General features: G+C 61.7%; 49 protein-coding genes and 1 pseudogene (1 of these 50 running past the window's edge). 13 read left to right on the top strand and 37 right to left on the bottom strand.

Features of this window, described 5'->3' with window-relative positions:
• Positions 1-583, bottom strand: partial view of an AarF/UbiB family protein gene (locus tag HK353_RS13655; protein ID WP_173156964.1) — the 5' end (the start) only. The gene continues 1,433 nt to the left of window position 1, outside the view; 583 of the gene's 2,016 nt are visible here — the first part of the coding sequence; it begins with the start codon at positions 581-583; its stop codon lies off the left edge, out of view.
• 337 nt (positions 584-920) lie between these two features.
• Between HK353_RS13655 and HK353_RS13650 the strand changes: the two genes are divergently transcribed.
• Positions 921-1,337: a GIY-YIG nuclease family protein gene (locus HK353_RS13650; RefSeq protein ID WP_173156962.1), complete on the top strand. Its 417-nt coding sequence runs from the start codon at positions 921-923 to the stop codon at positions 1,335-1,337.
• A 59-nt stretch (positions 1,338-1,396) separates the two neighbouring features.
• Here the strand turns inward: HK353_RS13650 and dctP are convergent, their stop codons facing one another.
• The 4 genes from dctP to HK353_RS13630 all read right to left on the bottom strand — a co-directional run bounded on the left by dctP (position 1,397) and on the right by HK353_RS13630 (position 5,936).
• Positions 1,397-2,674 carry a TRAP transporter substrate-binding protein DctP gene (gene dctP, locus HK353_RS13645; protein WP_173156960.1) on the bottom strand — a complete coding sequence of 426 codons (1,278 nt, stop codon included), beginning with the start codon at positions 2,672-2,674 and terminating at the stop codon, positions 1,397-1,399.
• Between the two features lie 141 nt (positions 2,675-2,815).
• The gene (locus tag HK353_RS13640; protein WP_173156958.1) at positions 2,816-4,417 is read right to left on the bottom strand and encodes a TRAP transporter large permease subunit; all 1,602 of its coding nucleotides are present in this window, start codon (positions 4,415-4,417) and stop codon (positions 2,816-2,818) included.
• On the bottom strand, positions 4,414-4,908 hold the full coding sequence (locus HK353_RS13635; RefSeq protein ID WP_173156956.1) for a TRAP transporter small permease: 495 nt from the start codon (positions 4,906-4,908) through the stop codon (positions 4,414-4,416). Before HK353_RS13635 ends, HK353_RS13640 begins: the two co-directional genes overlap by 4 nt.
• On the bottom strand, positions 4,905-5,936 hold the full coding sequence (locus HK353_RS13630; protein WP_245396020.1) for a LysR family transcriptional regulator: 1,032 nt from the start codon (positions 5,934-5,936) through the stop codon (positions 4,905-4,907). The genes HK353_RS13635 and HK353_RS13630 overlap by 4 nt, the downstream gene beginning before the upstream one ends.
• An 11-nt stretch (positions 5,937-5,947) precedes the next feature.
• Here HK353_RS13630 and HK353_RS13625 point away from each other — a divergent pair, with 11 nt between their 5' ends.
• Positions 5,948-6,760 (top strand): aspartate/glutamate racemase family protein, encoded by an 813-nt coding sequence (locus tag HK353_RS13625; RefSeq protein ID WP_245396019.1) that lies wholly within the window; start codon positions 5,948-5,950, stop codon positions 6,758-6,760.
• A gap of 364 nt (positions 6,761-7,124) precedes the next feature.
• Here HK353_RS13625 and HK353_RS13620 read toward each other — a convergent pair whose 3' ends face one another.
• Positions 7,125-8,066 (bottom strand): GlxA family transcriptional regulator, encoded by a 942-nt coding sequence (locus HK353_RS13620; RefSeq protein ID WP_173156954.1) that lies wholly within the window; start codon positions 8,064-8,066, stop codon positions 7,125-7,127.
• Between the two features lie 107 nt (positions 8,067-8,173).
• Between HK353_RS13620 and HK353_RS13615 the strand changes: the two genes are divergently transcribed.
• Positions 8,174-8,485 (top strand): putative quinol monooxygenase, encoded by a 312-nt coding sequence (locus HK353_RS13615; RefSeq protein WP_062861908.1) that lies wholly within the window; start codon positions 8,174-8,176, stop codon positions 8,483-8,485.
• A gap of 605 nt (positions 8,486-9,090) precedes the next feature.
• A pseudogene (locus HK353_RS13610) lies at positions 9,091-9,420 on the top strand (transposase); the annotation flags it as partial.
• Here HK353_RS13610 and HK353_RS13605 read toward each other — a convergent pair.
• The 3 genes from HK353_RS13605 to HK353_RS13595 all read right to left on the bottom strand — a co-directional run bounded on the left by HK353_RS13605 (position 9,318) and on the right by HK353_RS13595 (position 13,404).
• A complete protein-coding gene (locus tag HK353_RS13605) occupies positions 9,318-10,172 on the bottom strand; it encodes an aminotransferase class IV (protein WP_173156952.1) in 855 nt (284 codons plus the stop codon). The pseudogene HK353_RS13610 and the gene HK353_RS13605 sit on opposite strands and share 103 nt — an antisense overlap.
• Positions 10,169-12,595 carry an aminodeoxychorismate synthase component I gene (pabB, locus tag HK353_RS13600; RefSeq protein ID WP_173156950.1) on the bottom strand — a complete coding sequence of 809 codons (2,427 nt, stop codon included), beginning with the start codon at positions 12,593-12,595 and terminating at the stop codon, positions 10,169-10,171. Before pabB ends, HK353_RS13605 begins: the two co-directional genes overlap by 4 nt.
• Positions 12,596-13,020: 425 nt before the next feature.
• A complete protein-coding gene (locus HK353_RS13595; RefSeq protein WP_173156949.1) occupies positions 13,021-13,404 on the bottom strand; it encodes a hypothetical protein in 384 nt (127 codons plus the stop codon).
• A 435-nt stretch (positions 13,405-13,839) separates the two neighbouring features.
• Here HK353_RS13595 and HK353_RS13590 point away from each other — a divergent pair, with 435 nt between their 5' ends.
• Positions 13,840-15,021 carry a Cmx/CmrA family chloramphenicol efflux MFS transporter gene (locus tag HK353_RS13590; RefSeq protein WP_173156948.1) on the top strand — a complete coding sequence of 394 codons (1,182 nt, stop codon included), beginning with the start codon at positions 13,840-13,842 and terminating at the stop codon, positions 15,019-15,021.
• On the top strand, positions 15,018-16,019 hold the full coding sequence (locus HK353_RS13585; RefSeq protein ID WP_173156947.1) for an IS481 family transposase: 1,002 nt from the start codon (positions 15,018-15,020) through the stop codon (positions 16,017-16,019). The genes HK353_RS13590 and HK353_RS13585 overlap by 4 nt, the downstream gene beginning before the upstream one ends.
• A 265-nt stretch (positions 16,020-16,284) precedes the next feature.
• On the opposite strand, the gene HK353_RS13580 is transcribed toward HK353_RS13585, so the two are convergent.
• From HK353_RS13580 to pheS, 5 genes are all read right to left on the bottom strand, one after another.
• Positions 16,285-16,764 (bottom strand): hypothetical protein, encoded by a 480-nt coding sequence (locus tag HK353_RS13580; protein WP_173156946.1) that lies wholly within the window; start codon positions 16,762-16,764, stop codon positions 16,285-16,287.
• A 507-nt stretch (positions 16,765-17,271) separates the two neighbouring features.
• Positions 17,272-18,150, bottom strand: coding sequence for a hypothetical protein (locus HK353_RS13575; protein ID WP_173156945.1), 879 nt, complete (start codon positions 18,148-18,150; stop codon positions 17,272-17,274).
• Positions 18,151-19,118: 968 nt separating this feature from the next.
• Positions 19,119-19,997, bottom strand: coding sequence for an SDR family NAD(P)-dependent oxidoreductase (locus tag HK353_RS13570; RefSeq protein ID WP_173156944.1), 879 nt, complete (start codon positions 19,995-19,997; stop codon positions 19,119-19,121).
• Positions 19,998-20,144: 147 nt separating this feature from the next.
• On the bottom strand, positions 20,145-22,730 hold the full coding sequence (pheT, locus tag HK353_RS13565) for a phenylalanine--tRNA ligase subunit beta (RefSeq protein ID WP_173156942.1): 2,586 nt from the start codon (positions 22,728-22,730) through the stop codon (positions 20,145-20,147).
• A 1-nt stretch (position 22,731) separates the two neighbouring features.
• On the bottom strand, positions 22,732-23,775 hold the full coding sequence (pheS, locus tag HK353_RS13560) for a phenylalanine--tRNA ligase subunit alpha (RefSeq protein WP_173156940.1): 1,044 nt from the start codon (positions 23,773-23,775) through the stop codon (positions 22,732-22,734).
• Between the two features lie 180 nt (positions 23,776-23,955).
• Between pheS and HK353_RS13555 the strand changes: the two genes are divergently transcribed.
• Positions 23,956-25,587, top strand: coding sequence for an acetolactate synthase large subunit (locus tag HK353_RS13555; RefSeq protein WP_173156938.1), 1,632 nt, complete (start codon positions 23,956-23,958; stop codon positions 25,585-25,587).
• 205 nt (positions 25,588-25,792) lie between these two features.
• Here HK353_RS13555 and HK353_RS13550 read toward each other — a convergent pair whose 3' ends face one another.
• From HK353_RS13550 to HK353_RS13540, 3 genes are all read right to left on the bottom strand, one after another.
• Positions 25,793-26,605: a DUF429 domain-containing protein gene (locus tag HK353_RS13550; protein ID WP_245396018.1), complete on the bottom strand. Its 813-nt coding sequence runs from the start codon at positions 26,603-26,605 to the stop codon at positions 25,793-25,795.
• A gap of 16 nt (positions 26,606-26,621) precedes the next feature.
• The gene (locus HK353_RS13545) at positions 26,622-27,524 is read right to left on the bottom strand and encodes a polysaccharide deacetylase family protein (protein ID WP_173156936.1); all 903 of its coding nucleotides are present in this window, start codon (positions 27,522-27,524) and stop codon (positions 26,622-26,624) included.
• A gap of 151 nt (positions 27,525-27,675) precedes the next feature.
• Entirely contained in the window at positions 27,676-28,335 is a 660-nt protein-coding gene (locus HK353_RS13540) for a pentapeptide repeat-containing protein (RefSeq protein WP_173156934.1), read from the bottom strand.
• A gap of 253 nt (positions 28,336-28,588) precedes the next feature.
• Between HK353_RS13540 and HK353_RS13535 the strand changes: the two genes are divergently transcribed.
• Positions 28,589-34,999 (top strand): P-loop domain-containing protein, encoded by a 6,411-nt coding sequence (locus tag HK353_RS13535; RefSeq protein ID WP_173156932.1) that lies wholly within the window; start codon positions 28,589-28,591, stop codon positions 34,997-34,999.
• Positions 34,989-35,792, top strand: a complete 804-nt coding sequence (locus HK353_RS13530; RefSeq protein WP_173156930.1) for a hypothetical protein — start codon at positions 34,989-34,991, stop codon at positions 35,790-35,792. Before HK353_RS13535 ends, HK353_RS13530 begins: the two co-directional genes overlap by 11 nt.
• A gap of 208 nt (positions 35,793-36,000) precedes the next feature.
• Here HK353_RS13530 and HK353_RS13525 read toward each other — a convergent pair whose 3' ends face one another.
• The 4 genes from HK353_RS13525 to infC all read right to left on the bottom strand — a co-directional run bounded on the left by HK353_RS13525 (position 36,001) and on the right by infC (position 38,489).
• Positions 36,001-36,822, bottom strand: coding sequence for a TrmH family RNA methyltransferase (locus HK353_RS13525; protein ID WP_173156928.1), 822 nt, complete (start codon positions 36,820-36,822; stop codon positions 36,001-36,003).
• A 191-nt stretch (positions 36,823-37,013) separates the two neighbouring features.
• Entirely contained in the window at positions 37,014-37,403 is a 390-nt protein-coding gene (gene rplT / locus HK353_RS13520; RefSeq protein WP_025779787.1) for a 50S ribosomal protein L20, read from the bottom strand.
• A gap of 128 nt (positions 37,404-37,531) precedes the next feature.
• Positions 37,532-37,738 carry a 50S ribosomal protein L35 gene (gene rpmI, locus HK353_RS13515; protein WP_166823808.1) on the bottom strand — a complete coding sequence of 69 codons (207 nt, stop codon included), beginning with the start codon at positions 37,736-37,738 and terminating at the stop codon, positions 37,532-37,534.
• Between the two features lie 100 nt (positions 37,739-37,838).
• A complete protein-coding gene (gene infC / locus HK353_RS13510) occupies positions 37,839-38,489 on the bottom strand; it encodes a translation initiation factor IF-3 (RefSeq protein ID WP_229664191.1) in 651 nt (216 codons plus the stop codon).
• Between the two features lie 278 nt (positions 38,490-38,767).
• Between infC and HK353_RS13505 the strand changes: the two genes are divergently transcribed.
• Positions 38,768-39,139, top strand: a complete 372-nt coding sequence (locus tag HK353_RS13505; RefSeq protein WP_173156926.1) for a DUF1844 domain-containing protein — start codon at positions 38,768-38,770, stop codon at positions 39,137-39,139.
• Between the two features lie 221 nt (positions 39,140-39,360).
• Here the strand turns inward: HK353_RS13505 and HK353_RS13500 are convergent, their stop codons facing one another.
• From HK353_RS13500 to HK353_RS13490, 3 genes are all read right to left on the bottom strand, one after another.
• Positions 39,361-39,723 (bottom strand): ArsR/SmtB family transcription factor, encoded by a 363-nt coding sequence (locus tag HK353_RS13500; RefSeq protein ID WP_173156924.1) that lies wholly within the window; start codon positions 39,721-39,723, stop codon positions 39,361-39,363.
• Complete coding sequence (locus HK353_RS13495) at positions 39,723-40,193, bottom strand: SRPBCC domain-containing protein (RefSeq protein ID WP_342589931.1); 471 nt, start codon at positions 40,191-40,193, stop codon at positions 39,723-39,725. The genes HK353_RS13500 and HK353_RS13495 overlap by 1 nt, the downstream gene beginning before the upstream one ends.
• Positions 40,194-40,328: 135 nt before the next feature.
• The gene (locus HK353_RS13490; RefSeq protein WP_173156922.1) at positions 40,329-41,021 is read right to left on the bottom strand and encodes a TetR/AcrR family transcriptional regulator; all 693 of its coding nucleotides are present in this window, start codon (positions 41,019-41,021) and stop codon (positions 40,329-40,331) included.
• Between the two features lie 136 nt (positions 41,022-41,157).
• Here HK353_RS13490 and HK353_RS13485 point away from each other — a divergent pair, with 136 nt between their 5' ends.
• Positions 41,158-42,093 carry an NAD(P)H-binding protein gene (locus HK353_RS13485; protein WP_173156920.1) on the top strand — a complete coding sequence of 312 codons (936 nt, stop codon included), beginning with the start codon at positions 41,158-41,160 and terminating at the stop codon, positions 42,091-42,093.
• Positions 42,094-42,165: 72 nt separating this feature from the next.
• Here HK353_RS13485 and HK353_RS13480 read toward each other — a convergent pair whose 3' ends face one another.
• From HK353_RS13480 to HK353_RS13435, 10 genes are all read right to left on the bottom strand, one after another.
• Entirely contained in the window at positions 42,166-42,540 is a 375-nt protein-coding gene (locus HK353_RS13480) for a VOC family protein (protein ID WP_173156918.1), read from the bottom strand.
• Between the two features lie 13 nt (positions 42,541-42,553).
• Complete coding sequence (locus HK353_RS13475) at positions 42,554-44,203, bottom strand: AbgT family transporter (protein WP_173156916.1); 1,650 nt, start codon at positions 44,201-44,203, stop codon at positions 42,554-42,556.
• 49 nt (positions 44,204-44,252) lie between these two features.
• On the bottom strand, positions 44,253-45,599 hold the full coding sequence (locus tag HK353_RS13470) for a M20 family metallopeptidase (RefSeq protein WP_173156914.1): 1,347 nt from the start codon (positions 45,597-45,599) through the stop codon (positions 44,253-44,255).
• A gap of 46 nt (positions 45,600-45,645) precedes the next feature.
• A complete protein-coding gene (locus tag HK353_RS13465; protein WP_173156912.1) occupies positions 45,646-46,482 on the bottom strand; it encodes an SseB family protein in 837 nt (278 codons plus the stop codon).
• Positions 46,483-46,486: 4 nt separating this feature from the next.
• Complete coding sequence (gene priA / locus HK353_RS13460; RefSeq protein ID WP_139470134.1) at positions 46,487-47,224, bottom strand: bifunctional 1-(5-phosphoribosyl)-5-((5-phosphoribosylamino)methylideneamino)imidazole-4-carboxamide isomerase/phosphoribosylanthranilate isomerase PriA; 738 nt, start codon at positions 47,222-47,224, stop codon at positions 46,487-46,489.
• Between the two features lie 58 nt (positions 47,225-47,282).
• Positions 47,283-47,957, bottom strand: a complete 675-nt coding sequence (gene hisH / locus HK353_RS13455; protein ID WP_173156910.1) for an imidazole glycerol phosphate synthase subunit HisH — start codon at positions 47,955-47,957, stop codon at positions 47,283-47,285.
• Positions 47,954-48,556 carry a hypothetical protein gene (locus HK353_RS13450; protein WP_139470129.1) on the bottom strand — a complete coding sequence of 201 codons (603 nt, stop codon included), beginning with the start codon at positions 48,554-48,556 and terminating at the stop codon, positions 47,954-47,956. The genes hisH and HK353_RS13450 overlap by 4 nt, the downstream gene beginning before the upstream one ends.
• Positions 48,553-49,149 (bottom strand): imidazoleglycerol-phosphate dehydratase HisB, encoded by a 597-nt coding sequence (gene hisB / locus HK353_RS13445; protein ID WP_062244078.1) that lies wholly within the window; start codon positions 49,147-49,149, stop codon positions 48,553-48,555. The genes HK353_RS13450 and hisB overlap by 4 nt, the downstream gene beginning before the upstream one ends.
• Positions 49,146-50,324 (bottom strand): histidinol-phosphate transaminase, encoded by a 1,179-nt coding sequence (locus HK353_RS13440; RefSeq protein ID WP_342589930.1) that lies wholly within the window; start codon positions 50,322-50,324, stop codon positions 49,146-49,148. The genes hisB and HK353_RS13440 overlap by 4 nt, the downstream gene beginning before the upstream one ends.
• A gap of 137 nt (positions 50,325-50,461) precedes the next feature.
• Positions 50,462-50,800: a LysM peptidoglycan-binding domain-containing protein gene (locus HK353_RS13435; protein ID WP_101546893.1), complete on the bottom strand. Its 339-nt coding sequence runs from the start codon at positions 50,798-50,800 to the stop codon at positions 50,462-50,464.
• Between the two features lie 234 nt (positions 50,801-51,034).
• Between HK353_RS13435 and lexA the strand changes: the two genes are divergently transcribed.
• On the top strand, positions 51,035-51,790 hold the full coding sequence (lexA, locus tag HK353_RS13430) for a transcriptional repressor LexA (RefSeq protein ID WP_092012603.1): 756 nt from the start codon (positions 51,035-51,037) through the stop codon (positions 51,788-51,790).
• Positions 51,791-51,904: 114 nt separating this feature from the next.
• Here the strand turns inward: lexA and HK353_RS13425 are convergent, their stop codons facing one another.
• The 3 genes from HK353_RS13425 to hflX all read right to left on the bottom strand — a co-directional run bounded on the left by HK353_RS13425 (position 51,905) and on the right by hflX (position 56,153).
• Positions 51,905-52,096 (bottom strand): hypothetical protein, encoded by a 192-nt coding sequence (locus HK353_RS13425; RefSeq protein WP_173156906.1) that lies wholly within the window; start codon positions 52,094-52,096, stop codon positions 51,905-51,907.
• A 617-nt stretch (positions 52,097-52,713) separates the two neighbouring features.
• Complete coding sequence (locus HK353_RS13420) at positions 52,714-54,684, bottom strand: helicase C-terminal domain-containing protein (protein WP_173156904.1); 1,971 nt, start codon at positions 54,682-54,684, stop codon at positions 52,714-52,716.
• Complete coding sequence (gene hflX / locus HK353_RS13415; RefSeq protein WP_173156902.1) at positions 54,681-56,153, bottom strand: GTPase HflX; 1,473 nt, start codon at positions 56,151-56,153, stop codon at positions 54,681-54,683. Before hflX ends, HK353_RS13420 begins: the two co-directional genes overlap by 4 nt.
• A 129-nt stretch (positions 56,154-56,282) precedes the next feature.
• Here hflX and HK353_RS13410 point away from each other — a divergent pair, with 129 nt between their 5' ends.
• Positions 56,283-56,897, top strand: coding sequence for a methyltransferase (locus HK353_RS13410; RefSeq protein ID WP_173156900.1), 615 nt, complete (start codon positions 56,283-56,285; stop codon positions 56,895-56,897).
• Positions 56,898-57,671: the final 774 nt, after the last annotated feature.

Raw genomic sequence — 57,671 nt, 5'->3', positions numbered from 1 at the left:
GGAGGGTGGAGAACTCCTCGACGAATTCGTGCGGGATCATGTCACCGCGGGTGGCGATGAACTGGCCGAGTTTGATGAACGTGACCCCGGATGCGGCGAGGGCGTCGCGGGTGGTGGCGGCGATTTCTCGGAGTGAGACGCGCAGGGTCGGAATTCGGGGACGGAGGTAGCGAGAGAGGCCGAATTTGATGAGGATCGACTGGATCTGGGCCAGGCGGTTGACGCGGCGGTACCAGGTGGGGATCTTCGGTGCGTTGCGGATGAGTGAGCTCAGGGTGCCCGAGGGCATGATGAGTTCGATCGCGAGGAGGACGAACATCTGGATGACGATGAACCAGGCGAAGAGCAGCAGGAAGACCATGATCGCAGGGAAGCTCATCGACAGGTTCGGGTATTGGTCGGATTCGGAGATGCCGAGGAGTTTGTAGGCCTGGAGGGTGATGGGCCAGATGGAGAGGCCCATGATGAGGGAGACGATGGTGTTGCGGGCGGCTCCGGTGCCGGTGAGCATCATCCGCCGGACGAGGAATCCGACGATGAGCGCGCTGAGGACGCCCAGTCCGATGGTGTAGAGGATCGTCACCCGTCAGCCCTTCCGTCGTCTGTGGTCTGTGCCTTGTTCGGCACGGTTGACCATGTTCGGTGCGTTTTGGTTCGGCACCCTTACCAGCCTAGTAGATGCCCACTGGGTCAAGAGTTGCTGAGAATGGGAGTTTGCGGTGCATCGGGGCTTCTGTCCGCCATCAACGACTTCGGTGGATAGTCTCAAGAGTGCATCAGCGCAGATTCCACGACTGAAGGGCGGCAGACTCTTGACCATCGGATCTTTCGGCACGTTTTGGCAGCGCGATCTTGTCGACTGGCAAGCACACTCTTGGAGGCTTCTGGGACGCCGAGGTCTCAACAAAGGAAACCTGCGAGTGGCCGACTTTCGTCGAGCTCGTGGCGTATATGTCCTCTACAACGACATCAACGTGTACTACGTCGGGCTGGCAACCTCTCAGAGAGGCATCGGCGGGCGACTACACGATCACCTAAACGATGAACACTGGGCAGGGTGGAATCGGTTCTCATGGTTCGCGTTCGACGGCCCTGACGACGATACCGTCTTGGACAGCGACGGAGTAGTCCGAGTTGTACAGACGTACACGTCAGTTGAGCTCGACGCGCCAGTTCTGATTAGGGACCTCGAGGCACTTCTCCTAGCAGTAACCAAACCTATGGGAAACATCAGTTCCACAAATTTCAGCGAAGCAAAAGAATGGCTGCAGGTCGCCACCGAAACTCCAAAGTTGAAGACCTTCGACGACCTCAGAGAGAAGCTCGACGTTGATTAGTGCCTGCGGCTGATGTTGGATATTACACTGCTACAACGAGTAACAACGCTATCGTCATCTCACTCCGGCCGATGCTCGGCCATGACTTTCTCAAACAGCTCGTCGCCGAGCTTGTCGTAGTTAGCGTCCTCTGGGTACCACTCGTCGAGTGAAGCGAAGTCGCCCTTGTCGTCATAGCCGAGGTCGGAAACGGACTTCGCCCACTCCGAACCAGCGTCACCCAGCCTCTTCGGTGCATCCGGCACCTCGGCCTTTTCAGCAGTCTTGTCCGACAGGTTCTTCGCGTACTTCGCCATCTGCTTCTGCACGTCATCATCGAAGGGCTGAACCGAACCGTCGTTGTCCTTCGCCTGCTCGACGGCCTGCGCCTTCGCTCCGATGACGACCTCCATCATCGTGGAGAACGTCGTCGACATCGAGTCGAAGATGACCTGCTGGTAAGCCACCGGCAGCTCCGAATACTTCTTGCCTGCCGTGATCGCACCCGCCGAACGCGCAATGCCAGCGTCCGATGCAACACCGATGATCGGGGCCACCTCGAAGGTGCCGGCCTCCACGTTCGGTGCCAGCTGACCGAGGTCGCAGTCGACGGTTCCGCGCTGCAGCGCCTCATAGGTCTCCGGGAACGACAGCGACACCGGAGTCGCACCCAGATCCGTCACCTGCTTGCCTGCAGCGGCCGAACCGACACGAATCTGCTTGCCCTTCCAGTCATCGAGCGAGGTCATCGGCTTCGAGCACATCGTCGAATACCCACCCGCGGCGAGCATCGGAATGAGCGGGACCAGGTTCTTCTTCTCGAACTCCGCGAGCACCTCGGGCGTCTCCCACGCGGCCTGCACACCGGCCGCGTTCGCCGCCAGATCACTGGCCACCGGTGAGGACGGCAGCGTCGACATGGCCGTACCGATCGCGTCGAAGGCCGGGTACTCGGCCGGGGTGTACGACGGCAGAGTGAACGCGAGGTCGACGCGGCCATCGGCCAGGGCATCGTCGACGTCTTCGTAGCTGGCGATCGCCTGGCCCCACACGATGTCGACGGTGATCTTGCCGCCCGAGCGCTCCTCGATGGCCTTCTTCACGTCGAGGCCGTTGGGTGCGAGGATCGACTTCTCCGACATCGCCGAGGGCTGGAACTTGATCGTCACCGGGACGAGATCGGCCAGTGCCTCATCGATCTCGTCCTGCGAGGAGTCATAGGCGAAGCCCTCCCCCGCTGAGTCGCCCGAACCTGATCCGTCGCCGCCGACAGATCCGGCGCATCCGGCCAACAGTGCCAGCGATGCGACCGCCGCTATGGCCTGGGCGGGGCGTGTTGCCGAGCGGAAGCGCTTCATGGGACTCCTTTGAGCGAAGGCTGAGAATTACCTTAAATTCTATGCCTGAGTAAGGTCACCCTCATCATGAGTCCGCTCACATCCTGCGGCAGCCACCGCAACGACACAGAGCACGGGTTGGCAGGGCCGCCTCGGCGAGGATTATCCGGACATTTCCCCGCTGGTGCGGCTGATGAGGTCGGGCAGCCATTCGGTCATTCCGGGCACGGCGACGAGGAGGACCAGGAAGACCACGACGACGGGCAGGAACCACAGCAGGGAGATGAAGATGTCGCGCAGCGTGACCGTGGCACCGAGGTTGACCTCGGGGTTCTTCGCGATCGAGTGGACGATGTAGGGGATGATGCCGACCGGCGGGGTGACCATGGCGAACTCGCCGAGGAGGACGACGAAGACTCCGAACCACAGCGGGCTCACCCCCATCGTTTCGAGGGTGGGCAGGAGGATCGGGATGGTCAGCAGCATCATCGACAGGGTGTCGAAGAACATGCCCATGACGATGTAGAGGACGATGAGGACGAGCAGGAATCCGATCCGCGAGAGCCCGAGGTCCGTGATGAGGCCGGTGAGGATGGGGGCGAGTCCGGTGATGGCGAGCAGGCTGGTGAGCATGGTCGCGCCGATCATGATGAAGAAGATCACCGAGGTGGCCGCCACCGTATCCATGGCCGATTCCGCAACCTTGCGCCACGGTTGTTCGCCCCGTTTTTCCCACAGGCAGAGGAGCAGTGAGCAGAGCGCGGCGGCAGCTCCGGCCTCGGTGGGGGTGAAGATGCCGGAGAACATGCCGCCGAAGAGAACGACGAGAACGACCGCGAAGCCCCAGACGCCGGTCAGCGAGGTGAAGCGGTCGCGCCAGGTGGTCGTGGGGCGGGTGGAGCTTGGTGTATCTGCTGTGTCTGTTGTGTTCTGGGCGTTCTGGCCGCGGCCGACGAGTTTCGGTGCGGCGACGCCGATGGCGAAGATGAAAGCGGCGAAGCACACGGCGAGCAGGATTCCGGGGACGGCTCCTGCCATGAGCGCGGGGCCGACGGGGTCGGAGGCGATGCCGGCGTAGACGACCATGAGGATCGAAGGTGGGATGAGATTGCCGGTCATGCCGGAGACCATGATTGTGCCGACGGCCATGCGGCGGTCGTAGCCGGCTTTGAGCATTTCGGGGATGCCGGCTCGGCCCAGGGCGTAGGTCATGCCGATGGTCGATCCGGTGACGGCCGACAGTCCAGCCCCGGCGAAGGTGGTGCCGATACCGATGCCGCCGGGCAGCCAGGAGAACCAGTGGTCGGCGACGCGGTAGACCTTGCCGGAGAGCCCGGATTGCGTGAGCAGCATGCCCATGAAGATGAACATGGGCAGCACGCTCATCGACCAGTCCGAGACGGCGCTGAACGGGGCGGTGGCCACAATGTTCATCGTCGCCGGTATCCCGGCCACGGCGTAGACGCCGATGATCGACGGCACGGACAGTGCGATGGCCACCGGGACGGAGAGGAAGAGGAGGACGAGCATCATCCCGATGCACCACGCTCCCCCGATGGCAGCCGACGGGCTGGTGAAGAGACCGATGAGGCAGACGGCGACGAGCCCGAACCCGATGGTGAGGGCAAGTGTGCCGGGACGTTCGCGGCGGGAACCATTTGGGAAGAGTGCGGTGGTGGGTTTCTGGGTGGAGGTGCCGGTGAAGTTCGCTGTGTTTGAGTCTTCTGGCGGTAGGGATGCAGCGAGGTCGGTGTTTGCGTTCACTGCTCCTCCCCCGTTTCGGTGCGCCAGCGGAGTATTGCGACTGCGTCGAGAATGTAGAGCACCGCGAGGAGCACGAACACAATCGGGACGAGGTAATACACGGGCCAGGTGATGACGGCGGAGACGTCAGCGGTCGAACCGATCGCCGTGTTCTCCAGCGCCTTCGTCAGCCCGAACCATGCGAAAGCGATCGAGACGAGCGCGCCGAGGAGGCAGGCGAAGACCGTGAACACTGCGGCAGTGGCAGGTTTCGCCCTCTCGATGGCCATGGTGACGGTGATGTGTTCCTTCTGCAGTTGAGCAGCGGGGATGCCTAGGAGGGCCACAATGGGCAGGTACCAGTATTCGACGATCTCGTTGGTGCCGTAGAGCGGGGCGTGGAAGATCGACCTGGCCAAGGCGTGGGTGACGATGTGGAGCATCATCACGATGATCGCCGTAGCCGTGGTGACCGTCAGCCATTTGTCGAGGACTTTGGTGAACGTGCTCATCGGGAGTCACTGTAGCCGTCGGTCAAGGTGCCGGTGGCGCCTGCACTGTTTACGGCTGGGACGATGCCATCCGCGCCTGCCCCACCGCCGGTGACGTCGGAAGCTCGCAACGCATCGATCAGGTCGACGACTTCGGAGGCGTCTGCCAGCCCGTCGGGGATCATCGCGGTGACTCGACGCGCGCCGGCCTCGGCGAGGGCGATGGGGTCGATACCGGGGATTTGGGAGTAGCGGCGGGCGCTGCGCGGCAGCAGCGCAACACCGAGCCCATTGGAGACCAAGGATTGGATGGCGCCGGGGTTGTCGGTGATGTGCCGGGTTCGGGGTTCGAAGCCGGCGGTGCGGCAGAGGCGTTCGGCGGTGGATCGGCATCGCACGCATCCCATGATCCACGGCAGTTCGGCAACATCGTTGAGGTGTTGGATCTGTCCGGCTCGGTTCCAGCGTTCGGGTACGAGCAGGTCGAGGTGGTCGGCGCTGAGGTCGACAGTCATATGTCCGGCCAGCTCAGGCGGGGCTTCGTCTTCGTGATGGAAGAGGAAGGCGATATCGATGGCACCGTCGTCGAGCATCCGCAGTGCTTCGGGCGGTTCGGCCTCGGAGACTTCGTAGGAGTGGTGAAGCGGTGAGTCAGCCTGTGTGCCCGCGTTTGCTTCCAGCCTGCCGAGTGCTGCGGCCAATGGGCCGATGACGAAGCTGGGGAATCCGGCGAGCCGGACATTGCGTCCGCCGAGGCCGAAGGCTTTCGCAAGGTCACTGCGCAATCCCGTCACCGAGGCGGCCACCTCGCCTGAGCGGATGCGAGCGAGTTGGCCGGCGGTGGTGAGGCGGATGCCTCGCGGGGTGCGGTCGAAGAGGGTGACCCCGAGGTCCTTCTCCAGCGCAGTCATGTGCTGGGACAGCGCTGGTTGGGACCAGCCGAGTTCGCGGGCTGCGGCACCGATGCTGCCTGCCTCGGCGATGGCGCCGAAGATCAGGAGGCGTTTGGGCTCGCCGAGGTCGAGAGCCTGTTCGAAGACAGTAGACATAAGGCCAGCTTATGTCAGAGCAGAGGGAACTGGGTCTACCGGAGGTGGATGATGCGCACCACACTGGAAGTAATCGTCGTGACTTAGGTGCTGATTTGAGGAGTGGGAGTATGCGCAGGATCGGTCTGCTGGGTGGAATGAGCTGGCATTCGAGCATCGAGTACTACACGAAGATCAACGATGCCGTGGCCAAAAAGCTCGGCGGTCATCATTCCGCGCAGATCCTCCTCGACTCGTGCGACTTCGCGGACATCCGGGAGCTGCAGGAGGCCAACGATTGGGCGGGTAATGATGCATCCCTGACGGCGACGGCGCAGCGTTTAGTCGATGGCGGCGCCGAAGCTGTCGCGATTGCCACCAATCTCATGCATAAGTGCGCCCCAGCGATCGAGGCCTCAGTCGATGCGCCTCTCATTCACATGGTCGATTCGATCGCGACTATGGCGAAGCGCCAGGGCTTTTCGACGCTGGCGGTTCTGGGTACCCGATGGACGATGCTCGAAGACTTCTACACCGGCCGGCTCGAAGCACAGGGCATCACGACTTTGGTACCGGATGAGGCAACGTGCCTCGAGGTCGATCAGATCATCTGGGATGAACTCACCCAAGGGAAGTTCACCGATGCCTCCCGAGCCCGCTACGTCGAGATCATGAACGACCTCAAGACTCGTGGCGCTGACGCTGTGGCCCTGTCGTGCACGGAGATCGGCCTGCTAGTCCCAGCGGAGACCGCTCCCCTACCGGCCCTCGACTCGGTCGATGCTCATGTTTCCGCAATCGTCGAGTGGATAATGGCGGACGAGCCTGTAACCATTCGGCATTGAACATCGGAGACTGCGACGATCGGAACGGTGATCGCCACGAGCCAAAACGCATCGGTCAACAACGGTGCGCCTTCAAATGGAGTGTCCGACGCTACCCCGCTGGCCGGCTTCGGCCGCCCTGACCTGACCGCCTTCGCGTCTTATCCCAATCGACTCTGATCGGGTCTGTGATCCTCTCGACGAGAACGCAGCGACATCACAGCCACCCAACCCCAACCGTTCGGGAAGCCGGGACACGTCACATGGCCTGTGCTGCGGGCGTGTCGAGTGGGCCGTCCAGGGGTGACGCAGGAGCGTCGACGCGACGTGCTGAGAGGTGGTTCCAGTCGAGCACTGGCACACCGGCTACAGGCATGGCGATAGGTCAGGAACGGCGTCGCTCCCTACGCAGGAGGGAGCGCAGAGTCTCGGCGTTCGCGTAGCCGACCCGTAGCGCGATCTCGGCGGAGGTGAGGTCCGTGGTTGCTGAGAGGTGCCGAGCTCGTTCGATGCGAAGCCGTTGGACGAAGCCGAGCGGAGTGAGGTTGAGCGCCGCACGGACTCGTCGTTCGAGGGTGCGCCGGCTGGTGCCGAGCGACTGCGCGACGAAGGCGACGTTGAACGGTTCGTCCAGGCGGGCGCGCACGAAGCGTTCGAACTCGACGACGATCGGGTCCTCGTGCCGGAGATGTTCGTAGGCGACGAAGGCCGCCTGCGACGGGCGCTCGTCGATGATGAGGAGCTTGGCGACGTGTTGGGCCAGGTCGGGGCTGATCGATCGCACGAGTGAGAGCGCGAGGTCGATGTGGGCGAACGCGGCGCCGGCGGTGACGAGGTTCCCGTCGGCCACGACCATGGTGTCGAGATCGAGGGCGACGGTCGGATAGCGCTTGAGGAACTCCGGCCCCAGGAACCAGCTGGTCGTCGCCCGCCGATGATGCATCCGTCCGGTCTCGGCGACAGCGAACACGCCGGTGCACGCCGCGGCGATCCGGGTGGTCGCCTCGTCGAGGCGCCCGAGCGAGGCGATGACCGAACGAGCATCTCGGCTCTGGAGGGCGTCGTTGGTAGCGGCGGCCGTAAGGGTTCCAAGCGCAGGGACGACGACCACGTCGAACTCTGCGGACTCCGACAGTGGGTGGTCCACCGACACGGTCATCGATGCCGTCGTGGCCACTCGCCGTTTCGGTCCGAGGATGGCGAGTTCGATCGGGTCGATCCGCGGGTCGACATCGCCGCGGGCTCCGTCGGCCACCCGCACGATGTCGATGATCGACGCGATAGCCGAACCGAAGCAGCCGTCAATCGCGATCAGTCCAATACGCATGACGTAAACAATAGCAATACTGCCGTATACGCCACTACCCACCGGCCCTCGCTCGTCATAAGCTGAACTCGTCACACGAAGAACCACGACTTCAAGGAGAGTCCCTCATGTCAACACCCGCATCACTTCCGTATGCCTTCGTCGCCAAGATCGTCGCGGCCGATGGACAGCACGACGCGGTCGCCGATCTGCTCGCCGGCGCTGTCGCACTCGCCAACGAAGAAGTAGGAACGATTGTCTGGTTCGCGGTCAGGACCGACGCCGACACCTTCTGGATCTTCGATGCATTCCCCGACGAGGCCGCTCGCGACGCCCACGCCAACGGCGCCATCGTCGCAGCCCTGATGGCCAACCAGCACCTCCTCAGCGCAGCACCCGAGATCCTGGCTGCCGACGTCCTCGCGTCCAAGCTCCCGTAGTCCGCCAACGCACGAGACGATCGCGCCCCGCCGAGCCCGTCGCCAGGTCGCGACGCAACGCCATGCTGCGTTGCCGAGCGGTGTGAGGCCTATCGGCACACGGACAGGATGGCGGCCGCGAGCGCTCAGCCGGCGAGGGGTCCGTCGCAGAGGAGAGCGACGTCGGTGTCGGGCAGAGCCGTGAGGCCAGCGCATCGCTCGACCACCAGAACAGAAAAGCCCCTGCCCTGCGTTTCCGCAGGTCAGGGGCTTTTCGCCGGAGCCGCCTGTCGGAATCGAACCGACGACCTAATCACGTCGGCTTTGCGTCTATCGCTTGATGCGTCCACTGGGCGAACGAGCCGCTGACCTGCGCAAACGCCGAGGATGGGGGACGCTGCCATCCGGTGGTGACCGACGAGGACCGACCAGTACCGATCGTTTCACCGGAGCTTGCGGCGGCGTCGAAGCCGAGCAAGCTCCATTCCTTTAGCTCACCGCGCCCTCCTCCTCGCCGGTCCCGTCGTCGAAGACGTTTCAGGGGTCTTCTCAGATGACGGTGTAGGTCGGCCGGGCACGTCGGTCCGCAGATAGACGTCGAGGTCTCCCGACAACGGAGGTTCCTACTCATGGAGAAGCTGATCACCGACCTCAGCGCCGGCGTCCGCAAGGTGCTCACCGAGCTCACCACCCTGGGCCGGACCCTGAAGAAGCGAGCCGCTGACGTGCTCGCCTACTTCGAACGACCCGGCACCAGCAACGGGCCGACCGAGGCGCTCAACAAACGGCACGAACACCTGCGCGGCTCCGCACTCGGGTTCCGAAACCTGACCAACTACATCGCCCGGAGCCTTCACATGCCCGGAGCGACCCTAATCGTTTCCAACCATTCACGCCAACGGCCGAGCCGGACCGCATCCGCATGGGGCCCGCCTCTATGCCCAGCCCAAATCTGATTCGGCTCATCGCCGCGCTGCACGCTGTCGTGAAGGTCACGCCCGTCAACGAGTTCGCTCACTCGCCGAATCCCGTGGAGCGCGTTGACGAGCCATGCTTCGTGCTCGATAAGCTCCTCGGGGCGCACTCGCCGCAACTCGATCGGAACCGACCGAGCGCGAGCCTCCTCAAGGATCACCGCCGAGGTGACTCCCGGCAGTGCGCCCAACTCCGGGTCCTGTGCACAGAGCGTCTCTTCATCCCACCACAGCAGGCTCGTCGTCGCTCCCTCGATGACGTACCCGTCCCCATTGATAAGCAATACCTCGTCACAGCTGTACTGCTCACCGGCGTCCTCCCGCACACGCTCAAGCAATGCGATGTCCGGGCCTTTCCGATTCGGAGTGATTCGTGGGTCGGAATATGGCGGGATGAGAACCTTCAACTCCTGCGTCCGAGTCGGTGCTGGTCGCAACCGGAATGCCAACTCACGTTCGGCGTCAGGAGAAACGTCGAGGACATCTACGCGCGGGAACCACTCCCTCTTCGCCGGGATCTTCTCGACCACTGCCGCCCAAAAATCGTCGGTGATCGCATCACCCATCCCCACCTGCGCAGCAGCATCACCGAACCGTGTCCGATGGAGGTCGAACGCTCGTACCCGCCCGTCTTCAACAAGCCACGAATCGGCGGCCATCAGCTTCGATGAGCTGATGTCCGTCGTAGGCTCCTCGAAACGGTGATCCTGTTGATTCCACAGCCACACGTTCATCGCTCAACTCCACCCGAGTATTCGGCCACAGCGGTATCGGTCGGTCCGGCCTCCTCGGCGGGGATCATGGTGTGGACGTCAACATCGCCTATCTGCTCAGTCGAATGGATATGTGTCCTCAGATCGGACGGGTCGTTCGCATGAACGACAACCTCGCCGGGGAACCCCACTCCACCGAGCAACCTCAGCACCGGAGCCGCCTTCGCCACTGTCTCCTCGTACTCCTCTTGGGAATCCGAGAGCGCAACGATCGCTCCGCCGACCCCGTAACTCAGAGTCTCACCCTGAACGACGAGCGTGCGGATGACGACGCTGAGATCGACGGCACCGCCGAGCGAGAAATACCCGACTGCTCCGCTGTACACCCCACGCGGGCCGGCTTCGAGCTCTTCGATGGTCGTCATCGTCCGCAGCTTCGGCGCCCCGGTCATCGACCCTGGTGGGAACGCCGCCCGCACACACGCCACCGGGCTAGCATCCTCGGCCAAGCGTGAACTGACCGTCGAGACCATCTGATGCACCGTCGCATACGACTCGATCCCGAACAACGTGTCCACCTGCACCGATCCCAGCTCGGCCGTGCGCCCGAGGTCGTGCCGGACGAGATCGACGATCATGAGATTTTCCGACCGATCCTTCACCGAGGCGGCCAGCTCAGCCTTGATCGCCTCGTCCTCTGCCTGGTTCGCTCCCCTGGGCCGGGTACCCTTGATCGGCTTCGACTCCACCCGGCCGTCTGCGCCAATACGCAGAAACCGCTCAGGTGAGGTGCTGAGAATCACCGCCTCTCGCGTGCGGATGAACGCCCCAAACGGCGTCGGATTGTCCTCACGCAGCCGCAGATACATCTCCAGTGGTGACGCATGCGGATCGACGGCGCATTCGAGCATGTTCGTCAGGCAGACTTCGTAGGTCTCGCCATCGGTGATCTTCTCTTGCACTTGATCGATGAGGTCGAGGTACTCGCGCCGACTGTGCCGTGCCACGAGGATTGGATTGCGACGTTCCGCTGGGGTTGAGGTGTCTGCCTTCGACGAGGTGGCCCGCCGTTGGTCAGTACCACTGACTTCCTCGGCGGGGACCGATGCGATCCGTGCGCGTGCGTGGTCAAACCAGTCCTGGTTTGTTGCGTGGCCAGTTGGGTCGTCGTCATGACGCAGTGCCAGAAGGTGAATGCTCTTGGTGACGTGGTCGATGACCAGTGCGCGATCGAGGAACATCATGCCGGCGTCAGGCAGGTCAGATTCGCGCTGGTTCGGCGAGCCGACCTCGGCCTTGAGCTCGTAGCCGAGATAACCGACCCACCCGAGCCGGAACTCAAACGGCAGGTCTTGGCTTAAGGCGCTCAAGCCGGGAAAAGTGGATTTGATGCCTTGCGCTTCTGTTCTTTCGCCGGTCACCGCAACGGTCGCGCTTGCGAGTTCGGCTTCGAGCCAGTCAAAGAATCCGGACGACTCAGTCACATTCTCTGACTCGTCACCGGCCGAACGCACTTCGACTACCCCTTCCGGTACCGAGGCGGTCGCTATTTTGCTCAGCGGACCGGACGGCGCACCCATGATTGAGAACCGTGACGAGTCATCGCCAGGTAGGTTTCCGTCGAGCCAAACGGCCTCAAGTTCGTCACCGAAGAGTTCGATGAACAGCCGCTCGTCGGTGAATGTCTGAGGGAGAACATCGGTGTCGAGAATGTAGTGGTGCCGATCGTCAGTAGGGTGGGGAGTCGCTTCGGACCGATTGAGCGCTGCGCACGTCCCTGCAGGGAGGTCAGATTTCGAGACAATCTCCTCGCCATCCCACGCCTCATTGACCGAACCGTCATCCTGATGCTCAGTCCCCCGGTTCCATGCCGCAGTAAGCTCGGCGAACTTCCGCAGCAGGGTCCGAGCCTCATCGGAGGCGATCGATTCCGGATGGAACTGGACTCCCCATTGTGGCCTGGACCGATGCCGGAGCGCTTGGATGACTCCGTCTTCGGACCACGCTGTTGCCTCCAAACAATCGGGCAAGTCGGTCACCGCGAGCGAGTGATATCGCACCGCCGAGAACGGCGAGGGGATACCGGCGAACAACTCGGTCTCGGTATGCCGGATCGCCGAGACCCGACCGTGTCTAGGCTCCGGAGAGTGCACCACGGCTCCCCCGTGCACATGAGCGATCCCCTGATGACCGAGACACACGCCGAGCACCGGGATCGGGGAATGTTCGATCACCTCGGCGCAAATGGCGAAGTCTGCCGATCTTTCTGGTGTTCCTGGCCCAGGCGAGATGACAACATTGTCGAATTCGTCGAGCACGCTCATCTCGAACTCAGCCCAGTCATTGGGCACAAGCGTCGGACCGCACTCGTTCACCTCGGCGAGCAGATGGAAGAGGTTGAGAGTGAACGAATCGGCATTGTCGATGAGCAATGTACGGATCATGTCCACCTCCTCATTCACAGCGATCAGGCACCCCAACGAACCCAAACGTCCGTGCGTTGTTGCTGTGAGGCAGGAACAATCGTATTCGACAGACAAGAGTGGCTGGTAGCGCCGCTCACGATCACACCCAATGACTCAGGAGGACGTCGGTGATCGCAGCCTTGAAATTGACTGCGTGGATTCTTGTCGGCCTCGGGCTGATCGTTAGCGTGGCATTCCTCGCGGGCTCGAACAGCGGTCCGTACCCGCTGTGGGCACTGCTACCCAACATCGGCGCGCTCGTTCTGATGGTTCCGATTCTCAACTACAGTCGCCGACGCGAGCGACATTAGTTCAGCTGGCCAAGAGTCACCGCTGCGATGGTCGGAACTTAAGCCTCCACTTCGAGGGATCTTCCCGTCTCGTCGCCGAGTCCGTGTCGACTATTATGATTCGGTTGCCGAGTGGGCTAGGTCTAATTGCCGGAGCGGTCCCAACTCAAACCTAACGGTGTCAGGCCGGTCTGATTCGTGCAGATTCGGCGAGCAGGCCTCGGTCTTGAGTTCGTAGCCGAGGTAGCCGACCCACCTGAGTCGGAACACGACCGGTAGATCCTCGCTATGCGTGCTCTCGGGGAGGAGTGAGGTTTCGGCAACAGGCGCTGCAATCCCATTGCCCGACACCGCGACGGTCGTGCCTGCAAGTCCGGAATCGAGCAAGTCGAAGAATTCCGACGACGGAATCGACTTCGCTGATTCGCCACTGCCCAAGCGGACTTCAACAGTTTCGTCCAGCGCCGAGGCGATCACCACCTTGCTCAGCGGTCCCATCGGTGCGCCCGTGATCGAGAACCACGCGGTCGCACTTCCGGGGAGGTTTCCGTCGAGCCCACACTGCAATGCGCTCGTTACCGAAGAGATCGGTGAACAGTTGATTGTCGGAGTACGCCTGAGGGAGTACCTCGATGTCGAGGATGTATCAATGCAGAGCGTCAATAGGACCGCTGTTCGCCTAGTTGTTGCTGGCCAGGAGGTTGTTGACACTTCTTGGGGGTGGCGGCGCAGCCAGGTAAGGTGAGCGGTATGTCGAGCCCTGAATCGGACACTCAGGGGCTTTCGGTCACGCCGTCAGCCCCTCACCTCCGCTGAGCCCTTAGCTCTCTGTTGCCCAGTGCTGCGCGCAGCACGGCATCCGGGTGCCCTCTGGGCGCTGACCGTGGTGACGAGACGTTCTCTTGTTCGTACTCTCGCTTCGGAGCTATCTCGATGCCTTTCGCTCTCTATCTTCTTGCCCTGGTGGTCTTCGCCATGGGTACTTCCGAATTCATGCTCGCCGGCCTCGTGCCCGACATCTCCACATACTTCAGCGTTTCCGTGGGGACCGCTGGTCTCCTGACATCGGCGTTCGCCGCAGGGATGGTGATCGGTGCACCGGCGATGGCCGCGCTCACTCGTCACCTCCCCGTGAAGGCGACACTCCTGGGTTGCGTGATCGTATTCGCGCTATCCCACGTCGTCGGGGCACTTACGCCGGATTTCACGGTTCTGTTCATCACGCGCGTGATCGCGGCGATCGTGAATGCAGGCTTCCTGGCGGTCGCTTTGGGTGCGGCGACGAGACTCGTAGCACCCGATGCCAAAGGGCGGGCCGTGGCGGTTCTGCTGGCGGGTACCACCGTCGCCACCGTCGCCGGCGTCCCCGCCGGTGCACTGCTTGGAACGGCACTCGGCTGGCAGTCGACGTTCTGGGCGATCGCTCTTCTCTGCGTCCCCGCTGCGATCGGCATTGCCGCGGGCTTCAACACTCAAGTTCACGACTCGTCAAGGGAGGAGTCGTCCTCGACCTCGCTGCGTGTGGAACTGGCGCAGCTGTCCTCCCCGCGCCTCGTTCTAACGATGTTGCTCGCTGCCCTGGTGAATGCCGGCACCTTCGCCACGCTCACCTATCTCGCGCCGATCGTTACGGACACCGCCGGCCTGAGCCAGTGGTGGGTACCGCTGGCCCTTGTGCTCTTCGGCGTCGGCTCCTTCATCGGCGTCACCGTTGCGGGACGACTCTCGGATGCCCGACCCAGGATCGTCATCGTCGGTGGTGGCAGCGTTCTGGTGCTCGGGTGGGTCGCGCTGGCCCTCTTTGCAACGAACCCCGTTGCCCTGCTCGGGCTCGTATTCACTCAGGGTGTGGTGGGGTTCGCCGTCGGGAGCACGCTGATCACACGAGTGCTCTATGCCGCGGCGAGTGCACCCACCATGGCAGGGTCATACGCGACAGCGGCACTCAACGTTGGCGCGGCCGCCGGTCCCGTGCTCGCCTCCGCCGCACTCAGCGTCATGCCGGGCGCGCTCGGACCCGTTTGGGTAGCCGCGCTCGCGACCACCACGGCACTGCTGCTCGCAGTTCCGCTCATTCGGCTGATTGCACCCGTCGAGAGCGAGGTGGTCAAGTGACGCACGCAAATTCGCCACTGACAGTCGAAGGTCGTCGTCGACTCGTCGCGCGCTGTCGGATTCGACCTATTTCTCATGTTGCCGCAGAGATGGGGATCTCCCGCGCGACCGCCTCGAAATGGGTCAACAGATACAAACGATTCGGGAAGCTCGGTCTACAGGACCGCTCGTCGTCGCCGATCCGTCAACCATCTGCAACGCCTGGCCGCCTCGTGGAGCAGATCGAGTCAATGCGACGAGAACAGAAATGGCCAGCGTCCCGTATCGCATTCGAGCTCGAGCAAGCAGGAACACCGGTCAGTCGTCGCACCATCACCCGGCTCCTCGCGCAGCTGGGCCTGAACCAGCGCAAGTATATTGACCCCAACGGCGAGTTGAATCGGGAACCGCAACGCATCACCACCAAACGTCCCGGCCACATGGTGCACCTGGACGTGAAGAAGGTCGGTCGTATCCCTGATGGCGGCGGGTGGCGTGTGCACGGCAAAGGCAGCGAGAAAGCCAAAGCTGTCGCACGTCAGAAGACCCGGGGTACGAAGACTGGCTACGTCTACCTGCATTCGGCCATCGACGGGCACACCCGACTCGCGTACACCGAAGCGTTGCCGGACGAGACAGCCGCCACTGCCGTCGAGTTCCTCGGACGTGCAAGAGCTTGGTTCGCCAAGCACGGCATCGCCGGGATCGAGCGGGTCGTGACCGACAACGGTTCCTGCTACCGATCCGCAGCTTTCCACGACGCAGTCGGGAACAGTCGACACCAGCGCATCACGCCATACACGCCTCGACACAACGGCAAAGTCGAGCGCTACAACCGGATCCTCGCCGAAGAGTTTCTTTACGCGCGCATCTGGCGCTCAGAAGCCGAACGCGCTGCCGCGCTCGAAGTGTGGAACCGGCACTACAACTATCACCGTCCCCACGGCGCTCACGACGGGCAACCGCCCGCCTCTGCGACACCGACGCGAGTCAGCAACGTCATGGCCTCATACACCTAGTACAGATCGAGCACTGTGCATGTCCCCGCGCGGACATCGGCATAGGCATCGCGGGGAATTTCCTCGCCACCCCAACCTTTATGGGCGAATCCGCCGCTCGCATGCTCAGCCCGCCAGTTCCACGCCACAGTCAGTTCAGCAAAGCTCCTCGTAAGCGACCGCACCTCGTTATTGGCAATCGACTGCGGGTGAAAACGGACTCCCCACTGCGGACTGGACCGGTGCCGCAGCGCCGGGATGACTCAGTCTTCGGTCCACCTCTTCTTCAGGACGACTTGTCCTCACTGCCTTGCCGGGCCTCGATAATGGCTGCAGCCATGGGCCCGACACCTTCTCGGTGTGCGCCGTAGAGCTTCACGAACTGGCCGACCGCAATGGCCGCCAGACCCAAGGCAGCGACATACGTCATCAACTGAAACTGTGTAGTGAAGAGTGTCCAGGCGCCTCCACCCGCCGCACCGATGCCGCCAACCCCTGTAAGCACACCACCCATTCGGCTGTTCCTGCTAGCTTCGTCCTTCAGGTAGACGAGTGTTGCAACTTGCACCTCAGCGCCAGTGAGCTCGTCAGACTGGTCCAGGTTTCTGAGCGTCGTCTTGACCATCTTCCACGTGCCGTCAGGTACCGGGTCTTTCACCGGGGCAAAGTCTTGATATTCCGCAGGCACGTTCCCTTCTTCCGACTCCTGCTCGGAGTCATCGTCCGGATTCGGGGTTGCCGGAGTTTCAGAAGGGTTCTTGGTCATGCATTAAGCCTATGACAAAGCCCAAACACCAGCACAAAGGCGCCCAGTACATGAAATCAGCACAGTGCCAGTAGGGCCAATCCCTGACCAACAGAAACCAAAAGGGACAATCCAGTAGCCGGTACAAGACCTACTCGAGCGCCCGATCTCTCTTGTCGACGATCTCCGCGAAGAAGCAGTTACTGCGTCTCCGGTGATACTGAAGTGCGGTCGCTTCCAAACAAGAGGACAGATCGGTCACCGCGAACTAAAAATATCGCACCGCGGGGAACGGCAACGAGATCTCAGCGAACAATTTGTAGGGAAGGTGCATTCGGTAGCACCTTCTCTACAATCTCGTCGCATGAAGCACCAAGGCCGTCATTCATTGGTTCGCTGAGACCAGCTAGCTGGTTCCACCAAAAGCCGCTCGCCTACGAGCCGCCGACTCGTCCTAAGCCTACTTGGCGACGATTACGGATTGCATTGTGACCAAGGAGCCCTGCAATAACTTTCCGCAAAGCAGACCTAAACCGGGTCTGCAGCGATCCTGAGACTGTCCGAAGTACGCTCGATGAACCTACGAGTCGATTCTATACGCGATTTAACCTGGACAGCCTGGCGATTAAGAATGACCTGCTCATACCTCGATGATATTTTCGGGAATACCAATGGCAGCAAGACCACAGAAGTCCAAACAAAAACCACAGCCAACAAATCCCCGAGATATTCAATTTCAAAGAAATGGGTACTTAGAGTTATTTGGGAGAAAATAATCAATATCACTGTCAAGGAACTAGCGAAGCGCATCAGATTGAGACTGACTTTGCCCGAGGCTCTGTTGTCCCATTTATACAAATAGAGCTGGTAAAGAATATAGGCCAACACAAACCCGTAAATGAGATCAAATAGCATCACCGCAAATAGACCATCAAGCTCCATGCCGTTCATCAGCAGGGAGAGCGCTCCAATCAACGTGAATCCAAGAGACAGCAACCCGTGAAAGAACACCATGAACACGTCAGGTTTGAAACGGGCTCCAAGTTGCGGGACTCGTTCCTTGGCCCGCAACCATTCCAATATCTCGTATGATTCGCGGATACTTTTACCCTTCAAGTAGTCTCCTCTAACATGGAAACCCGCGAGGAATCCACATATGAAGAATCCCATGAGATTCGATGTAAAGACGTATGCTGGACCGAGCCTAAATCCCGCATAAACTATAGTGGACAGCTCAGCGCACAGCAGCATGCCGAAAATGACCGATAGCACGAAGTTGATCCAGCTAACATGCACACCGAGCACCTCGAACTCCACCGCATCTGCACCGCGAGATCCGATCCGATTCGAGCCAGCGACTGCATACAGAGCAATTGCTGCCGCAATTATTCCGAACGTTAATGTCACAAACAACGACTGGTCATAATAGAATGCTTTCTCTATTACGCAATGAATTTCAGACAGTAGATGTTTATAGTTCCCGCCCGACGGTCCCGAAAAAGCAAAAGGAATGAAGAAGACTACTGAACCGGACAGGAATATAGATAATACCAGACTTGTGACGACTCGACGCTTGGCCGATGACTCTATTTCTATCTGAGTCGACCTTTTAGAGTTCTTCATATACTACCCCACCCTTAGTATTATCCTAAATAGTCGACACCCGAAATCTAACGTGTTGCCCCATAGCACCTTGTGACTAACTTGCAAAGTATCACATCTCAAAGATGGCTCCGTGTCAAGTTACTGCGCTAGCGACAACGTCGTAGATCCGCGCTGTCTACCTGCCAGAATTGGCCTGAGCCGTAGAACCTTCTCAGAGCAAAGCTAGAATGGGCTTTGGTTTCAATGACGTCTGGGGTTCGCAATGTCCACTTCACGGGCTTTCGTTTACTGAGAGAGCTGTTTCTATTCCAGCCGGGAGAGTTGCGGTTCCACGATTCTCAGGATCGTTATAGCCGCGTAGGCCGATTGATACGGCGGAGAACCAGACCAAGTTGCTACAGATATGGAAATTCAGTTTGCTCGGGATGCAGGCTTCTACTGCCTCACGTCGTCGAGGTTCTATGGCCGTCGTTCGAGCTTGCTAAATCTAATTTCGATCGTGCGTGGGTGGGTTCTCGCCCGCCCTCGCACACTTGCGACTATGCGTTCAATCGTCGGCAGCAGCTGTGTACGATTCGCCAGCACCATGTATTCCTTAGAGAACGCGGCGCCCGAGTAATTAAAGACTGCTGTTGAACGAGAAGAATCAAACACGCGGTCCCGTACAGTTCGGCTTAGCGCAATCGCTTCGGGAGATATCTCCTTCTCAATTACGTCTGAACTGCTCAGTATCTAATTGAATCTCGAAGTCGCCCGACAATGTAGGCGTCTTAACCGAGGAGGAGCCTCCGAGTCTCATTCGACAGTCCAGCTGCCTCGGCGAGCAGCGACTCCTCCGTATCCGCACCGGCGCGAACATACCGTCCGGTGAACGCATCCAATGTCCCCGAGGCCAAAGCCACAGCCAGATCGGTGACCTGCTCGGGTGAGGTCCAATCATCACCCTGACGGAAATCGTGGACGGGCATCGACTTCGTCATGGCTGTCTCGACGACGCCCGGCGCCATCTCGAAGATACGCAGTCCCTTGTCATGCCCGAAATGAACGACGGAATCAGCGATGCGGAATAGTGCTGCCTTCGACGCCGAGTACACGGCGTACGCGGGAGTCCCCTGCGCTCCCGACCCCGAGTTGAGGTCGATGATGCGGCTGGGACGGCCGGTCGCCTGGGCGCCCGCCATCAATACGGGTGCAAAGACGTTGATCATGAGCGCGACGCCGAGCACGTTCGCGTCGACGACGCCCTTGAGGCTCTCCGGATCGGCGTCCCACAGTGGCCCTTCGGTCGACTCGATGCGCCCGGCATTGTTGATGAGCACCTGCAGGCGCTTCCCCGTCGATTTCTCGAGCTCAGTGACAGAGTCACGCAGCTGTTTCACCGCGGTGACGTCATCGGTGCGCAGACCGACACCGGTCACCGTTCCCCCGGTCGCCTCAGCGATCTCTTCAGCCGCAGCTTCCGCCTTCTCTGCCGACGTCGCCGTGACGATCACGTCGTAGCCGGCCTTTGCGAACGCCTCCGACAGGTGGCGTCCGATTCCGCGGGCACCGCCGGTGATTAGGGCGATCGTCTCTGATGGGACCGCAGTCGCTTCTGATTCAGTATCGCCAGTAGGCAGGTTCGTTCCGTAAGGCAGCTTCTCGGACATGTCAGATCTCCTCGCGAGCGATGGGGTGCAAATGGTCGGTGGTATTGCTTGCTGTCTGAGTGCGCTCTGCCGCGATGCGCTGAGCAGATACAACAGAACCCGGTCGAACCACTGTATCGGTCGACCGGGCGCTGTGACGCACTGTTCTCAGCTGCGGACTTCCGCGCCGTGACGCTCGGCGGCCAGCTTCGTCGCCGCTTCACGCATCGCCGAGGCCTCATCGGCCTTGAGCGTACGATCCGGGGCGCGGAACGTCAGGCGGAACGCCAGCGACTTCTTGCCTGCGGGCAGCTGGTCGCCGGTGTAGAGGTCGAAGGTCTCTAGCAGTTCGAGCTCCTCCCCCGCACCTTCGCGCAGCGTCGCGGCCAGAGTCTGCGTCGGCAGCTCGGCATCGACGATGAGGGCGACATCCTGACGCGACACCGGGTAGGTCGACAGCGCTCCGTCCCAGGCACGCAGATCCTCTTGAGCCAGTAATGCGTCAAGATCGATCTCGAATCCGACGGTCCGTGCCGGCAGGCCAAGGTTCTCGCACACCTTCGGGTGCAGCTCACCGGCATGGCCAAGAGTCTGCCCATCGGCGAGGACGAACTTCGCAGCCCTTCCCGGATGCCACGGGGCGATCTGGTCGGCCTCGACGGTGACCTCGAGCCCATTGACCGCAGCGATCCGGCGGACGGTGTCGATGACGTCGGTAGCCTCGGCCTTGCGGCCCTTGCCCCAGACGCCGGGCATCTCGGCGTTTCCGGAGATGATGCCCGCATAGTGGTAGGGCTGGGCCGGCACCGATGCGTAGATCGCCTCGAGCTCGTCTTCGCTCGGGTGGTATCCCGGCAGGTGACGCGGTCCGGGACCCTCAGGCAGACCCGCCGAGGTGGACACCAGTCCCGCCTCGAAGAGTGCGACGTCCTTCGCCCCGCGGCCCTGGTTGCGAACGACGAGGTCGACGAGAGTCGAGAGCAGGGTGGTGCGCATGAGCGGCAGGTCTTCGGACATCGGGTTGGCCAGGCGCACGTGCTTGCGGCGCACATCATCGGCCTCGAGCCGCAGCTGATCGTCCCGTTTGTCGTTCGTGAACGGGTAGGACAGCACCTCGGTGAACCCGTCGGCAGCCAGCAGATTCGAGATCCGACGCCGCGCTTTCTGCGCGGTGGTCAGTCCGTTGCCGGCCCGAGCGGCGGGCTGAACGGACGGAATCCGGTCATAGCCGCCGGTGCGGGCGACTTCCTCGATGAGGTCGACGTCGTCGGTGATGTCCGTGCGCCAGCTGGGCACGGTCACCGACACGGTCTCCTCATCCTTAGTCGACACTGTTGCGCCGATGCCCTCAAGAAGTGAGGTCACCTCGGCGATCGAGTAATCGATGCCGACCAGCGAAGCGACGCGGGCGACCTTGAGGTCGAGCACGGTCGGCTCGGGAGCCTGACCGACCTGCGTGGTCGCCGGGCTGAGCGTTCCGCCGCCGAGTTCGACGAGCAGGTCCGCGCAGCGACGAGCCGCCACGGGAGCAAGCTTCGGGTCGACTCCGCGCTCGAAACGACGCGAGGCCTCCGAGGACAGCTTGTGGCGACGCGAGGTGCGAGCGATCGAGATCGGGTCGAAGTGAGCGGCCTCGATGACGACGTCGGTCGTCTGGTCGTTGACCTCGACGTCGGCGCCGCCCATGACTCCGGCCAGGCCGATGATCTTCCCGCCCTTGCCAGAAGCACCAGCACCGCGGTCGGTGATGAGCAGATCCTCGGCATCGAGCGTGCGCTCGACATCGTCGAGAGTCGTGAACTTCTCTCCCGCACTCGCACGACGGACGACGATCTCGTCGCCGAGCAGCGAGGTGTCGTAGGCGTGCAGCGGCTGTCCGAGTTCGAGCATGACGTAGTTCGTCACGTCCACGGTCAGGCTGATCGGGCGCATTCCCGCCTGCTGCAGGCGACGCTGCATCCAGAACGGGGTCTTCGCCTGAGGATCAAGACCGGTGACCTGCAGGGCAGTGAACTGGTCACAGCCGACCACCTCGTTGATGGGGTTGTTGTCCTCAATCGACACCGGGAAGCCATCGTCGGTGGCCGCATTGGTGGGAGCCACCTCGGCGGATCCGATGTCCGTGAAGGTCTGGCCCTTCATCTGCGCATATTCGCGTCCGATGCCGCGCATCGACAGCTGGTACCCGCGGTCGGGGGTGACGTTGACGTCGAGGGTGACCTGGTCGAGGCCGAGCAGCGCGATCGCGTCATCGCCGGGCTCACCGGTCAGCCCAAGATCCGACAAAACGATGATGCCGGAGTGATCCTCGCCGAGCCCGAGCTCCTTGGCCGAGCAGATCATGCCATCGGACTTGTGACCGTAGGTCTTGCGAGCAGCGATCTTGAAGTCACCGGGCAGGACGGCTCCGGGCAGGCAGGCGACGATGAGGTCGCCGGGCACGAAGTTGTGCGCACCGCAGATGATGCCGCGGCTCGGGCGCTCCTCGCCGGGTTGCGGGTCCTTCGGATCGTCGAGATCCTCGTTGTGTTCGGGTCCGACGTCGACGCGGCACCAGTTGACGGTCTTACCGTTCGAGTGCTCTTCCTTCACCAGTTCGAGCACGCGACCGACGACGAGGGGGCCGGTGATCTCGGGTCCGAAGAAGTCCTCTTCCTCGAGACCAATAGCTGCGAATTCGGCGGCGAGGGCATGGGGATCGGTCTCGGCTGGGAGATCGACGTAGTCCGCCAGCCAGTTCAGTGGGACGCGCATATCAAGCCTTCATTCCGAAACGGGCCGAGAAGCGCACATCGCCTTCGACCATGTCGTGCATATCGTTGATTCCCTCGCGCAGCATCAGGGTGCGTTCGATGCCCATGCCGAAGGCGAAGCCCTGGTAGACGTCGGGGTCGATGCCGGCGGCGCGCAGCACGTTGGGGTGGACCATTCCGCAGCCGCCCCATTCAATCCAACCGGGGCCGCCGACCTTGTTGGGGAACCAGAAGTCCATCTCCGCGCTCGGTTCGGTGAACGGGAAGAAGCTCGGGCGCAGGCGGGTCTTCGACTCCGGGCCGAACATCTCGCGGGCGAAGCCGTCGAGGGTGCCCTGCAGGTTAGCCATGGTCAGGCCCTTGTCGATGGCGATGCCTTCGATCTGGTGGAAGACCGGGGTGTGGGTGGCGTCGAGCTCATCGGTGCGGAAGGTCTTGCCCGGGCACACGACGTAGAGCGGCACGCCGCGTTCGAGCAGGGACCGCGACTGCACAGGTGAGGTATGGGTGCGCAGGACGAGGCCGGCCTCAGGTGGGTCGACGAAGAACGTGTCCTGCATCTGGCGGGCCGGATGGTCGGGTCCGAAGTTGAGCGCGTCGAAGTTCAGCCATTCGGATTCGATCTCGGGTCCTTCGGCGACTTCCCAGCCGAGGCCGACGAAGTAGTCCGCGGCCTGTTCCTGGATGAGGCTCAGCGGGTGGCGAGCGCCGAGGCGACGCCGATCGGTGGGCAGGGTGACGTCGATGGCCTCTTCGATGAGCACGGCCGCATCGCGTTCGGCTTCGAGTTCGGCCAGGCGTGCGTCGTGGGCCTGCTTGACCGCTCCCCTGGACTTGCCGACGATCTTGCCGGCGGCGGCCTTATCGGCCTTGTCGAGTGAGCCGATGGATCGGTTGGCGAGCGCCAGCGGGGCTTTGTCGCCGGTGTGGTCGATCTTCGCCTGTTTGAGCTCGTCGAGAGTCGTCGCATCCGTGAATGCTTTGAGCGCCGCGTCGACGGCCTGCTTCACGGCCGACTCGTCCAAGGGGTCGAGTTGGTCTGTCATCAATGTCCTTTTGTCCGTACTTGCCCGCAGCTGAGGGGACGTCGTTTCTCTTCGCCTGCCAGTCTATCGTCTCCCCCGGCAGGGCCCTGGTCGGGTCCGCTGGGTGGGTGGGCCGCCTCGGTGACGGTTGTGTGGGGTCGATCATAGGGATCGAACCGCGTGAGGCGTAGGGTCGGGCACATGACGACACAACGTGCATCAGATGTCATGGTCAGGGCCCTGGAGAACGAGGGCGTCGAGCGGATCTTCGGCATTCCCGGTGAGGAGAACCTCGACTTCGTCGACTCCCTGCGGAACTCATCGATCGAACTCATCCTCACCCGGCATGAGCAGGCTGCCGCGTTCATGGCCGCGACCTACGGTCGGCTGACGGGCAAGCCCGGTGTGGTGCTCACGACCTTGGGGCCGGGCGCGCTCAACCTGGCGACCGGGGCCGCGTACGCCCACCTCGGCGGGATGCCGGTCATCATGATCACCGGTCAGAAGGGCATCCGCACGGCCGAGCAGGCGGCGTTCCAGATGGTCAACACGGTGGCGACGATGGATCCGCTGACGAAGGTGAGCAAGCAGATCACCTCGGCGGCGATGATTCCGACGATGGTCAGGGAGGCGTTCCGTGCCGCTCAGGCCGAGCGTCCGGGACCGGTGCACCTCGAGCTGCCCGAGGACATCGCCGGAATGCCGGTCGAAGGGTTCGAGCTCATCGAACCGCATACGAACGGTCGTCCCGTCGCCGGGGATACGGCGATTGCGAACGCCGCGAATGTCATCAAGGAGGCGAAGAACCCGCTGCTCATGCTCGGTGCGGATGCTTCCCGGGCCTCCTGCAGTGAGGAGCTGTCGCGTTTCGTCGCCGAGATGCGCATCCCCTACGTCACCACGCAGATGGGCAAGGGGTCGGTGTCGGGGTCGTCGGATCTGTACATGGGCACGGCGGCCCTGACGTCCGGTGACTACGTGCACGACGCGATCGATGCCGCCGACGTCATCGTCACCATCGGTCACGATACGACCGAGAAGCCGCCGTTCACGATGGATGAGACCGGGCCGACCGTCGTCCACATCGGGTACCGTCCCGCCATCGTCGAGCAGGTGTATTTCCCGCAGTTCGAGGTCATCGGTGACCTGGGTCCGTCCCTGGATAAGCTCGCCGAGGCGCTCGGCGGTCCCGTACCCACCGCCGAGGCGCTCCTGCCGATGCGCGATGAGATCCTCATCAAGATCCACGAGGGAGCCGATGAGGATCGGTTCATCCCGCAGCGGATCGTCCAGGAGGTCCGTGACGTCGTGCCGACCGATGGGATCGTGGCCCTGGACAACGGAATGTACAAGATCTGGTTCGCCCGCAACTACCGCACGACCAGGGCGAACACACTGCTGCTCGACAATGCTCTGGCGACGATGGGCGCCGGGCTGCCCTCGGCGATCGGGGCGAAGCTGACCTATCCGGAGCGTCGGGTCATGGCCGTGGTCGGCGACGGCGGGTTCATGATGAACAGCCAGGAGCTGGAGACCGCTGTGCGGTTGGGCCTCGATCTTGTTGTGGTCATCCTCGAGGACAATGCCTACGGCATGATCCGGTGGAAGCAGGCCGCGGACGGATTCCCCGACTTCGGGCTGACCTACGGCAACCCGGATTTCGTGAAGTACGCGGAGTCCTATGGGGCCACCGGCACCCGCGTCGAGGATGTCGACAGCATCAGCGACGCCTTGGAGAATGCGTTCGATGCCGGCGGTGTGCACGTCGTGGTCGTGCCGATCGACTACTCGGAGAACAAGCGCGTGCTCATCGACGAGCTGGGACAGCGGTGAAGCACTGTTTGCGGCGACGCATCCGGCCTGGGTCGAGCAACTGATTGAATGCCGCGGTCACGTATCTTCACGATTCTGCTGGGGATCTCCACGCTGTGCGCGCGGGGATCCCTCGGAGAGATCGTGAAGGCTGTACTCCGGGACCGGCCGATCGATTCACTGCTCTGGACAGTCCCGAGGGGTTAGCGAACGAAGACTAGCCAGGTCAATCATTTCGAGGAACCCAGATCCAACCTTCTCTTCGCGCACTCGACTTCAATTCAGCGGGAGCCGGCTCGCATCTGCCCAGATAGGCTTCCAGTGCGATGATGGCGGCCAGCACTGCGTCCAGCGCATTGTCATCGGCGACGCAGAGGTCTCTGTGCCCATTCCACTCCAAGTTGGGAAATTTCGCGGACAGGTCGTCAACCAATTGGTGCCGGACTTCAGAGTTCTTCTGCCCTTTGTAACCACGATGTTGCAGGCCCCACGCTTTCAGCGCTGCCGCAGGATAGACCTCATAGACGACACCTGACCCGTCTCGGGCGACTGAGACGCCCTCTGCCCTCAGGTGTGCCTCAATACCGGCCCAGCGCATTGCCGCATAAGCAATCCGCTCAGTGGCCACGCTCAATGGCCAGACACCGGTGCAGCGTTGGATGGACCGATCAGTCTCCCTCAGCGCCAGCTCCCGTCTCCATTCGCGGTCGGTGGTCACCGGCGCGGACAGATTTCCACTGGCGTGGTCGGACACGAACTCGACGAACTTCTGTGGCCAGCCAAGAGGCACATCGATACCTGTCCGACCTGCCTGAGTGATTGCATTCCGAATCGCATGATCATCAGCGCCGAGGAGAAGTTCGTCAATTGTCATTTGCGTGTTGAGCGATTCCCGCTCGCCAACGTTGAGTATGGCGAGGCCAGTGCGGTCCGCCTCGGCTGCGAGGTCGATTCCGGCAACTCTCATCCCGACCTTCTTTCCATGCGTCTTCACGGGGCTATCGGCCCGCTCCACCGAGGTACCGACGACGGTTGCCAATTGCTGACCAGTGTTATCAGTACGCTGGTGGACGCTCAGGTGACTCGAACGGATAGCGTGCCCGGAAGTCATCAGCGATCTCGCCCATGGTCACGATCTTCACCCCGTCGTGCCCGCCGATGTAGTCCAGCAGACGTTCGAGCATGAGCAGCACCTGCGGGCGGCCGGACACGTCCGGGTGGATCGTAATCGGAAAGATCGCATAGTCGAGTTCGCGGTAGACCCAATCGAACTGGTCGCGCCACAAGGTCTCGATATCGCGGGGTTTGACGAAGCCGTGGCTGTTCGGGCTGCTCTTCACGAACAGCATCGGCGGCAAGTCATCGACGTACCAGTTCGCGGCGATCTCGACGAGGTCGATCTCCTTGCCGTGTTTGAGCGGCTTCATCCACGTTTCCGGCGACTGCGAATAGTCGATCGGCGTCCATTCGTCGCCGGCGATGGAGTAGTACGGCACGAAATCCTTGTGGCTCTGGCTGTGGTCGTATTCGAAACCGAACTTCTTCAGCAGCTCAGGTGTGTATGCGCTCAGCTCCCACCATGGGGCGACGTAGCCGCGTGGCTGGCTGCCGGTGAGGTTCGTGATGAGCTCGACGGACTTCTCCATCACGATGTCTTCCTGACGGTTCGTCATGGCGACGGGGTTCTCATGGCTGTAGCCGTGGGCGCCGATCTCATGTCCGTCGTCGTGCACCATCTTGCATTGGTCCGGGAAGGTCTCGAGCGAATGTCCGGGGATGAACCAGCTTGCCTTGAGGTCGCGGCGTTTGAGCATCTTCAGGAGCCGGGGAACTCCGATTTCGCCGGCGAAGATGCCCCGCTGAATGTCCGAGGGAGAGTCCTCCCCACCGTAGGAACCGAGCCAGCCTGACACCGCATCGATGTCGATACCGAGTGAAACGAGAATTTCTTTGGCCATCTTGCGCATCCTCCGTCGATTCGAAAGTGAGAACGCGGACTCGCTGCGGGCGAATGCCGCGATGCTGTGAGTCTTTCACCGAAGCGTGATCTGCGCAATAGGTGTCTCACCTGGTCAGAGACCGTGCTACTCCGCTAGTAAGCTCCCGTGCTCACTCCACGGTGATGCCGAGTTCTGAGGCGAAGAGTTCGGCGAAGATCATGAGCTGGGTGTCGTCGATGGTCGCTCCGCGCAGAGAGTGCACGCCGGAGATCTTGCGCGGTTCCAGTCCCCGGATGTCGACGTTGCCGAGGGTGGCTCCTTCGCATTGGAAGACCCCGACGCTGCTGCCCGGAAATGCGACCCGGCTGACTTTCGCTCGGTCGAGGTCGACCTCATCGATCTTGCAGTCGCGGAACTCGACATCGGTGAGCTTCGACCCACGCAGGTTGAGATACGAGATGCGGCAATTGGTGAATCGCACCTTCTCCCACACGCTGTCATAGACAACGCCAGCCCCGATTCTGGTGCCGCTGATCTGCGTGTGCAACAGATTTCCACGGGGCATAGTCCACACGTCGGCGCGGCAGTCCGTGAACTCCGTGCCGGAGATCCGGGCTCCGGTGAGGTCGATCGGCGCCTCGGCGTCACCGTAATTGACGTTTGACCATCGGCAGTCGAGGAACGTTGCTTGGGTGGCGTCCGCCTCGGCGAGGTTGAGGTCAGTGAACTCCATCCCTTCGAGGAACTCCTCTGGACCGATATCGCCGAGGTAGCCCTGGGCAAGCTCGTCGAGGTTGATTCTCGGTGTTCGCGGCGCTGTAGGCACCATGCGCCCACCTTAACCGCTGTAGGCTGCTCTGACAGTCTTCTGCCGCTCCCCGACTTTCACGCGAGCTACTAAGGAGTAAAATTCCTCAACCGAAGATTACACTACACAGCTCCTTGACAAGACGTTACCTTGTCTCCGCAACTGGATATACTCTTATTTGATGGAGGCACTGGTCTCTGAGTATTTCTAATTCGACTGGCGGTGTTAGCAAAGTGAGACTTACCCTGACTTATCTGGCACGGTTCAGGCCACTATGACTTCGCCTGCAGATGTCCGACCGAGCCGGGATGGAGACCAGTTCCACTACACATGGGCGGCGCGCCAGGCGCTACGTTTGCTCGACGCAAATTCCGGACTCACCGCCCTTTACGTTGAAGCGGTCGATCCAAGCGAACATCCCACGAAGGGCGAGCCGGATCGCACTGATTCTGACTGCTCCTCAGCAGGGACGGGCGACGAAGTAATTGATCTCGCTGAGTACTGGGGCTCAAACGACATCGACGAAGCCAACAAAATCATCTACCGACAATTCAAACATTCCACAACAAGGCCGGATGCCCCCTGGACCTTCTCGTACCTGTCTAAAACACTCGTCGGCTTCGCGAAAAAGTACCGCACACTCCAGGCTCGCCATCCAACCGCCCTAAATCGGGTCAGGTTCGAATTTATCTCCAACCGCCCGGTTAGTGAGTCGGCTCGGGATGTAGTCGACGACCTCAGACGCGGTAGGGAATCAATAGTCGCTAACTCAGTGCGCCAGAAATTGGCCGATCTTCTGTCCCCCAACGACATTATTCACCTCGTCAACCAATTGGATGTAGACCTTCAGGCACCCACGTTATTGAGGCTACGTTACCTACTGGAGACCCGGGTCGCCGGATTGCTCCCTGGCGCGCCAGGTGACCAAGCACTGTTATTGAAAGAGATGATCTCCAGCCGTGCAACGTCCATCACTGGCGAGCAGCCCGCGGTTTACCGCGAAGATGTTCTTGCCGCGCTGAAAACATCAGAAGACCAGTTGCTGCCTGCACCAAACCTCATTGAAGTTCCTGCCTCAACACTGGCCAGACGCCAATTTGCCCAAATCGCTGAGTCGGTACGCGCAGCGGAGGGTAGACCCCTTGTTATACACGGCCCGGGCGGAGTGGGTAAGAGCGTCCTGTCTATGGCGCTCCGTGAGTTCGGTCCATCTGGTAGCGAGGCACTCATCTACGACTGCTTCGGAAACGGTTCGTATAGGCGCCCCAGTGCCGCACGCCATCGGGCCAAGCAGGGCCTAGTGCAATTGTCTAACGAGCTATCTGCTCGAACCCTGTGCGATCCGCTTGTCCCTTCGGCGACAGCAGATGACGCTGATTATGCGCGCGCCTTCCTCTGCCGGCTCGAAACTGCAGCCACAACCATCGCAACGAAATCACCACACGCACTACTTACCATTGTGATTGATGCGGCCGACAACGCCGTGATGATGGGCGCTGATGAGGGGGAACGTTCGTTCATCATTGGCCTGCTGCGTGAAAAACTCCCTCCAAACGTAAGGCTAGTCGTCACGTGCCGCACCGAGAGGCGTGACCGGCTGGAACTACCGCCGCAACATTTGGAAGTACGACTCGAAGGGTTCGATCTCGCGGAGACTCGAGCACACCTCGAGCAAGCCTTCCCCGGCTCGTCAGAGGCAGATGCCGCCGAATTCCACTCTCGCACAAGTCATAACCCCAGGGTCCAGGCCACCGTGCTAGAAGCGACCACCACCACTCAAGAAGCGCTTGACTGGCTAGCGTCTAATCCTGTCTCCGCTGACTCTGCCCTCGACTCCATCATCGAACGCCAGATAGCCGAAGTCCGCGACAGCTACCACAATAGCGCCCCCGAAATCGACCAGATTTGTGTTGGTCTGGCATCTCTTCGGCCGATGATTCCGGTCAGCGTTCTTGCTGGACTGTCAGGGATCGATGAGTCCCTCGTCCTCAGTTTTGTCACAGACCTGGGTCGGCCCCTCCTAATCGATAGCGGGACGGTCCAGTTCCGCGATGAACCAATCGAGTCCTGGTTTCGCGAACACTATCGTCCCACAGGTGGACAACTCGACGAGCTCCTGACGCGACTTATGCCCCTCGCCGATAGCGACGCGTACGTTGCAGCATCGCTCCCGGCCCTACTTTTCGAGGCGAACCGGTTCGACGAACTGGTACAACTCGCGCTTTCGGACAGAGCATTACCTGACAACAAACTTCCACTTGACCAGCGAAATGAGCTCCAGCGGCGAGAGATTTCGCAACAGCGGACGAAGTTCGCGCTCAGCGCAGCTCTACGCGGTGACCACGTCTCCGCCGCAGCCCAACTGGCACTTCGTCTCGGCGAACTCACAGCGGGCAGAACTAGGCGGCTCCAACTCATTTGCGATAATACCGACCTGTCCGCTCAGTTTCTCGATCCTCGAGTACTTGAACAACTTGTAGCCACGCGCGCTGTCATGAGCGAGTGGCCGGGCTCGAACCTATTGTACGAAGCCGCGCTGCTGGCCGGCGCGCCCGGTCAGTCCGACCAAGCGAGGAACCGTCTTCGCAGTTCCGTGACCTGGGTTCGAGCCTGGACACAGCAAGCTGCGAGAGACCAAACGGAATCGCACGTAAGCGCCAAAGACGTCATGCAGATCGCTTGGGGCCTGCTCAATACCGAGGGACCCACCACGTGTATTGACTACCTTCGACGCTGGAAACCACGAACGCTCGCATTCGATGTCGGCGTGCTTGTCGCACGACGTCTAGCCGACGCGGGCCGCGAGACTGACCTCGAGGCTCTGGCGCTCAGCGCCCGCGGAAAGTACACAAAGTTCGCCATCGCTCAAGTGTGTGCAGAACGAAACTTGGTTATGCCTGCCAAAATAGTCTCGCATCTACTCAAACCGGTGTTGAAGAGAACAAAGCCCGTTCGGCCAAGCCAGCGAGCCGACGAAGTGTGGAATCTACCCTTCAATCAGCTAGTTCATGAGGGCTTAACTGCCGTAATTTGGCTACTTACCCGCGCGTTAGCCACTCAGTTGATCTCGACAGACGATGCCCTCAGAGTCCTTGACCTCTATTTGCCGGACGATTTGGGCCACCGGACAGGTGAGTGGCACCATCGAGACATTTGGCAACCAATTCTAGGGTTCGCGCTACAGGCTAGCCTAAAGGGTCGAAAGCTCACCGCCACAGAGATCGAAGGCCCAGGCGTCACCAAAGCTCGCAATCGTAAGCATTTCGAGTCATCTAGGTCATTGAAGGCTTACGAAGCCAATGTGGAGCCTCTAGTGGGTTGGGCAAATCTGTGGATTGAGTTGCAACTAGAGCCGAGCTCTAAGCTACTCTCAGAGTTCTACGACAAAGCGAAAACGTTCCTGAATCACGACGACAAGTATCGGTACCACGACGAGCAGACAGACCTTGTTCAATTGAACATTGCTGTGTCGGTTATTTTCAGTGTACTTGCAGAATACCCTACAAAGCTTTCGAGCGCTGAAGTCATCGCATTTTGTGAACGCAACCGCAGAAGTCTATGGCGCTCAACAATGATCTTGCTAGTTCAGTGGACATCAGCGACAGAGGAGCTTAGCGAGCTGGCAACGAAGCTAGCACGACAAGTTCACTCAGACGTGCGTGCGGCGCGGGAAGACGCACGAGAAAAAGCAAACGACCTGGTTCTCCTCGCACGCGCGATCTACCAGATGTCGCGGCACGAAGCCGAGGTTCATTTTCAGGCAGGCCTCGACGTCGCCAACGCTATCGGGGACGACGTTTGGCCGCGGTTCGACGCGTTCCTCGAAATCGCCAGACTCACGGGAGAGACCGGCCAGGACGACCCCGGTCGCGCGTACCGGGTAGGACAGATATCGGAAAACCTAGAGGAGTACTTAGGCGACTATCTCGACCATGCGCGAGTCATTCGGATCGCCGCCGGGCTGAGCGTCCCCGAGGCGCTAGCGTTAGCCTCACGTTGGAGGGACAGGCGAGTCGCACCGATTACCAGTCTCGCCGAGCCGTTCTGCATTGAACCGTCCAACGTGCTGGTAGATGACCCGGCCCTCACAATTGCCTTGTTGCCTTTCTGCAATCGACGCCCCTCGATCGACACTCTCGCCGAAGTTCTCAAATCTTCCACGCTGCCGGCGGCACCAACAATTGTGGCCTTGCTCCGGCTTTGGCGGACCGAACGACCGCAGAAGGTCGAACTTGACCGTGCGCTCGAAATACTCGGTGCGTCTAGGAACAACATCGACGACATCGACCCCACGCTACTATTGCATTGCGAGGTGGCTGGGGAACCGCCCGAAAATCCAGGCTCCAAGGTATCTCACGTGTCCCCAAACTTTGTAGACGTCGACTTCGCCTCGGTCGAGGGTTGGGCTACGGCACTCGACCGAGTTCAGAGGCTTTTCGAAAGAGAAGCTCTATTTGATTTCCTAGCGTCGGTCGGGTTCAGCGCCCCAATCATCGAGGCCTTCGGAAAGTGCCCGACCGTTGATGTGTGGCATCTCTCCACGTTGCTTGAGAGATTGGAATCCGCGTCTCTCTCGATGAGTGCACAAAACGCCCTAGATGTCGCGTTGACCAAGCTGCTCGGCCGGCTCAGTTCTGACTATCTCTTGGTGTCCTATCGGTCGCTCGACAACGCCCACCTACAAGCACTCACCGGTCGGGACACTGATTATGGACTATTCGCTAGTCGTGCTCTGGCGGATCGAACGTCGTTCGAGCCAGAGGAGGCATTCGCACTCGCCGTGAATTTGACCGCCCGCCTCACCTCGGTAGAACGCCTCGGCATATTTGACGTCGCAGCCAGCCTGTTTAACGATACGGCTCCTACGCATTCGTTCGATGGCATTCATCCGAAAGGCATAACCGAAAACTGTGATGACGTAACAGCAGTTGCCTGTCTGATCTGGAACGCGCTCGGCGACCCCTCGCCCGCGACAAGGTGGCTCGCAGCACATGCCGTCCGTCTTCTCTTGTCGGTCGAAGCCTCGCACCTTGCCAAACGGTTACATGAAGTGGCGATGGGCGATTCTAATTTAGCCGCGTTCAGGGACCAGCGCTTACCATTTTACGAGAAGCACGCTACGCAGTGGTTAGTCTTTGCACTTTCCCGAGCCTCGCTCGAAGAGCAGTCATTACATCGCGTCGCGATGTTCGCGCCGCTATTGCAGAAGCTGCTAGGGAGTCCCCCTCATGCGGTGATCAGCCCGCTGGCGAGCGAGGTGGTCCTTCGTCTTCAACGCAGGGACATGATTCCCGCGGAACTAGGCTCGAGTTCACACCTGAAAACCGTAGGTCGGCCGATGGAAGTAGTGCGCCGGTCCAGTAGATCCGTCGGACTCGAGGTCGGTTCATTTTCTGAGTTATACAACCTAGTGCAATGCGACGCTAGCTATCATGCGCTTGATGACTACGCTGACGCCCGACCTGCGGGAAATAACCGCAATGATGAGGGTTCAAACGAGGACACAGTCGAAGCCCCGTTCAACTTCTTCTTTGACTTCCGCGCATACTGGTGCGAGCCTTTGGGCCGAGCATTCGGCCTAACCGGCGCTTCAATCGAGAGACTCGTCAGTGAGGTGCTCATCGAGCATTGGGGGGTCACATCTCGAGGTCAAACGAAAGACGACCCCCGACACGAACTTCGACTCTACTCACAAAATACGTATTCGATGAAGTCTGATTGGCCCTCCGAAGAAGACCTAGATTTTTACCTGGCTGTCCAAGGACTATACGAGGTCGCTGGCCTCCTGCTCCAAATTCTTCCGGTCAAGCAGACTTATGAAGAGGACGAAGAGACTGGAGAGACCGAGTACTCACGTTTTCTCTCCGATCATGTCCTAACACGTGCCGACGGAAGATGGCTGTCCGATCGAGCGGATCCGATTCCTCCCCAGGCGAAAGTCATTGATGAGTCGAATGCAGTCGGCTCGTCGCGCACCTACCGGCCCTCGTGGCCTTGTGAGGTCAACGACACTATGTTCTGGGACGAGTTGCTACCTGAGCCGGAACGTCTGTCGATTTCTGTTCATCGGTCGTTTCACGACTACGGTGGCAATGAGATAGTCCAGGTAAATAGTGCCCTGGTCGCACCCGCCACCGCGCGGTCACTATTACGAGCGCTACGAACCGCACCGGATGTGAACGCTTTCCGTATTCCAGAGGCCGCAGATCGTGATTTCACATCGACAGTCGACGGATTCGAGCTCACTGGCTGGGTCGAGGAGCGCGGTTACGCTGAAGGTATCGACTCTTTAGACCCTCGGGCAAGGGGTGCACACTATCCCCCACCGCGTCCTTCAACTGCTGTGAGAGAACTCGCCGCGCTCATTCCAGACGCAGACATGCGTGTTTGGAGAGATGAGAAAGAGCGGATTGTTTTGGTTTCCAGCATCTGGGCCGACTCCGACGGCAGAACTGGATCGTACAACAACACCGGCCACCAGATACTCATCGACCGATCGAGCCTCTCTGCATTACTCCAGCAATGGAACAGATGGCTAATCGTCGAAATTCAGATTAGACGATACGTCGATTCCAGCGTGCATCGTACCCACGACGTCAACAGCAATGATGCGCATGAGCCAAGCCAAGTACCACGCACAAAATACTTTCTCATAGACCTTGCAGGGGGAATCCATGATCAGTGAGAGCGACCCGGTCATCGAGCTCGGAAAAAGCCTAGCTAATGCACTCGACAACAGCGATATTATCGGACGATGGATGGCGCACCACATCGCGGATCTCATAACCAGATCCGAGGCCCAGCCCGATGATCAGGATCTTGCGCGGGAGACGCGTGAGGTCATCCTGAAGCTGTGGGAGCACAAGGCTGGGGGCCGTTTTATTAGGACCCCGTTTGAGTACGTTCAGCCAATCCTCGCAGCACTTGCACGGCTTGAACCAGATCCGCCGCCGTGGGCTCATTTCCGTACCTTTCCTGCCAGGGACCTACCCTCAAACGACGACCTTTCGCACTACCCCGTTCTCGAGGCGGCAGGGGACATGGATCGGGAGTTCGGGCACCTGGTGCGCATGGCTGTCGCGTTTGCCGGTCGGGCAGCCTTAGAACGCGAGGAGCCCTGGGTAGTTGCGGCTACTGAAATTGGTGGAACTGTGGTGGACGACGTGCTGCAACGTCTTCAGAAACACATCCGCTCCTATCGTCTCGTAAAAGGGCAGTTTGATTTTCCCGGATCGGCGGGAGACCTGTTCAACTCGAATATCGACGAACATGCAGAGGACACTCGACCCTCCCAAACAGCCGACTACCAGTCATTAGAAACAGAGGAAGAACTTCTCGCAGATGCCCTCAAAACTGCGATTTCTCGATGTTCTGATCTGCTCAAACGTCTTGATCGTTTAGTATCTATGCCCGATGCCCAGGACGTACCACCGACATCCGAGTCAGATGCTCAGCTAAACGAGAACTCGTCCAGTTGAGCTAGGTTAAGACGGTAGTGTCTCGAGAACGTTTCAATCTCGAGCTGGCTCGTCCCGCGAGAAGCAAACACATCGTAGTCGACTATTTCGCAGTTGTCGTCCTGACCGCTTGTCCGTCACAGGTCCGTCAAATTAGCTACTACTGGGAGCTATAAACTTCTTATCTCCGATGATAGGACGTCGAAAGCCGCCGCTACCGAGTAGCCCCTCACATCCGCTGGTTGCGGGCACTCTCGTAGATGCAGACTCCGGCGGCGGTGCCAAGGTTGAGGCTCTCGGCCGAACCGTAGATCGGAACTGCCACGGATGAGTCGCACAGCTCCAGATCCCCAGCGCTCATCCCCCACGCTTCGTTGCCGAAGACCCAGGCGGTCCGTGCGGTGAGATCCAGCCCAGTGTCCCATGGGTGGTGAAGATCGTGGGCTTCGTCGTTCGCATCGGCGGCGAGCACCTGCAGGCCGCGGGCACGGGCCAGTTCGGTCACCTCGGAGAGTCCGACTCCGGTGACGACGGGAATGTGGAAGAGCGAACCGGCAGTCGAGCGCACGACCTTGTCGTTGTAGACATCCACCGACGACGATGTCAGCACGACGGCATCGGCGCCCGCAGCATCGGCCAGGCGAATGATCGTGCCGGCATTGCCCGGATCGCGCACTTGCGACAGGACGACCACGAGCTGCGCTTCCTTGTCGAGCACGGAGGTCAGCTCCACGTCGAGCGCCCTGCACACGGCCACGACACCTTGAGAATGCACCGTCGATGCGAGCTCGGTGAGCACCTCGGGAGTGATGATGCTGCACTGCATACGCCCGTGCTTGGCCGTGGAGAAGAACGAGGAATGCTCCTCAGCGGCCTCCTCGGTGATGAACAGCTCAACGACGGAGCCCTTGCGCGCCAAAGCCTCACGGACGGCCTGCGGACCCTCGACGAGGAACTGCCCCGTGGCCTTGCGATCACGACGCTTGAGCAGCTTCGCGGCGTTCTTGATCCGCTTCGACTGAGGTGAGGAGATGACGTCAGGGAGTTTCATGAAACCGTGTTCTCGATCCGTTGAATGCTGAAGTGGAAGAAGTGGGTGCTGATGAGACGGTAGCTCAAACGGGGACCAGGCAGGCCCCAGCAGAAAGACCGACGGCCCCGAACCTGCAGTTCGGGGCCGTCGTCGATCACCGAGGCGATCGGTCAGTCACTTAAGTGACCGGAGTCTGAATAAGACGCTGCTCAGGCGGCGTCGGTCTTCGCTGCGTTGACGTCAGCAGGAAGAGCATCCTTGGCGACCTTGACCAGGTGCGCGAAGGTGGCCGAGTCGTTCACGGCGAGCTCGGCGAGCATGCGACGGTCGACCTCGACTCCAGCGGCCTTGAGGCCCTGGATGAAACGGTTGTAGGTCATACCGTTGGCGCGGGCGCCGGCGTTGATGCGCTGGATCCAGAGACGACGGAAGTCGCCCTTGCGCTTGCGACGGTCACGGTAGCTGTAGACCAGCGAGTGGATGACCTGTTCCTTGGCCTTGCGGTACAGGCGCGAGCGCTGTCCGCGGTAGCCGCTTGCCCGGTCGAGGATGACCCGGCGCTTCTTGTGAGCGTTGACCGCTCTCTTCACACGTGCCACGTGTTACTCCTTTAGAAAGTTCGTATCTGCCGGCGATGCCGGACTCTGGTTCAAGCTATGGGAGCCGCTTTCGACTGCCCCTCGGAGATCCCGGAGACTGTCCGGGAAAGAAAGACCCGAAAGGGGTCTCACCTGCCCTTGAGCTTGCCCAGAAGCTTGCGGGCTTTGGCGCGGTCGCCGCCGACGATTTCCTGGTCGGTGGACACACGGCGCTTACGAGCCGAGTTCTTGCCCTCGAACTTGTGCTGGTTGTTCACGCCTTCACGCATGATCTTGCCACTGCCAGTCACGCGCATGCGCTTCTTGGCGCTGCTGTTCGTCTTCTGCTTCGGCATAGTGCCGTTCTCCTTTGCAATTCGTTGCCCGCGTCAACCGCTGGCAACTACTTCACACGCACAGACCAGGACGGACCTGGAACGCGACGTACTTAATTTCTCACGCGTCCGGGCGAGCTGCGTTCTTCTCTGCAGCGACCCGATCGCGACGGGACTTCACCTCAGCGGACTTGCCCTTGGCATCTGCTGATGCTTTCCGAGCCTCCGCCTTGGCGTCAGACTTTGACTTGTGCGGGGCGATGACCATCACCATGTTGCGTCCGTCGACTCGCGGTGAGGATTCGACGGAGCCGAGGTCGGACACATCCTCAGCCAAGCGGTTGAGCAGCTTGATGCCCATCTCAGGACGGGACTGCTCACGTCCGCGGAACATGATCATGACCTTGACCTTGTCGCCGCCTTCGAGGAAGCGGGTGACGTGGCCCTTCTTCGTCTCGTAATCGTGTTCGTCGATCTTGAGACGGAAGCGGATCTCCTTCAGCGCAGTGTTCGCCTGGTTCTTCCGGGCTTCTCTGGCCTTCTGGGCAGATTCATATTTGAATTTTCCGTAGTCCATGAGCTTGGCTACGGGTGGCTTCGCCTGCGGGGCTACCTCGACGAGGTCGAGGCCAGCTTCGCCGGCGAGATCGAGTGCCTTGCGAATGGCAACGATACCGACCTGTTCACCGTTGGGTCCGACCAACCGGACCTCGGGAACCCGAATCCGGTCATTGATGCGCGTCTCGCTGATGTGTTCACTCCTTTTGCTCAAATGTGGTCGTGACAACGAAAAAGGCTCCCGTTGACACATGCCAAGGGAGCCTGCACACACGAGCAGTACGGTAGACGTACGTTCGGTGAATACACCTCGATCTGCACCCGATCAGACTATGCCTGACGGACAGATCTTTGGACCCGATCGCTCTTCGCGATCAAGGTGGGAGACAGACTCCGCTTCGCACCAGCTACCAGTGTACTACGCTTCATGACTCTTCGCACATCGAAGCCCTGGTGTGATTGCCGCATTGATTTATATGTCAAGCTTATGGCATGAGTTCTGAAGAATCTGTTCCCCCCGAGGCGATCGCCGACGTTACGCGCGACATCGCCGAGGTCCCCGCTGTCGAGGTCATCACCTCCAGCGCCGTCCACCTCATGTCCGCCGCCGCCGTCAAGTGCGGCCTGGCCGAGGACACCGCCGAAGGTCGCGGCGCCGACCTCCAGGACCTCGACGAGGCCCGCAAGCTCATCACCGCACTGGCAGGTTTCGTCACAGGTGCCGCCACCGTCATCGGCGACCACCATGCCCGCCCGCTGCGCGATGGACTGCGCAGCCTGCAGCTGGCCTTCCGCGAAGCTTCGGAATACCCCGACGCCCCCGGCGAAGGCCCCGGAGAGAAGTTCACCGGCCCCGTCCGCTGACAACTCCCCCGCCGACCGCTCACGCAACGGCCCTCGATCATCGATCGGGGGCCGTTGTCATATCCTCGTTAGCCGAGGCGGCCCCCGACTACCCGTCGGTGGCCGCCTTCGTCTATGGTGCAGTCGATAGTCATGGAAGATCGCCCACCGGGTCCGCCGAACCTCCGGTGCAGCGTATCGACTATGAGGTGCGGTCGAGGTTTGAAGCACTGTCGGACGGATCAGGGATCCTCACCTGTTTGCTCTGCCTGCGCCTTGACGTCGCGGAGGCGGCGATCCCATCCTTGGGCGACGATACCGAGCAGATCGGATACTTCGCGGATCTGCGACGGACTCACCGAGTGCACGCGGCGGGATGATCGGGTCGTCGAACTCACGATTCCTCCGCTCTCGAGAATCCGCAGCTGCTTGGCCACGGCCTGTCGGCTCAGCCCGAGATCACGTGCCACGGCGCCGGCGTCGTCGGGCGACCGGGACAGCCGAACCAGGATGCGGCGTCTCGTGCGGTCGGCTAGCGCCTTAAAGACGAGATCCGCTTCACCCGACAGCAGTCTGTCCTGTACAGAATCGCCCGAAGAACTCATCACGCGGACTCGGCGAGTCCCCTCGCCACCACGAGCTCTTCGACCCAACCCTCGGCATTCTCCTCAAATCGCCGTCGTCGCTCGGCGACATCGTCGCTGACCTGAGCGAACCCACTCTCACGGACGGTGAGCAGGACGCCCTGGCCTTCCGGCTCGATGGTGAATTCGATGGTGTTGCTCGGAAAATCCTCCAACGACCCAGGTGTCCCGCCGAGCCAGCGGAACACCGCACGACGAGGCGGATCGAGCTCTTCCGTACCGATGGCGAATTCGCCGACGTTCGGGTCAACCACCCGAGAGACACCACCCTCAGAGCTGATGTCATGGTTGGTGTAGGCGCCGTCATTGATGAACCAGCCGGGCTCGCTGATGATGTCCCACACCGTTTGCGCGTCGGCGTCGATGTGGATGCTGCGGACGATCTCGTCGGGCACATCATCCGCAGCGATGGGTACGTCGTCCTCGGTCACAATGGTTCCTCTCGTCGGTGAGATCGGCACTGGGCCGCGTTGCCGACGACTCTATCTCGCACCCCGCCAAAGTGCAACCATTCAGTTGCACTCGCATTCATCGATCCGCCGCCGATCCCCACCCCGCCCCGCGGGTCACGCGCCGAGGCGGCCGACCACTCCAGACATGAGATCGTCTTCAACGTCGCCGAAACCCGGCCCGAATTGGCCGAACCGCAGACCGTTGATCAGCCCGATGACAGCAACCCAGATCGTGATGGTCTCCAGGATCACGGAGTCGTCGTAGTCGAGTCCGAGTTCGTCGAGACCTCGCCGCAGCGGCTCGAGCGTCGCGCTCAGCTCCTGAACTTCGGAACTCTGCGCACCCTGAGCCGAGCCAGCTCCGTTGGCCGCCTCGGTGTCGGTCGTTGACTCCGCCACCAAGGACGCCAAGGCGATCATGATTCGGGTTCCCGGCACCACGGTCTCCTCACGGGGCGCCTCATAGCCGGCGATCGGGGTGCCGTAGATGAGCGCCCACCGATTCGGATGGCTCCTCGACCAGTCAAGCATCGTCAGCGCCAGGGTCTCAACACTGCGATGCTCGGCCAGCGCTTCATCGACGGCATCGGCGATCTGCGTGAAGGCATCGCGGATGAGAATGGTCAGCAGCTCATCACGGCTCTTCACATAGCGGTAGACCGCGCTGGAGACGACCCCGAGCTCTCGCGCGATCGCCCGCAGCGACAGCCCGTCGACTCCGTCGTCGTCGACCATCCGGTTGCCGATCGCGGTGATCTGGGCTTCCGTCTCGATTCGGGCTCGCTGTCGTGGAGTCGTCTCTGTCATGACTTCACCCTACGATCCGAGAGCAAAGATAACAACAGTGAGCACTGCTCTTGCATTGTCGATGCATGCGGCCTACGCTGAATTCCGAGAGCACCGCTCTCGTTTACCGCGTGGAGAGATCGAGAAAGGATCCGTCATGAAAACAGCACTCGTCATCGGCAATGGTCAGATCGGGTCGGAGATCGCGGCGCAGCTCATCGCGTCAGGCACAGATGTCCGCATCGCCACCCGCTCAGGCAGCGGTCCATCCAGCACTCCCACCCACCTCAAGGCCGATGCGAGTGATCGCGCCCAGCTGGCCGAGGCCGCTGCGGGAGTCGATGCGATCTTCGCCTGCGCACACGCTCCCTATGACAGTCGGAAATGGGAGCAGGTCCTCCCCCGCCTCGATACGGCGATTCTCGACACCGCCGCAGACCTCGGCATCCCCGTCGTCTTCCCGGAGTCGGTCTATGCCTTCGCCGGACTCGACGCCCCGATCATCGAAACCTCACCATTCGCTCCGGTGGAGGAAAAGGGACGAATTCGGCAGCGACTCATCGAAGCCCGTGAGGCTCACGCAGCGACCAGTGCGAGCGTCGTCGCCGGGGACCTGCTCGGCAGAACCGCAGAAAAGTGGTCGTCGGTCGTGCGGATGTGCATCACTGAACCGATTTCCGCCGGGCGTCGGTCCATGGTGCCGGCACGGACAGACGTCCCACATGGAATCACTGTCATCGCCGACCACGCCGCCGCAATGATCCAGGCGGCAGAGGACCTGAAGTCTGTCACCGCGGGGACGCATCAGCTGCGGATCGCACCGGCATCAAATCCGACACTGGCCGAGATCGCCGACTTCACCGCTGACCTCTTGGGGAAGAAACACAAGCGTCCGGTATCGGTGCCACGCTGGACGACCCGTGCCGTCGGTGCTTTCGAACGCTCCTTCTATGAGCTCAACCAGTTGGCACCGATCTGGTACGAACCCTGCGTCATCGCCTCCAGCGATTTGGCCCAAACAGTCGGCACGACCGACTGGCGCGAAGGCGTACGGCAGATGCTCGGAGGCATAAAGGTCGCGAACGACCTCTGACCGCGGAATTCCGACAGTAATCCGCAGAACTGCATGGTCGTTTGCTGCTTCTGTCACCGATTGGGTTGGGACTCAGTCATGGAAGTCGTCCGGCTCCGCGGGGATGCGCTTCGCCATGAGACAGAACTTATTGCCGTCCGGATCCGCGAGAACATGCCAGCTTCCTGACGGCACGACATCAGTCTTCGTCGCACCCAAAGCCATAAGTCTTTCGAGCTCGTCCGCCTGGCTGCGGTCAGTCGGACAGAGGTCGAGATGCAGACTGTTGTCCCCAAACGAATCACTTGAACGCTCGAAGAGAATAGTCGGCGCATTCGACGCTCCGGAGATCGCGACACCGGTTTCGTCAGTGGCCGTCACCTCGTATCCCAGTGCTTCGCACCAGAATCCGCTCAGCCGAGCCGGGTCCGGGGTTTTGACGACAAGGTCCCCGATTCGACTCACCATGGGCGATCGAACCTCACAGTCGGATCCCGTTGCCCGGTCCCAGAGGCAGGTCGAAGACGAACCAGATGCCCAGCAGCACGGCCCAGGCCAGCCAGAACGGGATGACGAACGGGAACATCCGAGAGATGACCGTGCCCAGCCCGGCGTTCGGCTCATACCGGCGGACGAGGCCGAGGAGGACGATCATGTACGGGTTGAGCGGGGTGATGACCTGAGTGGCCGAGTCACCGACGCGGAACCCGGCCTGGATGAACGCCGGTTCGTAGCCGAGCAGGGAGAACAGCGGGACGAACACGGCGGCCATGAGTGTCCACATCGACGATCCGGAGATGATGAACAGGTTGAGCACACTGGCCAGGAGCATGAAGCCGATGACCGCGGCAAACCCGGTCAGCCCGATCGCCTCAAGCCCCGACGCACCTGCAACGGCAATCCACGAACCGATGCCCGTCCAGTTGAACAAGGCGATGAACTGCCCGAGGATGAACGCGAGAATGAGGAACGACATCATGTCGATGATCGACTGACTCATCATTCTCACCAGGTCGTTCATCGACCTCACGGTGTGCACGACAATGCCGTAGACGACACCCATGAGCATGAAGTAGGCGAAGACGATGAACACGATCGACGACAGCAGTGGGGACTCCGGGAGAAATCCGCCGTCCTCGTTCCGCCAAGGAGAATTGGGGAGGAGGAAAGCGAGGAGGAAGACCGCGGTGAGGACGAGCCCCGAGACGACCGACCAGATCAGCCCTTTCTTCTCCTCGGGTTCGAGTTCGGCCTTGATCTCTGTGGGCGAATCATCGTCCGAGGATTCAGAGGATCCATCCGTTTTCGCCGAGGCGTCTCCGTACGGGCTGTCGGGTGCCTGGTATTCGCGGGCCAGTCCGCTCGACGAGGCGTTCGCGTATTCGCGGGGCACTCCCTTGCGCACCATGTTCGGTTCGATCAGCCGGTCGATGATGAATCCGGCGATGATCGCCAACACGATCGACGAGGCGATGTTGAAGTAGTAGTTCGACACCGGGTTGACCGCGGTGTAGTCGGTGTTCGGCAGGGTCTCCATCACCGAGGTGGTGATCCCGGCGAACAGAGCGTCGAGGCTCGTGGGGACGATCGAGGTCGAATAGCCGGCACCGGTGGCGGCGAACCCGCCGATGAGCCCGGCCATCGGATGCCGTCCTGCCGCTTTGAATACGAGCGCAGCCAACGGCGGGATGATGACGAACGCCGAGTCGGCCATGATCGACCCGACCACCCCGACAAAGCCGACGGCATACGGCAGCAGCCACTTCGGGCTCTTGCCGAAGGCGATGCGCACGGCCGCGGCGAGCATTCCCGACTTCTCGGCTACACCGACGGCGAGCAGAATCGGCAGCACCGTGGCCAAGGGCGGGAATCCGATGTAGTTGTCGCCCATGGTCGTGGTCAGCCACGACAGGCCCTCCCCGGTGAACAGTCCCTTGATCGCGATGGTCTCGTCGCCGCCGGGGATGGCGACCGTGACATCAGCCAAGGCCATCGCCGTGGAGACGAGGCCGGTGATGATGAACAGCCCGAGGAACAGCGTGAACGGTTCGGGCAGCTTGTTTCCGATGCGTTCGATCCAGTCCAGCGTGCGCTGGCCGAAACCGACTTTCCCATCTGTCGTCGTCGACATGAGCGGTCCTTCTCTTCGATGGCGCGGGTCTGGGTGCGGCGGGACGATCTCAGTCGAAGAAGTGCTCGACGTCAATCGCTCCCCCGTCGCGGGCGAATTCTTCGGTGACCTCGGCGGCGAGGGCATCGTCGACGAGGAAATCCAGGGCGGTGCACGCAAGACCATAGGCCCCGTCGAGCGCCGCGGTTTCGGCTGCAGGGGTCTTGGCGGCTGCAGCGAATTCACGAGTGTGCAGGGCCACCTCGGCGTCGGCGGTCTTGATGAGCGGATGGATGCCGGGAATCCGGTAGGAGACGTTGCCGAAGTCCGTCGACGCTGCAATCGATTCGTCGAGCACTCCGGCGGGAAGCGGTTGGCGACCGCGCGCCTGTTCGTGTTCGGCCCAACGGGCGGTCAGCGTCGAATTCGTACGCACGGGCAGCGACGGCGGGTGTTCGTCCCAGTCGACGGTGACGCCGGTGCCGGTCATGAGCGCGGCACCCTTTGCCGCGTCCTCTACCCGGTCGGAGAGCTCTTTGAGCGTCTCGGGGAACTTCGAACGGACGTAGCACTGCACGGTGGCGGTTTCGGTGATGATCGACGGCCTCGTTCCGCCGTCAGTGATGACCGCGTGCAGGCGGGAGATCGGCGGCATCTGCTGCCGCATCAGGCCGAGCCCCTGGTAGAAGAGGTTCGCCGCGTCGAGGGCGTTGCGCCCCATGAAAGGCTGCGCCGAGGCGTGGGCGGCGACCCCTGAGTATGTGACCTTGAGCAGGCGGCGTCCCAGCCACACCTGGTCGGCGCAGTCGTATCCGTAGCCGTGGACCATGATGGCCGCGTCGATGCCGTCGAAGGCGCCGGCCCGGGCCATGACCTCTTTGCCCGAATGGCCTTCTTCGGCCGGGGTGCCCAGCAGCACGACGGTGCCCGGCACGGCGTCGGGGTCCTTCGCGTGCAAGGCGTGGAGGGCGAGGAAGGCACCGACTCCGGCGGTGGCGATGATGTTGTGTCCGCACGCATGCCCGATCTCGGGCAGGGCATCGTATTCGGCGAGGATCGCGATCGTGCGACCGTGACCGGATCCCGTCGTCGCCCGCAGCGTGGTCTTCACACCGTAGAGGCCGGTCTCGACGTCGACTCCATGATTCTCCAGCACCGAGGCGATCGCAGCGACCGAATCGAACTCTTCGAATGCTGTCTCTGCGAGATCATGGATGGTGTGGAGCAGGCCCGTAAGGTCGCCTTCCGCGGCGTCGAGGCCTGCGGCGATGCCGGACCGGCTCGTCTCCGGGGCTCCGGTGAAAGCGGAGGCCCACTCGGCGGCCTGCTCGGCCCGAGCCCGGGTCTGTCTGGCCATCTCGTCGAGGTAGCTGTCGTCCGGTGCGGTCGAGTGGCCGAGGTCACGGATTTCGCTCATGGGTCACAAGCATAGGTGCCCTGCCGATCTGACACGCCCGGAACGGTCAGCCTTCGACGAGGCGGATGGCCAGAGAGTCGATCTTCGCGACGAGGTCCTCGTCACTGGCGACGGCTTCCTGGAACCGGCGCACTTCCTCCGGCGGCACTTCGGACTCGACGCCGAGTGTGATGCCGAGCTCCGGCCCACCGAGGTGGACACTGTTGCTGCCGGGGCTCACACCGATCCGAGCCAGCCACGGGAAGGACTCGGCGATGGCACGCAGACGCTGGGCCACCTCGGCGTCGGCCCAGGACGGAGTCCAGGGCTGGGACTGCACGAACGCGAACATGGCCGGGCGGCGCAGCAGGAACGAGGACTCGGCCCCGGGGTCGAGGACGACGAGCTGGGATTCGGCCTCGATCGCCCCGAGGACGAGCCGTTCGGACTCGATCGGGACAGGACGGGCGTCGGAATGCCACGCCGTCAACGGTGGGATTCCGGAGAATCCGGGGGTGCACTCGCGGCCGTCCTCGGCTTGGAGGCGGACCATCGCCATCTCCGAGGAGTTGTCGGCCATGAGACCGTTCTCTCCGACCTCGTGATCGACGACCATCGGCACGATCGGGGCATAGAGCCTGGCCCCGGACAGGGCCGTGACGACCTGCTGGTGTGCGGACGAATCCAGGGGTGTCTGAGCGACCTGGGTCAGGGCCTCCAGCAGGGCTGCATCCGCCAGCCCGGTGTCCCCGGAGAACGGGTTGGGTTTGAGATCCCGGCCCTCCCACGCCTGTCCGGCGGAATCCGTCGGGGCGTGGGCGTCGCCTGCCTGGGCATCAGACGCGGCGGACCGGGGATCGCCGGGCCCATGCGACTGGCCCGGATCGTGTGAGTGCGTGCTCACTGACTCACCGTCCTGCGACGTCGAGGGCTTCTTCCAGAGTGAACTTGCCGGCGTAGAGTGCCTTGCCCACGATCGCCGAGTCGACGCCGAAGGGCACGAGCTCACGGAGGGCTCGCAGGTCGTCGAGGCTCGAGACTCCGCCGGAGGCGACGATCGGAGAGTCCGTCTTCTGCGCGAGGTCCTTGAGCAGGTCGACATTGGGACCCTGCAGGGTACCGTCCTTGCGCACATCGGTGACGACGTAGCGGGAGCAGCCTGCGGCTTCCAGGGTGGCGAGAACTTCGTAGAGGTCGCCGCCGTCCTTCGTCCAACCGCGGGCGGCCAAGGTGGTTCCGCGCACATCGAGGCCGATGGCGACCTGATCGCCGAAGCGCGAGATCATCTCGGCCGTCCACTCGGGGTTCTCCAGTGCGGCGGTGCCGATGTTGACGCGCTCGGCTCCGGTGTCCAGTGCGCGTTCGAGGCTTTCGGTGTCACGGATGCCACCGGAGAGTTCGACCTTGATCCCCACGGCCTTGACGACCTGGTTGAGCAGATCCGAGTTCGATCCGCGTCCGAAAGCGGCATCGAGGTCGACGAGGTGGATCCATTCGGCGCCGCGGCTCTCGAAGTCCTGAGCGGCGTCGATGGGTGAACCGTAGTCGGTTTCGGTTCCGGCTTCGCCCTGGACGAGGCGGACGGCCTTGCCGTCGGCGACGTCAACGGCGGGGAGGAGGACCAGCTTGTTCGAACTGTCTGTCATTGTGACCTTTCTGCCAGGGTGCCACGGGGTTTGAGGCGACCATAGTCGGTGTGCTCGGTCAGGAGCTGAGTGAGTCTGTGGAGTTGGTGCCGGTGCTGCCCGAACCGCTGCCCGGACTGCTGTCGGCGGCGAACGAGGCGAGCCAGTTGCGCAGGAGCCTGGCGCCCGCCTCGGCGGATTTCTCGGGATGGAACTGTGCTGCCCAGGTGGTTCCGTCTTCGACAGCGGCGATGAAGTCATTGCCGTGGCGGGCAGTCGTCACCGTTGCGTTCGCCGGCGGCTCGGTCGCGGCGTAGGAGTGGACGAAGTAGAAGCGCTCGTCACCGATGCCGGCGAACATGGCCGAGTCTGCTGGAGCGTTGACCTTCGACCATCCCATATGCGGGATGACCGGCGCTTCGAGGCCGGTGACGGCTCCGGGCCACAGACCGATGCCCTCGGTCTTGACTCCGTGTTCGACGCCGCGGGCGAAGAACACCTGGAGGCCGACGCAGATGCCGAGCAGCGGTCGCCCCTGTTCGTGACGTGCCCGGATGAGGTCGACTCCCCCGACGTTCTCCAGTCCGGCCATCACGGCCGAAAATGCGCCGACGCCGGGGACCAGCAGTCCGTCGGAGTCGTTGATGACATCGTGATCAGCCGTGAGCGTGACCTCGGCACCGGCTGCGGCGACCGCACGCACGGCGGAGCGGACGTTTCCGGCACCGTAGTCGAGGACGGCCACAGTCGTCATCGCTTCGCCCCCTTGCTCAGCACCGACCAGATCCTCCACAGGGAGAACCCGAGGACGATGGCACCGAGTGCGGCGACGACCCAGGCGATGGTGTTCCCGCCCAGAGCCAGGGCGATGCCGAAGGCCATGACGAGACCCGCGAGCACGGCGGCGATGATCCACAGCAGCGCCGTGCGTGCCATGGCGGCCCGGCCAGGGCTCATCGTGGCCGCGCTGGCCTGCAGCTTCGTCATGGACGAGGTCGGTATATTGCCCTCGACGTCCTCTGCGGCAACGGTTTCGAGCAGGAGACCTTCGAGCACATCGGGCAGGTTCTTCAGCGCCAGCCCGGCCGGCACATCGGATTCGCGGGCACCGTGACGGAAGTGGCCGGCGTCGATCTGCTCTTCGCTGCGCACGAGGAGGAGGACCTCGTGTTTGCCCGCGAGCTTGGAGATCGCCGCGGCCGCCTCGTTGCCGGCTTTGACATCCGTGTCGGCGAGCACGATTCCGCTGAACTCGCCGATCGGCACGATGGTGCCGGAGATGTTCGACAGCACGCAGGCGGCGGCCAACTGCTGGGCGACCCCGAACGGGGTCACGATGACGGTCGTGCTCACAGGACTCCCTTGGTGCTGGGAACGGAGTTGCTGCGCGGATCGGTTTCGACGGCCTCGCGCAGCGCGCGGGCGAAGGCCTTGAACTCGGCTTCGACGATGTGGTGCGGGTCGCGACCGCGCACCAGGTCGAGGTGGACGGTCAGTCCGCCGTTGAAGGCGATCGATTCCAGCGAGTGGGAGGTCATCGACCCGGTGAAGTGGCCGCCGATGAGGTGGTACTGCTGACCTTCGGGCTCGCCTTCGTGGACGAAGTAGGGGCGACCGGAGACGTCGACGACGCACTGGGCCAATGCCTCGTCCAGCGGCACGGCGGCGAAGCCGTAGCGGCGGATGCCGACTTTGTCGCCGAGAGCCTCGCGCAGGGTCTGGCCGAGCACGATCGAGGTGTCCTCGACGGTGTGGTGGACGTCGATGTGCGTGTCACCGGTGGCGGTGATGTCGAGGTCGATCATCGAGTGCTTCGACAGGGCGGTGAGCATATGGTCGAAGAACGGCACGGAAGTCGAGATGTTCGAAGTTCCGGTGCCGTCGAGGTTGACGGACACGGACACCGTGGACTCGGACGTGGTGCGTGAGTTCTGGGCCTGCCTCATGGAGTGCCTTTCGTCGGGGCGGCTGATGACGGGGTCGGAGACTGCGGACGGTCTGCGAGCACATCCGGTGATTCGGCGAGGATGTCGTCGATGGCGGTCAGGAACGCTTCGGTCTCTGCCTCGGTGCCGGCGTTGACGCGGGCGTGGCCGGTGATGCCGATATCGCGGATGAGGACTCCGCGGTCGAGCAGCTTCTGCCACAGCTCGGCCGGTGAGGCGATGTTGCCGAAGAGGACGAAGTTCGAATCGCTGTCGTGGACGGTGAAGCCCGCCTCGGCGAGGTGGCTGGAAATCCGGTTGCGCGAGTCGATGAGACGGTCGACATTGCCCAGCAGCAGTTCGGCATGTTCGAGTGCCGTGCAGGCCAGCACCTGGGTGACCTCGGACAGGTGGTAAGGCAGGCGGACGAGACTGAGGACGTCGATGAGCTCGGGTGCGGCGATGGCGTAGCCCAAGCGCAGGCCGGCACAGGCGAAGGCCTTGCTCATGGTGCGGGAGACGACGAGGCGGGGCCGGCCCTCAAGCAGAGTCATCGCCGAAGACTTGGCGGGGCGAGAGAACTCCGCATACGCCTCGTCGACGATGACTATCCCTGCGCAGTTGTCGTAGGCGGCTTCGATGACGTCGAGGCCGATCGAGGTCCCGGTCGGATTGTTCGGGGTACACAGGAATACGATGTCCGGATTCGCACGAGCCACCTCGGCGGCGACCGTCTCGGCATCGAGGGTGAAGTCGTCCTTGCGTTCGACGTGCTGCCATTCGGCACCCGTGCCCGTGGTGATGAGCGGGTGCATCGAATACGAGGGGGTGAAGCCTAAGACGGTACGGCCCGGCCCACCGAAAGCCTGGACGATATGGCTGAGCACTTCGTTCGAGCCGTTGGCGGCCCAGATCATGGAGGGATCGAGGTCGACGGAGTCTCCGGCGCGTTCGTTCACACCGTCCAGATAGGTGACGAGGTGTTCGCGCAGTGCGGTGAATTCGCGATCGGGATATCGATTGAGTCCGGCGAAGTGATCGTCGACGGCTGCGCGCATGCTCTCGACGACGACGTCCGGAAGCGGATAGGCGTTCTCGTTGACGTTGAGCTGGACCGGCACATTGAGGTGCGGAGCCCCGTACGGCTTGAGGCCGACGAGGTCTGAACGCACTGGCAGAGAGTCGATGTTTCCCACGGCGATCATTCTACCGAGAGGCCCCCGCCGCCCGGGCGGCGGGTCGGGCATCGAGATCGGCCGGTCGGCTCATCCGATCGAACGGGTCAGCGCGCTGCCGGTCGGGCCGGCCCCTGCCGGTCGAGCAGGGTTCGGCCTCAGCGGACGGGGACGTCGAGGGTCTGTCCGGGGTGAACCGTCGGTGTGTCCAGGTGGTTGATCTCGACGATATCGGCAACGACATCGCGGGTGTCGCGGTCGATGCCGAGATTCGAAGCCACGGTCCACAGCGATTCACCCTCACCGACGACGACCGCCTCGGCGTCGATGCCGATGCTCTCCGTCTCCGATTCGGCGACAGCAGCTGCCGAGAACGACTGGGTGGCGAGGAGGACCGCCCCGCCGATGACGACGAGAGCGACGAGCAGGGTCCGGAGAAGGCGCACAGCCTGGCGTCCACGAGGGGTCAGGTGCAGCTCGGTGTTCTGTGCAGACATCGCATTACCTCTTTCATTCGTACGATTCCACCAGCAATCGGTAGAACGTCTGTTCTATTCAACATGCCAATCGAACAAATGTCCAGTCCAACTCGAACATCTATGCGACAATGAGAGGGAACCAGCGTTGTTGATTGATCTGTCAGAACCATCTCAGTCGGCACTGACACGAGAATTTCCGAAGCGGAGATCACGGCGTTCAGCGGCAGGGAATAGAACGAAGGGGAACGAGCAATGGTTCAGAACAAACGAGGCAGAGGCAGGCCTCGCAACGAAGATGTTGCCAGCGAGATCGCTGCCGCTCGCACCGATGACGACGTCGTCCAGATCCCTGAGGGGTCATCCGGTGAGGGCGACTTCCGCCTCACTCCCCGTCAGCGTCTCGTGCTCGAGACCATCGAACGTGCGGTCGTGACCAACGGCTACCCGCCGAGCATGCGCGAGATCGGCAAGGCCGCCGGGCTGGCCTCCCTCTCCAGCGTCGCCCACCAGCTCTCGCAGCTCGAACGCCTCGGCTATGTCCGCCGCGACCCGAAGCGCCCGCGAGCCATCGAAGTGGTCAATCCGTTCGAAGAGGAAGAGGCCGAGCGCGCGAAGTACGAGGAGCTGGCCAACAACACCGTGCAGGTGCCGGTCGTCGGACGCATCGCCGCCGGTGGCCCGATCCTGGCCGAACAGGAAGTCGACGACGTCTTCTCCCTGCCGACCCAGGTCGTCGGCTCCGGTGAGATGTTCCTGCTCAAGGTCGTCGGCGATTCGATGATCGAAGCCGCCATCTGCCACGACGACTGGGTGGTCGTGCGCAAGCAGCACACAGCTGACAACGGTCAGATCGTCGCCGCCCTCCTCGACGGCGAGGCCACGGTGAAGACCCTCAAGCGCAAGGCCGGTCAACAGTGGCTGATGCCGCAGAACGAGAACTACGAACCCATCGACGGCACCTACGCGCAGATCATGGGCCTCGTCGTCGCCGTCATCCGCCGCCTCTGATCAGAATCCCCTGCATGTCGGAGGCTTGAGGCATCCGTCCCCGCGTACGGCCGAAGATTGAGGCGTCAGCTGTGGCGAAAGATCTGAAATCGCGCGATATCTAGCTGGTTTGAGTCACAAGCCACGAACTGTCAACGCATCCGTCAACGCATTCGCCGTCATCGCAGCACCCGAGTCGGCATAAACGTACTTCGGCACCCCGAACCGAGCGATAGCGTCAACGAACAGTTCCACCGCCAACATATCGACCTCCCGCGCCCCGACACGGTGGCCCACGATCTCGCGGGAGTAGATATCAATGACCAAGACGACGATGGAAAAAACATTGCCGATTACTGGCCATCGATTTATGTTTCAAAGAACAATAAAAAGATCGTGACAGCGATACCGTCAACAGACACTGAATGCACCCTTATCAAGTGATGCATCGAAAGGCAGGGCAAATAAAGAATGAAGCGAACTATTCGATTTTTCCCTGATCACGCCCGGTCCCCCTTGTGGGACAGCGATTCTGAGAAAATTCTGCTATATCCGAATGATCTTGGACTCTCTGAGAGCCTTGGCCGAGACATTCTTCAGTGGACCGACTTTTGGAACCACCATTACGATGTCGACGCCGGATGGGATAACGAAGAAAACGAGCGAAAAAGCAAAGCCGAGGGCGACGATCTTGTGGCTCGAATTCAACGCGAATTGGGCGAATCCGTCGAAGTTATCGACAGACGATGGTATTAGAGTATTCCTCCTTTATCGACGTAGCCATGTCAAGATCGCTCTGATCAAGACGATCGCTCGAAAGGTGATGGTGAGATTGTCATACTTCGTCGCTAACCCTCGCCACTGTTTGACTTAGGCAAACGAGCCTTCCACGGCATTAAGGTCCAGAGGACTACCACCTCAAAGCAAGTGCTCATGCTGGGGTGTCATCCTTCGTCGGTTTCGGCCAGCCGTGCCAGGCTCTTGCGGACGAGGCCGGAATTCGTCGTCGGCCACATCCGCGGCATCGAGTTGACGAGAAACCCGGCATACCGGGCAGAGCGCAGCCGCGAGTCGAGCACGGCCACCACTCCCCTGTCCTTGGTCGACCGGATGAGGCGTCCGGCTCCCTGAGCCAGGCGCAGGGCGGCATGCGTGGCCGACACCGCCATGAATCCGTTGACTCCCCGTTGGTCGGCATCGCGTGCCCGCGCCTGCATGAGCGGGTCGTCGGGACGTGGGAACGGCAGACGGTCGATGATGACCAGGCGGTTCGTCCGTCCCGGCACATCCACTCCCTGCCACAGAGACATGGTCCCGAACAGGCAGGTCTGGTCATCGGCGGTGAACTGGGAGACCAGCGCCGGCAGGCCGTCATCGCCTTGGAGCAGGATCGGGAAATCGAATTTCTCCCGCAGGTGTTCGGCTGCCGAGTTGGCCGCCGCCCGGGAGGAGAACAGGCCCAGTGCCCCGCCGTTCGAGGATTCGACGAGTTCCTCGAGTTCGGTCAGCGCTTCTTCGCTCAGTCCGCTGCGTGCGGGTTTGGGCAGGTGGGAGGCGACATAGAGGATTCCCTGCTTGCCGTAGTCGAAGGGAGATCCGACATCGAGGCTGTCCCATTTCGGCGCCTCGGGTCCGAAAAGTCCCAACGAGGCTGCCACCGCGTCGAAGTTCCCACCGAGGGACAGGGTCGCCGAGGTGGCCACGACCGTGGATTCTTCGAAGATGCCATTGCGCATGGTGCCGGCCACGCTCAAGGGCGCGACGACGAGATTCGTCGTCTCCTTCTCGCGGAAGGTCGAGCGTGAGAGCCAGATGACGTCGTTCTTACCCGGATCGCAGAAGCGTTCGGCGAGTTCGAAGATCTCCTGGCAGCGCGCCTTGGCCATCTGCCGGCCAGCATCGGCGTCCTCGGTCTTGCCGCCGATGTCGTTGATGATCTGGCGGGCGGAGTCGCGGATCTGTGCCAGGGCCAGTCCGAGCGCCTCGCTCATATGCAGGATGAGCCCTTCGGGAACCGAGGTCTGCGCACGTTCGAGTGCCGCCGCGGCGGAGTCGAGCAGAGACACGACGCCGTCCTGGACGGTGGTGTGTTTGCGTACGGAACTCGTCGCGGCCGAAAGCATGCTCGTGTTGATCTGCCCGGACAGGGCGCTGGTCACCCGGTCCTTGAGTTCGTGGGCCTCGTCGATGATGATGACATCGTGTTCGGGCAGCACGTTCGATTCCCCGAAGGCGTCGATGGCCAGCAGGGCGTGGTTCGTCACGACGATATCGGCTTCGGCGGCTTTGTTCCGGGCGAGCTCGGCGAAGCATTCGGTGAACAGCGGACAGTTCGAGCCGAGGCAGTCGAAGGCGTTGACGGACACCTGCGACCAGGCACGATCGCTGACGCCGGGCAGGAGGTCGTCCCGGTCGCCGGTGTCGGTGGTCTTCTCCCAGGTGCGGATCCGCTGGATCTCCTCCCCCAGGCCGGAGCGTTCGGTGGGTTTGCGTCCCGCCTCGGCGTCGGCACCGAGGTCGAAGAGCATGCCCTCGCCCTCGTCGGGGTACCCGCCGGCGAGCTTGTGCTTGCACACATAGTTCCGGCGCCCCTTGAGCAGTGCCGCCTGGGGAAGCGGATCGAGGTCCTTCTTCACGGCCTTGAACAGCCGGGGCAGGTCGCGGTGGATGATCTGCGTCTGCAGGGCCAGGGTCGCCGTTGACACGACGACCTTCCCGCCGGTGCGGGTGACGTACTCGGCCGCCGGCACCAGGTAGGCCAAAGACTTGCCTGTGCCGGTTCCTGCCTGCACGAGCAGATGGATTCCCTTGTCCAGCGATGAGGCGACCGCCTGCGCCATCTCCTGCTGACCCTCGCGTGGCGATCCGCCGATGGCGCCGACAGCGGATTCGAGGAGGTTTTCGACTGCCTTCACTCGTCGATGACCAGGTCCGGACGTTGGAATTCGCGCAGTTCGTCGACGAGCTCGGTCGGCACCTTGGCCTGCAGACTGGTGCCCTCCGTGCCGTGCGATTCGTGTTCGACCGTGCCGAGGGCGTAGATCTTCGACACGAGGTCACCGCGTTCATAGGGAATGAGCACGGTCATGTCGATGTCCGGGACGGGAAGGCGGTCCTCGATGGCCTCGATGAGGTCATCGATTCCTTCCTTCGAGACGGCGGAGACGAACTGGGCGTCGGGATACTCCGCTCTCAGACCGGTGATCACGGCCTCCTCGGCGATATCTGCCTTGTTGAACACGAGGAGTTCGGGGATGTCTCCGGTCTCGACGTCTCCCAGGACGTCGCGCACGGCCTGGATCTGTCCGTGCGGATCCGGGTGGGACGCATCGACGACGTGAAGGAGCAGATCCGAACCGGCGGCTTCCTCCAGGGTCGAGCGGAAGGCCTCGACGAGCTGGTGGGGCAGGTTGCGGACGAACCCGACGGTGTCCGTGTAGGTGAAGACGAGGCCGTCGGCTGTCTTGGCCTGCCGGACGGTCGGGTCGAGGGTGGCGAACAGGGCGTTCTGCACCATCACCTCGGCGTCGGTGAGCAGGTTGAGCAGGGAGGACTTGCCAGCGTTCGTGTAGCCGACGATCGCGACCGAGGGCACGTGGTGGCGGGCGCGGTTCTTCCGCTTCGTCTCCCGCGAGGGCGCCATGGCGTTGATCTCGCGGCGCAGCTTCGACATGCGCGTACGGATGCGGCGACGGTCGAGTTCGATCTTCGTCTCACCGGGTCCGCGGGAGCCGATTCCGGCACCGCCGGCGACGCGGCCGCCGGCCTGCCGGGACAGCGATTCACCCCAACCGCGCAGTCGCGGCAGCAGGTATTCGAGTTGGGCGAGTTCGACCTGGGCCTTGCCTTCGCGGGATTTCGCGTGCTGGGCGAAGATGTCGAGGATGAGCGCGACGCGGTCGACGACCTTGACCTTGATGACGTCCTCGAGTCCGCGCCTCTGGCTGGGGGCGAGTTCGGAGTCGATGATCACGGTGTCGGCGCCGACGGAGGCGACGACCTCGGCGAGCTCGGCTGCTTTGCCTTTGCCGAGGTAGGTGCCGGGGTCCGGCTTGTCGCGACGTTGGATGAGCGCATCGAGGACCTCGGAGCCGGCGGTTTCGGCGAGTGCGGCGAGTTCGCGGATCGAGTTCTCGGCTTCGGCCTGGGTGGTGTTCCAGATACCGGCGAGGACGACGCGTTCGAGGCGGACCTGACGGTATTCGACCTCGGTGATGTCTTCGAGCTCGGTGGAGAGTCCGGCGACGCGGGTGAGGGCGGCACGCTCGGCGAGGTCGAACTGGTCATCGCCCTGGGTGGTGTCGTGATCATCGAGGGCTTGGGCGCCTCGGGAGAGCACACGATCGAGCATCGCGTTGCGACGCTCCTTGTCTTCAGACGTCATTCATTCCTTTGTTCTCTGCCGCCCGCACGGAACTTCTCGTGCGGACGTCGTCATGCTTGCCACCGGTCCAGGCGATTCGCACCGACGGTGGTGTCCATCAATTCTCCCACAGCCGTCTAGACTGAAACGGTGTCAGAGCACTATTTCACCGAATCGCCGAGCAGCGAGGCCAAGTCGCGGGTACTCAACCTCGATCTGGCCGGCCGCGCCGTCACCGTCGAAACCGTATCCGGCACGTTCTCGCCCACTCGCCTCGACCTCGGCACCGCTGTGCTGCTGCGGCATCTGGCTGAGCCGCCGGCCGGCGATATCCTCGATCTCGGCTGCGGTTGGGGGCCGATCGCCCTGCACACGGCCTTGGATGCCCAGGACGCCGAGGTGGATGTTCGAGTGTGGGCACTCGACGTCAACTCCCGGTCCCTGGAGACCACCGCGGCGAATGCGCGCAGACTGGGTCTCGATACGATCAACACCGTCACCGCCGCTGATGTTCCCGCCGACCTGCAGTTCGCCGCGATCCGGTCGAATCCGCCGATCCGCATCGGCAAGGAAGCGCTGCACGAACTCTTGGAGACCTGGCTGCCGCGTCTGGCGCCGGGCGGCCGCGCCGATCTCGTCGTGTCGAAGAACCTCGGCGCCGATTCCCTGCAGAAGTGGATCGCCGGGATGCTCGGCGACGGCTATTCGGTTACCCGGACGGGATCGTCAAAGGGCTTCCGCGTGCTCACGATTGAGCGGGACTGAGCTTCAACCTCAGAAATCACTACGACACCAACCTAGCGACGCATAAGCTCGACTCGTTGGACTCAGCAACTCGCAATTGCGAGTGAAACAACCCAGCGCACTTACGTAGTCCACCAGTGAACGCATCAGCCTGCTCACTCAACTTCAATGCCTAAGACTATAAATGGTCTGCCGAAACCGTATCGGCAGCAACTTCCTTCAGCTCCAGTCAGTCGATTTTGCACACCTCAGGGCACGTTGCTATAGGCTAGCCCACAGGAAGTCATCGCTGTTCACACGGTTAACGTCAGGCAAACCATGCTCCAAGAAGACTTATTAAATTTCGTTTCGAACAATATAATCTCGATAGTATTCGCTTTCGTTTGGTTCACCACTGGGATTTTGCTCCAAAAATTCGGGGACTTTATCGTTCGCCCGCGGACTCGTCCTGAACAAACCGAAGGTGAGGCAAACGAGAAATGATTGACAAAATCATAGTTGAAATAGCAATTGGAGCTCCTGGCTTGCTTGCAGGAACATTTATTGCCCCAGCATTTGGTCGCATACAACTGCACCCCGGCGCTTCTCGCAGTTCACTCCCGGAAATCGTAAATGATGCAAAGAGGAACTACCCGGTTCGTTTTCGTCCGAAACCGAGACAGAGTCCGACCCCTTGTAGGGAAGCGGCATTCGGTAGCACGCGTGGAACGAAGTGGTAGCAGGAGCGCGGGGATCCGGTAGCACCACTCCGGCACCCCGCGCTCCCAGCTTACGGTCACGCCGGACTATCGACCT

The organism is Brevibacterium permense (assembly GCF_013280495.1).
In the GTDB taxonomy this organism is placed as follows: domain Bacteria; phylum Actinomycetota; class Actinomycetes; order Actinomycetales; family Brevibacteriaceae; genus Brevibacterium; species Brevibacterium permense.
The sequence above is the reverse complement of the archived record's forward strand: the minus strand, read 5'-3'. Positions and strand labels throughout refer to the sequence as shown.

What these genes read in the sequence shown, in the direction of transcription:
- dctP (WP_173156960.1), bottom strand. Translation starts at nt 2,674, where the DNA reads ATGAAGCGCTTCCGCTCGGCAACACGCCCCGCCCAGGCCATAGCGGCG.
- HK353_RS13635 (WP_173156956.1), bottom strand. Translation starts at nt 4,908, where the DNA reads ATGAGCACGTTCACCAAAGTCCTCGACAAATGGCTGACGGTCACCACG.
- HK353_RS13630 (WP_245396020.1), bottom strand. Translation starts at nt 5,936, where the DNA reads ATGTCTACTGTCTTCGAACAGGCTCTCGACCTCGGCGAGCCCAAACGC.
- HK353_RS13625 (WP_245396019.1), top strand. Translation starts at nt 5,948, where the DNA reads ATGTCAGAGCAGAGGGAACTGGGTCTACCGGAGGTGGATGATGCGCAC.
- HK353_RS13620 (WP_173156954.1), bottom strand. Translation starts at nt 8,066, where the DNA reads ATGCGTATTGGACTGATCGCGATTGACGGCTGCTTCGGTTCGGCTATC.
- HK353_RS13615 (WP_062861908.1), top strand. Translation starts at nt 8,174, where the DNA reads ATGTCAACACCCGCATCACTTCCGTATGCCTTCGTCGCCAAGATCGTC.
- HK353_RS13605 (WP_173156952.1), bottom strand. Translation starts at nt 10,172, where the DNA reads ATGAACGTGTGGCTGTGGAATCAACAGGATCACCGTTTCGAGGAGCCT.
- pabB (WP_173156950.1), bottom strand. Translation starts at nt 12,595, where the DNA reads ATGATCCGTACATTGCTCATCGACAATGCCGATTCGTTCACTCTCAAC.
- HK353_RS13595 (WP_173156949.1), bottom strand. Translation starts at nt 13,404, where the DNA reads ATGGGACCGCTGAGCAAGGTGGTGATCGCCTCGGCGCTGGACGAAACT.
- HK353_RS13590 (WP_173156948.1), top strand. Translation starts at nt 13,840, where the DNA reads ATGCCTTTCGCTCTCTATCTTCTTGCCCTGGTGGTCTTCGCCATGGGT.
- HK353_RS13580 (WP_173156946.1), bottom strand. Translation starts at nt 16,764, where the DNA reads ATGACCAAGAACCCTTCTGAAACTCCGGCAACCCCGAATCCGGACGAT.
- HK353_RS13570 (WP_173156944.1), bottom strand. Translation starts at nt 19,997, where the DNA reads ATGTCCGAGAAGCTGCCTTACGGAACGAACCTGCCTACTGGCGATACT.
- pheT (WP_173156942.1), bottom strand. Translation starts at nt 22,730, where the DNA reads ATGCGCGTCCCACTGAACTGGCTGGCGGACTACGTCGATCTCCCAGCC.
- pheS (WP_173156940.1), bottom strand. Translation starts at nt 23,775, where the DNA reads ATGACAGACCAACTCGACCCCTTGGACGAGTCGGCCGTGAAGCAGGCC.
- HK353_RS13555 (WP_173156938.1), top strand. Translation starts at nt 23,956, where the DNA reads ATGACGACACAACGTGCATCAGATGTCATGGTCAGGGCCCTGGAGAAC.
- HK353_RS13545 (WP_173156936.1), bottom strand. Translation starts at nt 27,524, where the DNA reads ATGGCCAAAGAAATTCTCGTTTCACTCGGTATCGACATCGATGCGGTG.
- HK353_RS13540 (WP_173156934.1), bottom strand. Translation starts at nt 28,335, where the DNA reads ATGGTGCCTACAGCGCCGCGAACACCGAGAATCAACCTCGACGAGCTT.
- HK353_RS13535 (WP_173156932.1), top strand. Translation starts at nt 28,589, where the DNA reads ATGACTTCGCCTGCAGATGTCCGACCGAGCCGGGATGGAGACCAGTTC.
- HK353_RS13530 (WP_173156930.1), top strand. Translation starts at nt 34,989, where the DNA reads ATGATCAGTGAGAGCGACCCGGTCATCGAGCTCGGAAAAAGCCTAGCT.
- HK353_RS13525 (WP_173156928.1), bottom strand. Translation starts at nt 36,822, where the DNA reads ATGAAACTCCCTGACGTCATCTCCTCACCTCAGTCGAAGCGGATCAAG.
- rpmI (WP_166823808.1), bottom strand. Translation starts at nt 37,738, where the DNA reads ATGCCGAAGCAGAAGACGAACAGCAGCGCCAAGAAGCGCATGCGCGTG.
- HK353_RS13505 (WP_173156926.1), top strand. Translation starts at nt 38,768, where the DNA reads ATGAGTTCTGAAGAATCTGTTCCCCCCGAGGCGATCGCCGACGTTACG.
- HK353_RS13500 (WP_173156924.1), bottom strand. Translation starts at nt 39,723, where the DNA reads ATGAGTTCTTCGGGCGATTCTGTACAGGACAGACTGCTGTCGGGTGAA.
- HK353_RS13490 (WP_173156922.1), bottom strand. Translation starts at nt 41,021, where the DNA reads ATGACAGAGACGACTCCACGACAGCGAGCCCGAATCGAGACGGAAGCC.
- HK353_RS13485 (WP_173156920.1), top strand. Translation starts at nt 41,158, where the DNA reads ATGAAAACAGCACTCGTCATCGGCAATGGTCAGATCGGGTCGGAGATC.
- HK353_RS13480 (WP_173156918.1), bottom strand. Translation starts at nt 42,540, where the DNA reads ATGGTGAGTCGAATCGGGGACCTTGTCGTCAAAACCCCGGACCCGGCT.
- HK353_RS13475 (WP_173156916.1), bottom strand. Translation starts at nt 44,203, where the DNA reads ATGTCGACGACGACAGATGGGAAAGTCGGTTTCGGCCAGCGCACGCTG.
- HK353_RS13470 (WP_173156914.1), bottom strand. Translation starts at nt 45,599, where the DNA reads ATGAGCGAAATCCGTGACCTCGGCCACTCGACCGCACCGGACGACAGC.
- priA (WP_139470134.1), bottom strand. Translation starts at nt 47,224, where the DNA reads ATGACAGACAGTTCGAACAAGCTGGTCCTCCTCCCCGCCGTTGACGTC.
- hisH (WP_173156910.1), bottom strand. Translation starts at nt 47,957, where the DNA reads ATGACGACTGTGGCCGTCCTCGACTACGGTGCCGGAAACGTCCGCTCC.
- hisB (WP_062244078.1), bottom strand. Translation starts at nt 49,149, where the DNA reads ATGAGGCAGGCCCAGAACTCACGCACCACGTCCGAGTCCACGGTGTCC.
- HK353_RS13435 (WP_101546893.1), bottom strand. Translation starts at nt 50,800, where the DNA reads ATGTCTGCACAGAACACCGAGCTGCACCTGACCCCTCGTGGACGCCAG.
- lexA (WP_092012603.1), top strand. Translation starts at nt 51,035, where the DNA reads ATGGTTCAGAACAAACGAGGCAGAGGCAGGCCTCGCAACGAAGATGTT.
- hflX (WP_173156902.1), bottom strand. Translation starts at nt 56,153, where the DNA reads ATGACGTCTGAAGACAAGGAGCGTCGCAACGCGATGCTCGATCGTGTG.